This window comes from Pseudomonas sp. UBA4617 (assembly GCF_002386445.1).
Classification (GTDB): domain Bacteria; phylum Pseudomonadota; class Gammaproteobacteria; order Pseudomonadales; family Pseudomonadaceae; genus Aquipseudomonas.
In genome coordinates, this window is record NZ_DGIR01000016.1 from 1 (window position 1) to 57,671 (window position 57,671).

The window sequence follows — 57,671 nt, forward strand, 5'->3', positions numbered from 1 at the left end:
CACCAGGCTGGTCTGGCCGATGCCCAGCTGGCTGTCGGCAACCACGATGCTGGCCGTCGGGCGCTGGGTGTCGATGGCATAGTTGTTGGAGTCGGTGGTGCCGACCCCGGCATTGCCGGAGGCGCCGACCACACCGCTGTTATCCAGGCTGATCAGGTTGCTGGCGTCCTCGACGTTGGCGGTTGGGGTGAAGGTCGCCGTCCAGGTGACACCGCCATCGATACTGCTCACGGCACTCAAGGTGCCATTGCTCACGCTCAGGTCGCTGTTGTCGAAACCAGTCACTGCTTCGCTGAAAGTAATGACGACCAGCGTAGTCTCGCCCACGCTCAGCGCATTGTCGGCTACCACGACAGTGGCGCTGGGGGCCACGGTGTTGACGATGTAGTTGGCTGACTGAGTGCTGCCAAGCCCCGCGTTGCCGGCCAGGTCGGCGACACCGGTATTGTCCAGGGTGATGAGGTTGCTGGTGTCGCTGATCCCGCTGGCAGGCGTCAGGGTGGCGGTCCAGGTGACGCCGCCATCGACGCTGCTCAGCCCGCCAAGGGTGCCATTGGCCACCGTCAGGTCGGCGGTGCTCAAGCCGGTCACCGCTTCATTGAAAGTGATGGTGACCGTGGTGGTCTCGCCGACCGTGAGGGTGGTGTCGGCGACCGTAATCACAGCAGTCGGGCGCTGGGTGTCGATGGCGTAGTTGTTCGAGTCTGTCGTGCCGCTGCCGACATTGCCCGCCACGTCGATTACCCCGGTATTGTCGAGCGTGATGAGGTTGCTGGCATCACTGACGTTGCTGCTTGGGGTCAGGGTCGCGGTCCAGGTAACACCACCGTCGGCGCTGGCGAGACCGCTCAGGCTAGCGTTGGCCACGCTCAGGTCGGCAACGGTAAAACCACTTACCGCCTCGCTGAAGGTAATGGTCACCGTGGTGGTCTGGCCAATGCGCAGGGCGCTGTCAGCTACCACGATGGTCGCGGTCGGGCGCTGGGTGTCGATGGCGTAGTTGTTGGAACTGGTGGTGCCGCTGCCGCTATTGCCAGCCACGTCGGTCACCCCGGTGTTATCCAGGGTGATCAGGTTGCTGGTATCGCTGACGCTGCTGTCCGGCGTCAGGGTCGCGGTCCAGGTGATGCCGCCGTCCGCGCTGGCTAGCCCGCTCAACGCGCCGTTGGCCACGCTGAGGTCGGCAAGGGTAAAACCGCTTACCGCCTCGCTGAAGGTGATGGTCACCGTGGTAGTCTCGCCGATGCGCAGGGCGCTGTCAGCCACCACGATGGTCGCGGTCGGGCGCTGGGTGTCGACGGCGTAGTTGTTGGAGCTGGTGGTGCCGCTGCCACTATTGCCAGCCACGTCGGTCACCCCGGTGTTATCCAGGGTGATCAGGTTGCTGGTGTCGCTGACGTTGCTGCCCGGGGTAAGGGTGGCGGTCCAGGTGATACCACCATCGGCGCTGGAGAGGCCGCTCAGGCTACCGTTGGCCACGCTCAGGTCGGCAACGGTAAAACCGCTTACTGCCTCGCTGAAGGTAATGGTGACCAGCGACGTCTCGCCAGACCGCAAGGCGCTGTCGGCTACCACGATGGTGGCGGTCGGGCGCAAGGTATCGATGGCATAGTTGTTTGAATCGGTGGTGCCGCTGCCGGCATTGCCGGCAAGGTCACTGACTCCTGTGTTGTCCAGGGTGATCAGGTTACTGGCATCACTGACATTGCTGCTCGGCGTCAGGGTCGCGGTCCAGGTGATACCACCGTCGGAGCTGGCGAGCCCGCTCAGGCTGCCGTTGGCCACGCTCAGGTCGGCGAGGGTCAAGCCGCTCACCGCCTCGCTGAAGGCGATGGTCACAGTGGCTGTGTCGCCAATTTTCAAGGCCGTGTCGCTGATGCTGATGGTGGCGGTCGGGGCAATGGTTTCCTGGATCGCCACTTGCACCGAAGCTGCAGCGGACGTGCCACCGTCACCGTCATTGAGGGTGATGCTCAGGGTCCGGCTGGCCTGGGCGATGGCGTTGCCGGCATTGCTGTTTTCGTAGGTGAGGTTGCGCACCAGCGCCTGTACCGCCGCCGCATTGGCATTGGCGTTGAACGTGACCACCAGGTTGGCCCCACCGCTGCCGCCAGACAGGCTGCCGATGGCGACCCCGCCATAGCTCACCGTGCTGCCACTGACACCGATCTGCCCGGCGCCAGTGCCCTGGTTGCGCAGCCCGAGCAGATCCTCGCTGGCCACGCCATTGGCGCTGATCGCCACGCTCAGGTTGCCACCGGCGAAGTCGGCCGAATCGCTGTCGCTGACGGTGGCATTGCCGCCGCTGTCGATCAGCACCGCGCCGCTGCCCTGGGTGAAGGTGACGCCGTCACCATTCAGGTTGCCGATCACCGGCACGCTGTTCAGTGGCTGCACCACCACCGAGGCGGTGCGGCTGGTACTGCCCATGTCATCGTTGACGCTGACCGCCACGCTACGGGTACCGCTGGTGTAGGCCACGGCAGCGTTGCCATAGGCCACCGCGGCTAGCACTGCGCGGTATTGCGCCAGGGTGGCGACACCGCTCAGCGTCAGCACGGTGCTGCCCGACCCGCTGACAGTGATGCCGAAGCTGGCTGCGCTGGCAATCTGCCCGGCAGTCAGCGACAGGGTTTCGTTGCCGGCATCCAGCACCCCGCTCAGGGTCAGGGTAGCGCCGCTGACCTGGGTGTCGCCATCGGTCTGGGTGAGGCTGAGGTTGGGTACGATCGCCACTGGCGCGCCGGTAAAGTTCACCGTGCTGTCGTTACCGCCGTTGGTGGTGTCCAGGTCGATCACGGGCGGGGCGGCATACAGCACCTCATAGGCACCGATGTCCACCCCTGCGCCACGCGGCCGGACAAAGCCGCGCAGGTCGGTGAGCGTGGCACCGGCAGCTGTGCCCTGGTCGATGGCATTGCTGGCGGTCGAGGCCAGCCGGTAGTCGCCACCTGCAGCATTGGCAAAGTCGACCGAAACGCCGATCAGGTTGGTGGTGCTGGTATAGCCACCACCGGTGCCGTTGTTGGTGGCTGCATCCAGCGCGACGCCATTGACGGTATTGCCGGTGAGGATGCTGTTCTGCACCGTCACTGTGCCAGCGCTGCCCGACGCCCAGCCAAGGCCGGCCGAGCTGATCGTGCCGGTGCTGGTGCTGAAGGTGTTGTTGACAATGGTGCTGTTGACGATGCTCACCGAGCCGCCGGTATTGTTCAGCACGATCACTGCACCGGCGGCGACGACGCCAGTGGCACCGTATTCGCCGATGTTGTCGTAGATCGCCACGTTTTCCAGCACGTGGTTGTTGGCCCCACCCAGACGCACCAGCGACGACATGGCCGTAGCGTTGGCGATACTGCCATCGTTGTCGTGAATGGCCGTGTTGCGCACGATCACCGTGGAACCCACCGTGGTCGCCGAGTTGATCACGGCACCGGCGTTGTCCTGGAAATTCGAGTCCTCGACGGTGATCGAGCCCGAATTGGCCCGGATTGCACCGCCGGTCAAGTTACCGGAGAAATGGCGGAAGTCCAGATTGCGTACGGTCAACACACCGCCGCTGTTGCTCTGCAGGCCAGATGATTCGACTGAATCGCGCAAGCCATTGTTGTTGACATCGCCGCTGAGGATGATATCGCCCTGGCCGTCACCATCGACGTCGCCGTTGACGGTGATATTGCTGGTGACCAACAGCGCTGAAGCCGTGGACCAGTGTATGGTCTGCCCTTTCAGCGACTGGTGGAAGACAATGATATCGCTGCCGCTGCCCGCGCTGGAGCCATCCACCGAAGCATCCGTATTGGCCGCCTGGATAGCCTCGGCCAGCGACACCTTGCCGTTGAGCGCCGTGGAAGATGCATCGGTGTCGGTAACGGTAATGGTCGCCAGCGAGGTGGTGAATGCCGACAGGTCCCCGCGCTGCACGCCTGCGGCTGTCGCCAGCACCCCGGAGACGGTTTCCAGTTGCCAGTCCTCGCCGGCGCGATTGCCGGTGGCATTCGCCGAAGCGCCGACGTCGGCGCCGGTGAACCGCGCCACCTGGTCAACGAACAGCTGGCCATCGCTGCCCGCGCCGGTGTTACAGGCGAAGAAACGAATATCGCCACCGTCCGTCAGGCTGGCACCGATACGCGCCAGGTCGCTGGCATGACTCGCCAGCTGGTTGCTCCACACGGCATTGCCGGCCAGGTAGACGTAGCCGCTGTCACCGTGGCTGATGATATCGATGCTGGCCACGTCGCTACGGCCATCGAGGTAATCGGCAATCTGCCTGAAACCATCCTTGCCGTTCTCCAGCACCACCACCTCGACGCCAGCAGGAAGGCCGGCAATCAGCTTCTGGTAGTCACTGACGGCGGAGTCGACGAACACCACTTCGTGGCTGCCCGCCGCAGTGGTTGCCGGCGCCGTGGCAGGGGCGGCATCGTGTGCCGCCTCAGTGTCCTGGTTACTGTTCGCATCGCTGGCCACGGTTGGGCCCTTGGCCGTTGCAGCTGCCACGGCCTGTGCGCCCTGGTCGGCGACCACGGCTACCGAGGCGTCAAACATCATGCGCGGTTCCAGCGCCTGGATGAGGCTCGGACGGTTTACGGAAACGGTGGGTTGTGCGTGCGTACGGTTGCGTTTCCAGAAAGCCATGTCGACCTCATTCAGCCTTGCGGCTGGTTGTACCTGTCGTTGTGCCGGTGCAGCGGCGCTGCTTGTAATCGACCGTGAAGCATCGCAGGGCCTCAAACAGCCCCGCGATGCCGCCCTGTCCTGGATCAGTTACGGGACGGGAAGATGCCTTCCAGGGCGATGATGAAGTTCATGCCCAGGTATGGCGCTTGGACCGGAACAGGTATCGAACTGCCGCCCGCCACTACGTTCACTGGCGGAATGTTGGCATCGAACGGCTTCAGGGTGGTGCTGGCGGCGGCATCGGAGTAGATGCTCGCTGCCGCTCCCGAACCGGTGGTGTCGTAAGGTGTGGCCAGCACGCTGGAGGTAGTGGGCTCACCGAGGTTGGCATCGGTGACCACCGCCGGGATGGCGACACTGGCTTTGCTGGCAGGGATCGCCACTGTGATGGGCGGCAGGTTCTGCGGCAGCAAGCTGACCTGGTTGACCCCGGCCATTTCACCCTGGTCGACAGTCGGCAGCCCCGGCCCGGTACCTACGCCAACGGGCATGCGGCCACGCAGGTCAGGCAGGCCGAAGGTGGTCTGGCCGTTGCCGCCGTAGGTGGTGCCCAGGATGGCGAACAATGCGCTGTTCTGCGCGATGCTCAACAACTGCCCTTGGCACTGTGCCCAGCCACGCGGCGCGAAATTGCCTGCGAACATCCTGATCTCGCCGAGAAATGGCTCACTCATTTTCCGATCTCCAATGACTACGCTATAGAGCGGGCCACACAGCCCCGCGGAATACGACGCGCATCGTCAGGCAAGCCTGTCGACGTGAAAAACTGCAGGCGCCGACCGGCGCATCTCCAGGTACAGGCCGTTGTCGCCAACCACTTCGAAACCGTTGCGCTGGTACAGGCGCAGTGCCGGGTTGTGCAAGGTCACGTGCAGGCCGACGCTGAGGCCCTGTCGATCGGCCTGCGCCAACCACTGGCGGATCAGCCCGGAACCGATGCCCCGGCCACGCCAGGCAGGCATCAAGGCTGTATCGATGATTTGCAGGTGGCTGTCGGTCCACAGCAGGTAGGCGCGGCCGATCGCTTCACCCGCGGTTTCGATGATCGAGAAAGCAGCGTCGGCAAAGTGACGCTGAAAATGGGCGTGCTGGGCCTGGAACTGTTGGTCGAGAAACGTCTCGATGGCGGCCTGGTCCCATGGCAGCATGGCCATTTCGCCAGCCCGGGTAGTGCCGTAGAGGGTACGCAGGAATGCCTGGTCGACATCAGTGATGGGGCGCAGGTGCACTTCGGTACTGGCCATGGTGTCGCTTCCTTGCAATAGTCAACCCCTTGGTGAGAGGCGCGCATCCTGTGGATTGCCCTGCTTATCGGAAACAGCGTAGCCGAACACCACGGCAAATAGCCACCATTGCGGCAGGGTCGCCATGCACTTTTATCAAACAGTTGTTCGAGGACTTATCACGCCTGCCGCCGCGCCGGGCTCAAGCGCAGGCTTTCCAGGGCGTTGTACGGTTCCATGGCCCATCGGCGCACACCCTCGCGCACCGCTTCGCTGGCTTCCTGGCGTTTACGCTGGCTGTCGGCGCTGAAGTTCATCGCCGGTTGCTTGGCATCGAAGGCTGCCACCTCGCGCAAGGTCTGTTCAACGCCGGGTGCCAGCCCGAGCAGCGGGCCAAGCCGACCCCAGGTCGCATCGGGCAACTCGTTGTAGTTGAGCGCGATACCGCCATGCTGGCGGCACAACGCCAGCCCTGCGCTGAGGATTTCGCCGACCATCCTGCAGGTGTATTCCACCACGCCCATGACCCCGTCCTGTGGCAACAGCACATCGAAAGCCGACGGCCCGAGCAGGCCCGGGACCCGTTGCATGCCCGCCTGACGCAACTGCGAGACGACAATCTCCAGCGGGTCGCGGTACAGGAACAGCCGTGGCACTTGAGGGTACAGCGCCGTCAGCACGGGCGCCTCGAACACGTTCCAGGCATCAAGCTTGACCAGCAACTGACGCTCATCGCCCCGGCGGCGCTGGCCGTAGGCGGACAATAACGCTTGCAGCGCCGCGTCCTGCCAGGCTGCGGCATTGACATCCTGCAGCGGCGCGCGCAACAGGCTGTCCAGCGGGGGTGGCTCGGACAGCACTATATTGTGCGCCTGGCTGGCCAACAACTGTGCCACCAGGGTCGAGCCACAGCGCGAGGCGTGGAACAGCAAGGCCGCTGGAGCCAGGCCCGGGCTACGTGCATGCCAGTCAAGCAGCGCCTGGATATCGCTGTCGCGACGCAGCGCCTGGTTGAACGGCAGGCGCAGGGCCAGGTCCACTTCGTCACGGAAAAACGGCTTGCTCAGGTGACGCTCACCGAACCAGCACCAGTCCACCCGCCAGTCGCCGTCCCTGCGCCACAGGCGGATGGGCAGCCAACCGTGGAAATCAACCGTGGAATTCAGGCTCGCCATTGCTCGCTCCATGCTTGCCGGCCCCGGCGCATGGCGCTGAGCACTTCGGCTTCGGAAAACACCAGCCCCAGAGCTGCGCCCAGGCTGATGGCCTTGGCCACGAAGGCCTGGGGTTGCTGATGGGCCTGCAGGCGAGCAGCCAGGGCGAGGTCCTGCGCCACCTGCTGGCGAAACTCTTCGAACGCCTGCCCCGCCCTGCCCAGGCACAGGTTCGGGGTCTGTCCACGGCCACTTTCGATCAGGCTTAGCAGCCACGGGTCAGGCAGGCAATCGAGCACCAGGTGAATCCGCTCACCTGGTCCCGGGTTGTCGACCCGGTGTGGTCGCGACAGGTCGATGAACCAGCACTCGCCTGGGCGCATGGGCACCTGCAGGTCATCGACCAGAAATTCCACGCCGGCCGGGCTGAGCAACGGGATATGCAAGCGCAGGCAGCCGCCCGGCCGGCCGAGGTCCGGGTCACGGTGCTCATGGATGCGCGCGCCGGCCCCCAGGCGCAGCAGGCGGGCAGCGCGTAGCGAGCTGGCAAACGGCGCGAGCAGGGCCTGCCAGGCCGCTTCTTCCTGCCACCAGGCCAACCGCAGCGCAGCGCCCTGGCCGGGAGCAAGCGGCACAACGGCGTCGGCGGCAGTCACCAGGGCTACGCCGCTCCAGTCGCCTTGGTGGTAGCCGCTGTTGAAATGAGGCTGCCAGGCATCGCTGGCTACCCGTTGCAATGCCGCCAGCACTGCCGGCAGGTCGATGGCCAGGTCGAGGCGAGCGCAGCGTGGCAAAAGCAGTTCGGGCATGGGCACTCCTTCAGCTGAACAGTTCTAGAAACCACTCTCACGCACGCCCAGCGCCGCCAACCGGCGCCAGGCTGCCTCCAGCAACGACTCGCGGGCACCGTCGAGCACCACCACTCCGCGCAGCGGCTGAGCAACGTCGGCGATTGTTGTCATTGGGCTCAGCCATACGCCGTACTGCGCATGCAGCGGCTGCGCACGCTGCTGGCTGTCGCGGCGCACGGCAATCGGGCCATGGCGATCGGAAGCCAGGGCTTCCAGTTCCAGGTAGGTCGCCCCGGTGGCATCTACCTGTTCCAGGCGTACTGGCAATGCCGCACGCAATGGATCATCGGCAATGAAGCGGCCTTCAATGCCTGCCGTCACCCGCCACAACTCGGCCTCGGCCAGGTAGCCACGCAAGCGCACCCCAGGCTCGACGATACGCCCCAGTGGCTGGGCGGTATTCAGCCATTGCCCTGCCGCCAGCCCGCCGGGCAGGTCGCGCAACACCCCGTCGTAAGGGGCGCGAAGCAGTAGCCGTTGACGCTGCGCGGCCAGGCCGCGGAATTCCGCCACCGCCTCGGCCAGTTGCTGCTCGAGCACGCCAGCGTCGCCGGCTGTGGCACTGCGCCCGGACTGCCGCCGCAGCAGCAACTGGAGAATCTGGATTTCGCGGCGAACGATCGCCTGGCGCGAATCCAGGTCCGGCGATTCCACCTCCAGCAATAATTGGCCCTGGCTGACCTGCTGGCCATCCTGCACCAGCAACCGCTTCAAGCGCCCCGCCAGCGGGGCGTGCAAGGCACTCACGCGGGACGCTTCGAGCATTGCCGGCACTTCCACCGCACCGCGCCACGGCACTACCAGCAGCGCCAGCAGCAGCAACAGCCCAAGGCCATTGCGCAAGGCCTTGCGTGGCTGCGCCTGGGCGCGCCGCTGCCACCACTGCTGCAGCTCCTTGCACACTGGCAGGCCGATGAACCACGCCAGTTCGACCAGCATCAGGAAAATGCCCAGCAGCTTGAAAAACAGGTGGTACACCGCCAGGGCGATACCGAAGAACAGCACTGCACGCCACAACCAGGCACCATAGCCCCACACCAGCAGGCGCTTGTGCATGCCTTCGGGCCAAGGCTCGGGTTTTGCATCGCCGTAGCCGAACAGCGCCTCGCGCAGGCGCCAGCGGCACAGGGCGAAGGCGCGTTGCTGCAGGTTCTCGACGCCCCACAGGTCACTGACCAGGAAATACCCGTCGAAGCGCATGAACGGGTTGAGGTTGACCAGCAAGGTAGTCATCCAGGTGGCACTGGCGAGCATGAACGCTGCCGTGCGCAGCGGCCCATCCGGCAGCAGCGACCAGGCCAGCAGGGCCAGCACCGCCAGGACCAGTTCGGCGAAGATGCCCCCGGCATCGATCAGCAGCCGCGAGCGCCGATCGCTTACCCGCCACGCATCACTGACGTCGGTGTAGAACATCGGCAGCATCACCATGAACGCCAACCCCATGCTCTGCACCCGACAGCCGGCCCGCTTGGCCATGTAGGCATGGCCGAACTCGTGGCAGAGCTTGGCAAAGGCCAGCGCCAGGCCGAAGACGAGCATGCCGCCCAGGCTGAACAGGTGCGGGAAGGTGGCGATGAAACGCGACCAGTCGCGGGCCATCAGGAATATGCCGAGGACCAGCAAGGTAGGCAGAGCGAAGCGCAGCAGCCAGCCGCCATGGCGCTCGAGCAGTGGCCAACTGCGATTGAGGAAGGCGTCCGGACGCCACAACGGGATACGGAAGAACAAGTACTGGTGCAGCGCCTTCTTCCAGACGCTCTGCCGGGTGGCCGCAGCTTTGCTGGCGTAGCTTTGACGCTGGTCGGCATCCTGCGCGGTCAGCAGGTCATGTTGACCAAGGAACGCGCGCAGCGTGTCCAGCTCGTCAGCCTGCAGCCTCGCGCCTGGTTCGGCATTGGCCGCCGCCAGTACCTGTTGCGGATCGCCCAGGCCCCAGTGGTGCAACAAGCGCACCGCGGCTGCGCCGAGCTTGAAGTAACGACCGCGTAGCGGGTCTGCCAAGGTCCATTGCGCTGAACCGTCCAGCGCCGGGGCAGCCGGTGACAGTTGCAGGTCGGCGCGCAGGGCGGGCAGCATCACCAGCCCAGCCCTTGGCGCACAGCTGCCAGCGGGCGGCGCAGCAGGTAATAGGCCAGCGGCGCCCGCTCGCCATACAGCTTGGCGGTGCCGCGCAGGCCAATGCGTGGCGGCGCCTCGACGAACGCCGCATCCAGCCGATAGGCCAACTGCCCTGCTGCCGTAGCCTGGGCTTCGTAGGCGGCACGCTCGAGCTGCGCGGGGTGCCGGTGCAACGGATCGCTGTCCAGGAACAGCGCCACCTCAGCCCCCGGTTGCAGGGCGATGGCGTCGCCCACCGGCAACTCCATGCGCAGCTCGGCCTTGGCCGGGTCGGCCAGTTGCAGCAGGCGCTCGCCGGTCTGCACCGGTTTGCCAGTCCAGCGCTGGGCATCGGCGAACACGGCAATGCCATCCCGCTCGGCGCGGACTTCGCTGCGGGCCAGCAACTGCCGGGCGTAGTCGAGTTCGGCGCGCTTCTGCTCCACCCGTGCAGCCAGCAGGTCAAGGCGCGCGCTGGAATCAGCATCGGAGAACGCACGCTGAGTGCTGGCCTTGAGCTCGGCCTCGGCAACGCCCAAGGTACGCTCGGCAACATCGGCTTGCGCCTTGAGCGAGGTGTCATCGAAACGCACCAGCAGTTCACCGGCGGTCACCGTCTGGTTGGGTTTGACCCGGAACTCGGCAATGACGCCGTCCAGCGGCGCGGCCACCACCCGACCACCGCGCGGCACCACCTCGGCAGGCGCCAGCACCGACTGACGTACCGGTATGCACAGCACCACCACGGCCACCGCCACCAGCGCCAGCAGGCGCCGCCGTGGCCAGCGCAGGCGCCAGGGGCGCGCCGGGCGCAAGGCCTGCCAGGCATGCCCATAGGTTTCTGCCAGGTGCAGCAGCAGGGCCTGCTCGGCAGCGTTGAACGGGATATCGCGAGCCAGCCACAGGCCGCCGAAGGTTTGCCCTTCACGGTTGTGCAACGGCAACCAGAAGGCCTGCGCAGCAGACAAAGCCTGCCAGTCGTCGCGCACCTGTGCATCGAGCATCGCCGGGTTGACCGCGGCGGCGGCATCAGCAGCACCGGCGGCCTGCAACTGCCTGGCGGCGCGCTCGACGAAAGCCACGAACGGGGCATTGCTTTCCACCACACTGACACCGGTCAATGCCTGGACCTTGCCTTCGATCAACAACGCGGCATGGCGAAAACCGAACAGCGCCTGGCCATCGTTGACCATGGCATAGGCCAACTGCTCGCTGTTGGCAGCCTGGCGAGCCTGCCGTTCCAGCCCCAGAAACCGGGCGAAGGCATGCTCAGCCATGGCGTTGGCGGCGGCCGTCATGGTTGTTCCGGGAAAATGGCCGTACCGCTCATGCCCGCCAACAGCCCTTGGGCGTCTTGCGGCAGTTGGCCAATCAGCAGCAGCGTCTGGCTGCCCTCATCGATCCGCGCCCCCACGCGCTTGACCTGCGCCTGCAACGGTCGGCCGGTTTCATCCGGGGTGAACTGGAAGGCTTGGCCGGGTTTCAGACGTGCGAGCCAGTTCGATGGCACCAGCAGCTGGATCTCCAGCGAACGGTTGTCCACCACTTCCAGCAGCGGCGCCCCGCTGGGTACGCTTTCGTGTGGCTGGGCACGGCGTTGCACCACACGACCATCGAAGGGTGCGTTGACCACGCAACGCCTGACCTGCACCTGGTACACCTGCGCTTCGGCCTGGGCCTGGGCCTGCCTGGCTTCGGCCAAGGAAACTTCGTACCGGCCGACCGACTTGAGCGCGGCCAGTTGCCGATTGTGGTCGAGCTCTTCCCTGGAAGCGCGAACTGCCGCCTGGGCAGCGTTGAGCTGGGCCTGGTAAGCGGCGCAATCGAAGCGTGCCAGGGTGCTGCCTTTCTTGAAGTCTTCGCCTTCTGCATAGGGCATCTCGACGATGCGCCCGGCCAGTTCACTGGCCAGCACCGCGTGATCGCGGGCGCGCAGCACGCCACGGGCGTTTTGCCCAGCGCCCGCAGCGCTATGCGCTGGCGTGTCCAGCAATGGATCGCCTGGTGCTTCAGCGGCAACGACCAGCGGCAACTGCAACACAGCCAAAGCCAGGGCCAGGCGGATGGCACGACGCATGGCGCACACTCCTTGTGAACTCGGTGGCCGGAGTGTACGACAAAGATGATGGCACGGATATATCACAGTGACCGGCGCTGACCTGCACCCAAGGTCATGCGCGCGCGGCTGTCAGGACACGCCACGATCTGCACCTTCGCCAGCCCCCAACAGTTGCATCAACGCCCGGTTTTCCACCGGCCGGCTAAGCAGGTAACCCTGCACTTCATGGCACTGGTCGTCGTAAAGCAAGGCCAGCTGCTCCGCGGTTTCCACGCCCTCGGCGGTGACCGTCATGCCCATCGCATTGCCCAGGTTGATGATCGCCTGTACCACGCTGCGATCACTGCTGCTGGAGCCCAGCGACTGGACGAAGCGTTTGTCGATCTTGATGCTGTCGAACGGGTAGGTACGCAGGTAACCCAGGGAGGAATAGCCGGTACCGAAGTCATCGATGTTCAGGCGTACCCCCAGCTCCTTCAACGCGTTCATGGTCTGCAGGGCGCCTTCCACGTCATTGAGCATGACGTTCTCGGTTATCTCCAGCTCCAGGCGATGGGCAGGCAGGCCTGTGTGCCGAAGTGCTTCAGCCACGTCACGCACCACGTCGCTGCGGCTGAACTGCGCCGGCGACATGTTGACCGAGACCAGGATCTCCAGCGGCCAGCCACGCGCCAGCGTGCACGCCTCCTGGAGTACCCAGTTGCCCAGTTGCACGATCAGGTCGGACTCCTCGGCCAGGGCAATGAAGCGGTCCGGCCGCAGCAGGCCGAGCCGTGGATGTTGCCAGCGCACCAGCGCCTCGGCAGAAGCCACCGTTACCCCGTCCACCTTGAAGCGCGGCTGGAAATGCAAGCGCAGTTCGCCACGGGCGATGCCTTCGCGCAATTCGCGCTCCAGCTCGCGTTTTTCCAGCAATGCCGAATTCAACTGTGCCGAGAAGTAGCGCCAGGTATGCTTGCCGGCCTGTTTCGCGCTGTACAAGGCGACATCGGCATAGCGGATCAGTGCACTGGCGGAACCGGGATACTCTGCGGACAACACCACCCCGAGGCTGACCCCGATCTGGACCTTGTGTTGTTCGAAGGTGATCGGGCGCTTGAGGGTTTCGATGACCCGCGCGCAAAAGCGGTCCACTTCATCGTGAGTGCCTGGCCGGGCCAGGACGATGACGAATTCGTCACCGCCCAGGCGTGCCACCAGGTCAGTGTCGCGGGTCACCTGCCCTAGCCGGCGGGCCACTTCGATCAGCACGGCGTCCCCGGCCGGGTGGCCGAGGCTGTCGTTGATCGGCTTGAAATTGTCCAGGTCGAGCATCAGCAACGCCTGCTCCGCGCCCCTGGCATCATCAAGGAAGCGGAACAGCTTGTTGCGGTTGGGCAGGCCGGTGAGCGCATCGTGCAGCGACAGGTGCTGGACCTGCGCATGGGCCGCCACTTCGTCGGTGATATCCGTACAGGTACCGCGGAACCCCCGGCAGGTCTTGTGCTCGATGATGGCCTTGGCGGCGACCCGGCACTCTCGCCGTTGCTCATGATGATCACGGTACTGGCAACGCAGGTTGCCGGTCGATTCGCTGCCGGCGAGGCCGTGCAGCCAGGTCTCGACCTGGCCGGTATCACAATCGAACAGGTCACTGATGGGGCGCTGCAGCCACCGCTCCAGGGTATGCCCGGTCAGCTCGGTAAAACGCGGTGAAAGATAGGTCAGGCGCTGCTGCGCATCGGTTTCCCAGATCCAGTCCGATGCTGCCTCGGCCACTGCCTTGAAGCGCGCTTCACTGGACTCCAGGGCGGCTTTCGAGGCAGCCAGCGCGTGGTGGCTACGGTCCATGCTGGCAGTGGCGCGCATGGCATAGCGGGCGAACAGCACCATGACCAGCGCGATGATCAGCAACGCCAGGGCCAGGGGCAACAGTACCGTCTCGAGCAGGTCCGTCCCCGGCTGATCGATATGCCAGGTCAGGGCGTAGCCACTGTCCTCCAGCGCCAAGCGCCCCTGGTCTGCCTGCACCTGGCTTGCGGCAACCACGGCAAAACCGGCCAGCCCGGCGGAGCGCCCCAGTTGACCGAGCACCTTCGGGCTGAGCACCCGCACGAAGACCAGCACTGCTCCAGAGGCCGGCAGCGGGTGCCGGGCCGAGGACGGGCGGATGAGCGCTGCGGTGTACAGCGCCGGCTGGCCATCGAACACCAGGTAGCCGGAGGCCGCCTGTTCCTCTTGCGTCGTCGCCTGCCGGGCCCGTTGCAGAACCTGGGCGCGGCTGGCGCTGTGGCGTTCGAAGCCGTGTTCACTGAGGCGCCCTTCCAGCATCGCGTAGTGGGTGCCATCGTCACCCAGGACGAATACCCCTTCATAACCGTCGGTGCTGTAGAGCGTTTCGCCCAGGTTATCCTCGTCGTAGGCCCACTGCCGGTCCACGCGGTCGGCCAAGTGATCGTAGGCGGCTTGCCACACGGCATAGGAGACCAGGTAGTTGCGCTCGTTCTTCTGCAATTGTGCCAGCGCCGACTCGGCATGAAACCGGCTCTGTGCTCGTTCGCGTGCATCCAGTGACTCGGCGATGCGGTACAAGGAAACCAGGCCCAGTAGCAATATCAACAACAGCAGGCTGGAAAAGACCAGCGTCAACTGCCGAACCACCTGACTGCGCGACGAATTACTACCGAAGGTTGCATCCATTCAGTGGGCGCCTTTTACCGGATTCCGAAGAGTGGACTGTCAGCAATTGGCTGCTGATCGATCCGGTCGACGACCGGACGCCAGACTCCCGGGAAATCATGCAGACTCGAACGAAACCTCAAAGGACCCGTTTGATCAACGGCTCCAACCGACTGAAGCGTAGCCGACGCAAGAGCGTGCGTACTTCCTTCGGATGCTCAGCCTTGCTCCCCAGCGCTTGCACCGGGTCGATCTGCGGCGCATGCCGGCGCAATGCGGCCAGCTCGGCCTCCCGGGGCACCTGCCATTCGCCGTGCGGGTCATCGATGAGCAGGCCATTCTCCAGGTCCAGGTTGAAGCCGCGTGGGTTGAGGTTATTGCCGGTCAACAACGAATAGCGTTGGTCGACCCACACCCCCTTGGCATGGAAGGTATGCCCAGGGTCGTTCCAGATCCGTACCTGCAACTGGCCGCTGGCAATCGCGGCGTGGCGACGCCGGGCGAAGGCACGCAGGTTGTCCTCATACAGATAAGGCAAGGCACCACTGGCACTGAACGGTTCACCGGGGGCGATATAGAAGTCGTTGGCGGTACGGTCGCCGACGATCAGTTCTACCCGCACGCCTCGCTCCAGCGCATGATCGAGCTCACGCATCAACACCCGTGGCGGGTTGAAATATGGCGTGCTGATGATGACCTGGCGACGCGCCGCCGCCAGCAAGGCACACACTGCCCGGTTCAGTGGGTTGCCACGGCCCACGCCCAGCAGCGGAATCACGCGCAGGCCTTGCCCCGGCACACTGGCCGGTGCGTCATAAGCCATGCGCCGCAGCCGCGCACGCAAGCGCCGGATATCGCTGCGCAGGCTGCGGGTGGAAGGCTGGGCCGGCAGGTCCAGGCGCGGCGTCGCGGTGTGATGCAACAGGCGCCGGACCAGGTCGACCATGGCGTCGGCAAGCGCTGGCGAGTGGAACAGGTGGTAGCGGTCCAGGCGGTAGCGGTCGAAGCGGTGCAGGTAGACGTTGTTCAGGCTGGCGCCGGTGTAGATCACGCAGTCGTCGATGATGCTGCCCTTCAGGTGCAGCACACCGAACAGCTCGCGGGTTTGCACCGGCACGCCATGGATCACGATATCCAGCCCGTGCTGCTGGCGCTGGGCCTGATACCAGGCGGCATTACCCGGCTGGCGGCCAGCGCCCAGCAAGCCGCGCCGGGCACGGAACCAGTCGACCACGATGGTGATATCCAGGCCTGGCCGTGCGGCCTTGGCCTGGTACAAGGCATCCAGCACCTCCTGGCCTGCCTCGTCTTGCTGCAGGTATAGCGCGACGATGACAATGCGTCGGGTCGCTGCGCGGATCTGCTCGAGCAGGCAAGCGTGATAGGCCTTGGCATCGGCCAATACCTGGATCGACCCAGGCGCCAGGGCGTAGCCTGGCAAACCTGCCAACAGGGTTTCGGGGGTCACTGACGATTACCTTCTCTGTGCAATCACTGTCATGCATCAGCTTGCACAGGAACGGCGCAATGGTCCAGCGCCGCGCGAAAAGGGGCGCCAGGCGCCCCTGCACTGCAACACCGTTACTTCAGGTCGAACCGGTCCAGCTCCATGACCTTCTCCCAGGCTGCCACAAAGTCCTTGACGAACTTTTCACCGCCATCACTGCTGCCATACACCTCGCTCAACGCCCGCAACTGAGCATGCGAGCCAAATACCAGGTCGACCCGGCTGGCGCTCCATTTCACCTGCCCGGTCTTGCGGTCACGGCCTTCGAACGCCTCGTTGTCAGCCGAGGTCGCCTTCCATTCCACGCCCATGTCGAGCAGGTTGCGGAAGAAATCGTTGCTCAGGGTGCCGACCTTGTCGGTGAATACGCCCTGCTGGTTGCCGCCATGGTTGGCACCGAGCACGCGCAGGCCGCCAATCAGCACGGTCAGTTCAGGGGCCGTGAGGGTCAGCAGTTGGGCCTTGTCCAGCAGCAGCTTTTCGGCCTTGACGCTGTAGCGGGCCTTGGTGAAGTTGCGGAAGCCATCGGCCAGCGGCTCCAGCACAGCGAAGGACTCGACGTCGGTCTGCGCCTGCGAAGCGTCGGCACGCCCCGGGCGGAAGGCCACGCTGAGGTCGTGCCCGGCATCCCTGGCAGCCTTTTCCACCGCGGCCGCGCCGGCGAGGACGATCAGGTCGGCCAGGGAGATTTTCTTGCCGCCGGCATTGAACTCGGCCTGGATCTGCTCCAGCGCCGCCAGCACCTTGCCGGTGCCCTGGTTGGCCGGCCAGTCTTTCTGCGGTGCCAGGCGCAGGCGACCACCGTTGGCCCCGCCACGCTTGTCCGAGCCGCGGAAGGTCGACGCGGCCGCCCAGGCGGTGGCCACCAGCTCGCCGACGCTCAGGCCTGCGGCCAGTACCTTGGCCTTGAGTGCAGCAATGTCCTGCTCGCCCACCAACGGGTGGTCGACTTTGGGAATAGGGTCTTGCCACAGCAGCTCTTCGTCGGGCATTTCCGGGCCCAGGTAGCGCGCCAGCGGCCCCATGTCACGGTGAATCAGTTTGTACCAGGCGCGAGCGAAAGCGTCTGCAAGCTGCTCGGGGTTGTCCTTGAAGCGGCGGGCGATCGGCTCGTAGATCGGGTCGAAGCGCAGCGCCAGGTCGGAGGTGAGCATGGACGGCGCGTGGCGCTTGCCCGGGTCGTGAGCATCCGGCACGGTGCCTGCGCCTTTGCCGTCTTTCGGCCGCCACTGGTGCGCGCCTGCCGGGCTCTTGGTCAGTTCCCATTCGAAGTTGAACAGGTTGTTGAGGTACTCGTTGCCCCAGCGGGTGGGGGTGGAGGTCCAGGTGACCTCCAGACCGCTGGTGATGGTGTCTGCACCTTTACCCGTACCGAATCGGTTGGCCCAGCCCAGGCCTTGCAGTTCCAGACCGGCCGCTTCCGGCTCGGCACCGACATTGTCGGCAGGGCCGGCGCCGTGGGTCTTGCCGAAGGCATGCCCGCCGGCGATCAGGGCCACGGTTTCTTCATCGTTCATGGCCATGCGACCGAAGGTTTCGCGGATATCCCGGCCCGAAGCGACCGGGTCGGGGTTACCGTCCGGGCCTTCCGGGTTCACGTAGATCAGGCCCATCTGCACCGCGGCCAACGGGTTTTCCAGGTTGCGTTCACCACTCAGTTCGCGGCTTTGCTCCTCCGGGTGCTTCGCTGGTTCGGCGACCAGGTCACCCTGGCCCGGCGGTTGGGCCTTGACCTGTTCCTTGCCATAACGAAGGTCACCGCCCAGCCAGACCTTTTCCGAACCCCAGTACACATCTTCGTCCGGCTCCCAAACATCGGCACGGCCACCGGAAAAGCCGAAGGTCTTGAAGCCCATGGATTCAAGTGCGACGTTACCGGTGAGCACGATCAGGTCGGCCCAGGAAATCTTGTTGCCGTATTTCTGCTTGATCGGCCACAGCAGCCGTCGGGCTTTATCCAGGCTGACGTTGTCCGGCCAGCTGTTGAGCGGGGCGAAGCGCTGCTGGCCAGAGCCAGCACCGCCGCGGCCATCGCCGATGCGGTAGGTACCGGCGCTGTGCCAGGCCATGCGGATGAACAGCGGCCCGTAATGGCCGAAGTCGGCGGGCCACCAGTCCTGGGAATCGGTCATCAGGGCGGTCAGGTCTTGCTTCAGGGCCTGGAAGTCGAGGCTTTTGAACGCCTTGGCATAATCGAAACCCGGGTCCATCGGGTCGGACTTGGAGGAATGCTGGTGGAGAATTCTCAGGTTGAGCTGGTCAGGCCACCAGTCACGGTTGGTGGTGCCGCCACCTGCGGTTTGATGGAACGGGCATTTCGATGCGTTCGACATCTGCGTGTACCTTCGGGTCGTTTATCCAGAGTTCCGGTCTGTGCCAGGTATTCTTTCAGCCGAGCGCGTGCGCTCGTGCTGCCCCTTATCAGGTCTGTACGAGGGCTTGCGAAACTGCCACGGCAAACGACTGCGGTCTTGCACGCAAGTGCTGACACACCGCCCGCTGGCGCAATTGGCGAAGCCAGATAAAAGACTAGCCGAGCTTGGGCAGAGAGCTAATAGAGTGACTGTTAGAGCCTGATAGCCTGGCTCTGTCACCTTGCAGGTTCGCCGGCCTTACAGCGCAAGGGATCGCCCTGGCAACTCGAACCCCCGAAGCGTGGCGTGTTCTGTATGGTTAGCGGCCAGGCATCAGCAGATTTCCGGAGACAAGCATGTTGCGTATTTTTGAACGATGGCTCGACCCGTTTCCCCCCGACGAAGTGCCGCCACCACCGGTGGGCCTGTTGCGGTTCATGTGGGCCTGCACCCGCGGCGCGCGCGGCTACATCCTGGCGCTGGCATTGCTCAGCGCCGCGGTGTCGATCTACGAAGCCTGGCTGTTCGCCTTCCTCGGCCAGGTGGTCGACCTGCTTGCAGCCTGGCAGGCTGGTGACCCGGCCAGCCCGCAGGAAAGTCACGTACTGTGGGGGATCGGCATCGTCCTGCTGACCAGCATCGGGCTGGTGGCATTGCGCACGATGGTCCAGCACCAGGTACTGGCGATCAATTTGCCGTTGCGCCTGCGCTGGGATTTCCACCGGCTGATGCTGCGCCAGAGCCTGTCCTTCTTTTCCGACGAGTTCTCCGGCAGGGTCACCACCAAGGTGATGCAGACGGCACTGGCGGTGCGTGAAGTGTTGTTCACCATCATCGAGATCCTGCCCGGCATCGGCGTGTACTTCATTGCGATCATTGCCCTGGCCGGCGGCTTTGCCGTAAAACTGATGCTGCCGTTCATGGCCTGGGTGCTCCTGTTCGGCCTGGCCATGCTCTATTTCGTACCGCGCCTGGGCAAGGTCGGGCAGGAACAGGCCCATGCGCGGTCGTCGATGACCGGGCGCGTGTCCGACGCCTACACCAACATCACCACGGTCAAGCTGTTCTCGCATTCCAAACGGGAAGCGCACTTCGCGCGTGCCGCCATGGAGGATTTCAAGCACACCGGCTTTCGCCAGATGCGCCTGGTCAGCCAGTTCGAAATCGTCAACCAGGCGCTGGTGGTGGGCCTGATCCTGGGGGCCGGCGGCTATGCCCTGTGGCTCTGGCACCAGGGCCAGGTCGGCACCGGCGCGGTGGCGGCAATAACCGCCATGGCCCTGCGTATCAACGGCATGTCGCACTGGATCATGTGGCAGATGACCTCGCTGTTCGAAAACATCGGCACCGTGCAGGACGGCATGGACACCCTGACCCGTGGCCCCAAGGTGCAGGATGCGCCGGACGCGGGCGAGCTGGTCACCCGCGGCGGCGCGGTGACCTTCGACAAGGTCAGTTTCAACTACAACGGCGAGCGCCAGGTGCTCAACGACCTGAGCCTGCACATCCACCCTGGTGAGAAGGTCGGCCTGGTGGGCCGCTCCGGCGCCGGCAAGTCCACGCTGATCAACCTGCTGCTGCGTTTCTATGACGTGGACAGTGGCGAAATCCGCATCGACGGGCAGAACATCGCCCGGGTTACCCAGGACAGCCTGCGCAGCGCCATCGGCATGGTCACCCAGGACACCTCGCTGTTGCACCGCTCGATTCGCGACAACATCGCCTATGGCCGCCCCGATGCGACCGAGGCGCAGATCCGCGCCGCTGCGGTGAATGCGCAGGCCGACGGGTTCATCAGCCAGCTCAGCGACCGCCAGGGCCACAGCGGCTATGACACGCTGGTGGGCGAGCGCGGCATCAAGCTGTCCGGCGGCCAGCGCCAGCGCATCGCGATTGCCCGGGTGATGTTGAAGAATGCGCCGATCCTGTTGCTGGACGAAGCCACCAGCGCGCTGGATTCGGAAGTGGAAGTGGCGATCCAGGAAAGCCTGGATGAAATGATGCAGGGCAAGACCGTCATTGCCATCGCCCACCGCTTGTCGACCATCGCCGCCATGGACCGGCTGATCGTCATGGATGAAGGGCGCATCATCGAGCAAGGTACCCATGCGCAGTTGCTGGCGAAGAACGGGACGTATGCACGCTTGTGGCAGCACCAGAGTGGCGGGTTCCTGGGCGAGGACCAAGGCGTGGCCGAAGCGGTGGAATAGGCCCAGGGCGGCGGCATGGTAGATGGCACCGTACCGCCCGCTTCCCAGCCTGACCAAACACAGGCGAAGGCCGGCGCAGCACCGGGTCGAACGGGTTGATCCGCTCACCTGTCGCCGCCGCCTCGCGCTTGAGCAGTGCCACCACGGTCGGTATGCGGTTGGCCGCCACTGATGGTCGCCACGCTCAGGGCGCCACTGAGGTCGCGGCAGTACTTGCTGGAACGGCCGTCAGTTCAATCCAGCACCGGCCGCAACAACGCCTGCGCCTCATACAGTCTGGGCAAGTAGCGCAAGCGCATTTCATCCACACTCAACCGCGAAGCATCGGTGGTAATGGTCAGCGTCGCTTTCAATTTGCCGGCGCGGTCCAGTAGCGGCACGCCCAACACGCGCATGCCGATTTCAAATTCCTGGTCGACGATGCAGAACCCCTGCTCCCGGACTCGCAGTAGCTCCGTTTGCAGTAGCCCGCGGTCCGTCTGGGTGTAAGGCGTCAATGCCCGTAGCGGGTTGCGCGCCAGGTAATCATCCCGCGCCTGCTCGTCCAGCCAGGCCAGCCATATCCGCCCACCGGCCGTGCAATACATCGGCACCCGCGAGCCCGGCCGGATCGACAACGAGGCCACATGGCTGTAGCGGCTGCGCACCAGGTGAATGATTTCGTCGCCATCACGGGTACCCACCGACACATGCTCCTGGGTCTGCCGTGCCACCTGCTCGACGATCGGCCGCAGCATGCGCGGCAATTGCGCCGAGTCCACATAGGCCTGGCCCAGGCGCAAGGCCTTGGGTGTCAGCCAGTACTCGCGGTTATCGGTTGCGGCAAACCCCTCGTGCACCAAGGTCAGCAAGAAGCGTCGGGCGGCACTGGGGGTAAGGCCGGACAACCTGGCCGCCTGCGGCACGCTCAGGCGCGGCTGCTCGGCGCTGAACAACTGCATCAAGGCCAGGCCTTTCTGCAAACCCGCGATCAGGTCGCGGGGATGGATCACTGAAGTGTTCATTCAATCGACTCGCAGACAGGAAATACCGCAACCGATGCGATAAACGGACCGGCAGTGCGATTATCGCATCAAAACGGTGACGAGCGCATTGTTGTCGGTTCCTCTCTGCCTCACCCTTGCCTCCATGACAACGCCAAATAAGGAGGTCAGCATGATTCGTGGTTCCACTGAACTGGTCGCCATCGTCGGTTCGCCCATCACCCAGGTGAAGTCCCCCGAGAACTTCAACAACTGGTTCGCCAACAACAATTGCAACCTCGCCATGCTGCCCATCGACCTGCAGGCAAGCGCGCTCGATGCGTTCATCGGCACCCTGCGTGGCTGGCACAACCTGCGCGGTTGCGTGGTCACCGTGCCGCACAAGCAGGCCCTGGCCAGCCGCCTGGACGACCTGAGCCAACGCGCAGCCGCCTTGGGTTCGGTCAACGTGATTCGCCGCGAGCGTGACGGCCGCTTGCTCGGCGACAACGTCGACGGTGCCGGCTTCCTCGGCGCCGCACGCAAACATGGCTTCGAGCCGGCGGGCAAGCGTGCGTTGGTAGTCGGATGTGGCGGGGTCGGCAGCGCCATCGCCTACGCCTTGGGCGCAGCGGGCATCGCCAGCGTGGCGCTCAGCGACCCCTGCTCGGCCCGTATGGGCGCAGTGTGCGAACTGCTCGGCCAAGCCTTCCCCAAGGTCGCACTCGCCACCCGGGTCGACGGCCTGGAAAGCTTCGATCTGCTGGTCAACGCCTCCCCCGTCGGCATGGGCGACAACGCAGCGCTGCCGCTGCCGGCCGCCCTGCTCGCCACCTTGCAGCCAGCCACACTGGTCGCCGACGTAGTCACCTCGCCGGAAATCACGCCGCTGCTGAAACGCGCACGCGAAGTCGGCTGCACGGTCCAGACGGGCTCGGAAATGGCCTTCGCCCAACTCGGCCACCTGGGCGCCTTCATGGGTGTAACACCGCTGGAGATCTGAGCCATGCCAACACTTGAACACGCGCAGCATCAGTTTGACCTGGTCGTGCTGGGCAGCGGCGCCGCTGGCTTTGCCGCGGCCACCACAGCTGCCTGCCTTGGCCTGAAGGTACTGGTGGTGGAAAAAGCCGCGCAGTTTGGTGGCACCTCGGCCATTTCCGGCGGGGCGGTGTGGCTGTATGGCACCGATCAGGCCCGCGCTGCCGGGGCCGATGACTCCCCCGAAGCTATCCGCAGCTACCTACGGCATGTGATCGGCGACGGCTACGACCCCGTCCTCGTCGACGCCTTCATCGAACACGGCCACCAGGCGCTGCGCTGGCTGGAGCAGCACAGCGAATTGCGCTATGCGCTGCGCCCGCATTCGCCCGACTATTACCCGGACGCCCCTGGCGCCACCCAGTTCGGCCGGGCGCTGGAGATGCTCGAGTATGACGGCACGCGCCTTGGGCAGCGCTTCAAGGACCTGCGAATGCCCCCGCCAGGCATGCTGCTGTTCGGCGGCATGATGGTCAACCGCGTGGACATCCAGCACTTCCTCAGCATGCGCCGTTCGCCCCGGTCACTGTGGCACTGCCTGAAGCTGATGGCCCGCTACGCGGGTGACCGCCTGCGGCACCATCGCGGTACGCGGCTTACCACCGGTAACGCCTTGATCGCCCGCCTGGCGACCAGCGCCTTCGAGCATGGCGCCCAGCTGTGGTTGCGCAGCGACGCGTTGGAGCTGATCGTCGAACGCGGCGCCGTCATCGGCGTGGTGGTACAACGTGAAGGGCGCGTCGAACGGGTGCTGGCCCGTGGCGGCGTGGTGTGCGCGATGGGCGGGTTCGCTGCCGGCGCGTTGGCCGCCAGCTACCGGCCCACCCAGCAAGGGCCGCACCTGAGCATGTCACCACCTGGCAATGACGGCGCAGCCCTGCGTCTTGCTCAGGCCGTCGCCGCGGCCCAGGGCCAGGGCCTGGCGGCCAACTTCTTCTGGGCGCCGGTGTCCGAGCTGCGCCATGCCAACGGCGAGCACGAACGCTTTCCCCACCTGGTCACCGACCGTGCCAAGCCGGGGGTGATCGCGGTGACCACGGACGGGCGGCGCTTCGTCAACGAATCCGACTCCTACCACCATTTCGTCCACACCATGCTCGCCAACGGTATCGCCAGTTGCTGGCTGGTCTGTGATGCCGCGGCGATGGACCGCTACGGCCTGGGCCTGGCGCGGCCCAAGCCGGTCAACAACCAGGCACTGATCGACGCCGGCTACCTGCAACGCGCACCTACCGCGCAAGCGCTGGCCCAGGCCATTGGCGCCGACCCGCTGGTGTTCATGCAAACCCTGCAGCAATTCAACGCCGATGCACGCGAAGGCATTGACCGCGCCTTCGGCAAAGGCGGCAACAGCTACAACCGCTACATGGGCGACCCACAGCACACACCCAACCCGTGCCTGGCGCCACTCGTCAGCCCGCCGTTCTACGCCATCCGCCTGCACACCGGCGACCTCGGTTCGGCCTGCGGGCTGGTGACCAACGCCCAGGCCAACGTGCTGAACCGCGACGGCCAGCCGATCACCGGGCTGTACGCTGTGGGCAACGACATGAATTCCCTGATGAAAGGCACCTATCCGGGACCCGGCATCACCCTGGGCCCTGCCCTCACCTTCGGCTGGCTCGCAGCCAGCCACATCGCCGCGCGCCTGCAGGCGCCGACCACCGCCACGGAGACCCCGGCATGTACTACGAACTGAGAACCTACACCCTCGACCCACTGAAAATGGCCGACTGGCTCGCCCTGTACCAAAGCCATGCACTGGAAGTTCAGCGCGAGCACCTCGGCCATCTTCTCGGCTTTTTCACCAATGAGTTCGGCGAAGCCAACCAGGTGGTGCACATCTGGGGTTACGCCAGCCTCGACGAGCGTATGACACGCCGCGCCGCCATGGCGGCAGACCCGCGCTGGGCAGAGTTTTCACGGCGTAACCGCGAACTCGGCGCGGTGCTGCGCTTGCAGTCGCAGCTGCTGCGGCCTACCGGCTTTTCACCGCTGCAGTAGCAGCTTCCTCCACTGCCAGGGCGACCCCACCATGCAACCCCTTGAATGTGACGTATTGGTCATCGGCTCCGGCGCCTCTGGCCTGGCCTGCGCCGTTACCGCCGCCTACCACGGCCTGCAAGTGATTGTTGCGGAAAAAGCCAGCCAACTGGGCGGCACCAGCGCCTGGTCGGGCGGCTGGCTTTGGATACCGCGCAACCCGTTGGCGCTAGCCGAAGGCATCGTCGAGGCCGACGATGCCCCGGAGCGCTACCTGCGCGCGCAAACCCATGTCGGTGAGCTTGACTCCCGCCAGCGCGCCTTCCTGCGCCATGGCCCGCAGATGGTCGCGTTCTTTCAGCAGCACACCGCCGTGCAGTTTCAATCCGGCAGCCACATGCCCGACATGCGCGAGGGCGATGGCAGTGCACGCGGTGGCCGCTCGCTGTGCGCACTGCCTTATGACGGGGGTTTGCTCGGACCCTGGCTGCATAAGCTGCGACCACCTCTGGATATTGTCAGCCTGGCCGGCATGGGCATTGCCGGCGGTGCCGACATGGCTGCGTTCTTCAACGCCACGCGCTCGCCCACGGCGGCGTTGTATGTGGGCAAGCGCCTGTTGCGCCACGGGCGCGACCTGTTGCTGCACCGTCGCGGCCTGCAGTTGGTCAACGGCAACGCACTGGTCGCCCGCCTGCTACGCAGCGCCCTGGACCTTGGCGTGACGCTGCTGACCGACAAGCCGGCCAGCCACCTGCTGGGTGAAGGGCGAGTCAGCGGAGTACGGTTTACCGACGGCCAGGTGATCCACACCCGTCGTGGCGTGGTGCTGGCCTGCGGTGGCTTCCCGCATGACCGTGAACGCATCGCGCAACTGATGCCGCACGCGCCAGACGGCCGTAGGCACTACTCCGCCGCGCCCGTCGAAAACACCGGTGATGGCCTGCGCCTTGGTGAACAGGTCGGTGCGCTGGTGGATACGGCACTGGCCCACGCCGCTGCGTGGGCACCGGTGTCCGAGGTGCCGCGTGGCGATGGCCGCTTCAGCCATTTCCCGCACCTGATCGAACGCGGCAAACCCGGCTTCATTGCCGTACGCCGTGATGGCCGGCGTTTTGTCAACGAAGCCGATTGCTACCACGACTTCATGAACGCTCTGTTCGCCGCCACGCCGCAGGGCGAGGCGCCTGAAGCCTGGCTGATTTGCGATCACCGTGCGCAACGCCGCTACGGCCTCGGCTGGGCCAAGCCCTTTCCCTTTCCGACCCGCCTTTATCAACGTCACGGCTACTTGCACACTGGCGCCAGCCTGGTAGAACTGGCCCAGCGTTGCGGGATCGACGCCGCACAGTTGCAACACACGGTGGACGCCTTCAATCGGCATGCCGCCGTCGGCCACGACCCCGAATTCCAGCGCGGCGTATCAGCCTACAACCGTGCTCAGGGCGAACCGGCGCAAACGCCAAATCCGTCGCTGCGGCCATTGCTGCACGGCCCCTTCCACGCGGTGAAGCTGGTGCCGGGCAGCCTGGGCACCTTTGCCGGGCTTGGAACAGACGCCTCGGCCCGCGTGCTGGACCACGCGGCCCAGCCGATACCCGGGCTGTATGCGGTGGGTAATGACATGGGCAGCGTGATGGGCGGGTATTACCCGAGTGGCGGCATCACGCTGGGGCCGGGCATGACCTTTGGCTACCTGGCTGGTAGAGCATTGAGCGGCTTGCAGGCACAAGACGAACGGGTCGGTTCCTGATCATAAAGCCTGCCCGTCCGCCCCTTCCGCCTGTGCGACGTTCACTGGCTGCTGTAATAGACCGCGTGGCAACCGGAAGCCTTTGAATGGTTGCTGGGTAATGGGATTGAAGGCTTTTTCCGCGTTCAGCCGATAGCGCATCACGCCATCACCGGTCCTGAAGCTGAGGTCCACGCTGGTGGCAGTGCGCCCATTGAGCGAGCCGCGGCTGAGCAAGCGGAACAGCGACCACGGGCCGTGGTAACCCAGGCTGCTGCTGTTGCCGTTTTGCCTGAGCAAGGTCAGGTTGCTGCGCACCTGCTGCCCCAGCGTATTGGGCCAGACGACACCGGTGATCTGACTCGGACCGTGGGTGTAGGCAATCAACTGACCGTCCAGGTCCAGCAGGCTCGTACGCTGGTTGGCGCTCAGCCCCAACGGCTCGATGCTGAACTGCACGTTCAGGTTCCCGCGTTGATCGAAGAACGTCTCGCGGATGCGATTCGCCAGCGCCAACTGTTCGAGCACATCGCTGCGGATCAGGGACTGCTGCTGTCCGGCTCGCAGGGCTTCGAGGTTGTCATCGATAAACAGCTTCAGGTACTGGTCATGGAATTGCTGCAACCGCCCCTTTGGTCCGAAGAACGCTTCGAAATCCTCCAGGGAAGCATCAGGTGCCCTCACCACGAAGGGGTATCGCCCTGCCAATCGCTGCTGGAAGAAACGGTAGACGTCAGCATCCCAGCGGCGCTCCAACTCAAGCAATGCTTGAATGTTCAGCACCTGCGCAGTCTGCTCCGCGACCTTTCCGAGCTGATGGTTGAGTGGCTCCGGCAAGCCTGTCGCCAGCCGCTGCAAGGTGCCGATCGGGTCGGGCCCGGTCATCGAAAAGCGTTGACGCACAGCCTGCAGGGCCGCCTTGCCCCGGTCGGGACTGTCCTGCACCGCCTTGGCATAGGCGTGAACCGCCGTCAGCGCGGCAAGGGTTTGTTCATAGCCGCTCGGCTTGTCACCTGGCGCCTGCAACATGCCGCTGAGCCCGGCGAATGCGCGCTGGATGGCCAAGGTCTGCTGCTGTTCAGCGGGGCGGCCGACTGGTTGCAGAACAGCTGTCTCGCCTGGCACCTCCAGGTCTGCCGAGGACCACAGCGTGGTGTTCTCCTTCACTGTATCCAGCAGCCGTTGCAGCGGTGCTGCAGGCCCGGTCATTTGCTCGAGAACTGCGACTGCATGCTCCAGATCATGGAAGTCCACCAGCGAAAACGCGGACAGTGCCCGCCGCCAGCTATCAATGTAATCGCTGCTGTACAGGCTGCGCAGGCGAGCAGCAAGCGCGTCCCGGTCGGCATCGGAATAATCGAGTTGGCCGCGCTCGCCCAGCGCCCACTGGTCGATCATCGCCATTTCGACGAACCGCTGGCCGAGCGGTGCAACGTACGCCTGGAAACCTCTGGCGGTGAGCATTGGCGCAATCACGACGCCAGCATCACCGTGCATGGAACCGGAAGTCGGCCGATATACCACATCGAAGGCTGGCCCGACCTGGTAACGCAGGTCCAGGCCCTGGTGCAGCTGTTCCTGAGCGCGCTGCTTGAGGCCCGCATAGACCCGCTCCGGCAGGGGCAGTTTGCGCAGGGTCTGCTGCACCTCGGCAACACGTTGCTGGTACTGGAGCAAGTCGGCGTCGGCGTAAGCCAAGGCGTATTGCAGGTGGCGCATGAGGTCGCGCTGCAGTTGCCCCTGGCCCGGGAAGGCTTGCTGCCACCGCTGAGCCATCCAGTCCTCGACCCACTCGGGGCGGCGGTTCTGGCGATCCTCAAGCATTCGGTAAACCCTGAGCGCGGCCATCTGCTGCTCACTGCCAGGGAGCGCGGCGGTCATCACGTCGACGACACCACTGGCCAATGCCGGCAGGAAGCTTTTACCAAGCAAGCTCAGATAGGCCTCGTCGACCCGGGGACCGATGGCGCGCCCCTGATAGAGGCCCGCGTCGGCAACACCTGGCCATGCTGTGCGATAGTCGCCAAACAGCGATACTGCATCGCGGATCTGATCCAGCGGCTCCAGCAGGTTGCGCCCGGTCGGATCAAGATGCTGGTCCAGTTGCCAGTGGCTGTACTCCTTGCTCTTGGCGAGCACGCTGGCGGCCTTGGCAGCATTGCTATCGAAGTAATGTTGCCAGCTGGCGACAACGATACAGAACGCCAGCATGCCTACTGCGCAACCCACCCGCAACAACCGGCGCTTGCTGCGTGCCACCCTGGCGTTGTCGCCGGCGAGACCGACTTCCCGGTAGATGACGCGCCCGAAGGCCTGCTGGATAAAGTATGCCAACGCCTTGCCCTGCGCCTTGCCTTCACGCAAAGGCAGTTTTGTCTTGTAGGGCTGTGCCGCCTCACGGACGAACGCATTGAGCATATCGCCTTGCTGCACCACCGACGACCAGTAGAGCCCTCGTACCAGAGCGGGCGTGGTGAAGCGGTCGCTGCCCAGCGTTTCACGCAGAAACGACAGCAATATCGGCCGCAGCCCAACCAGTTGCGCATGCAAGGAGAACAGGCGCGCACGCGCCGGCGCCCTGCCAAGGCCGTCAAGCTGATCGAAGACCTGCTCGAACAGCAGCCTGATCAAACGTTCGTAATGGCTGCGATATTCGTCCAGCCAGGCATCGGACGAACCGGCCGCATCCAGTTTGAACGTGAAACCCAGCAACTCCTCCCGCCTGGAGGCCGAGAGCTTGCCATAGAGCTGATCGAAGCCATCGAGCAAGTCGAACTTGGACAGCACCACGTACAACGGCAGGCGCGCGCCCAGCCGGCTACTGACCTCGTACAGGCGTGCGCGCAGCATATGGGCCAACGCCAGGCGTTGGCCGGAAGTACCATGCAACAACGCAGGCAGGTCAATGACCAGCACCAACCCATTCAGCGCCCTCTGACTGCGGTTGCTCAGCAGCCATCCCAGCAGGTGCTCCCACAGCCTGGCCGGAGCTTCAGGTGGCGGGGAAACTTCAGGCTGCTCAGGGCCAGGCACCGGTCCCGGCGCTGCAGCCTGGCTGATAAAGGCACCCGGAGGGTCGATGATCACTGCGTCGTTGCTGACCCACCAGCCTACCGGGTAAGCCAGCGCCTCGGCTTGCAGGCCATGGGCCTGGGCCCTGTCGATGCGGGTCAGGGAGAAACTCTGGTCGCTACGATCAATGAAGCTGCTCTTGCCAGCGTGTACGTCGCCCAAAACCAGATACCATGGCAGCCGATACAAGGCGCTTCGCCCGCCAGCATTGTCCAGATAGCTGGCCAGCCTCTGGTTCAACGCCCGCTCTTGTGCCTGAACCAGCGGCAGCGTGGGGTCCAGCGCGGCAGCCACGGCCTGCTTGCGGTCCGCTTGCAGGCGGCGGACACGTCTGCGCAACACGATGAGCCAGCCAAGTAACGGCACCACCACCAACAGCAGGCTCGCAACAATACGATGTGCGACGTTGGCCAGCGGTTGTTGTCCATGCCACGTCCAATGCGGGCCAAGCCACCAGATGGCGACCAGCATCAGCACGGCGCCCAACCCAAGTAGCAGCGGCATCGCCAGACCGATACGGCTGGACAGGCGCAGGCCCCAGCGTTCTAGTTGTTTCCATGGTGGGTTCATATGGGCTCCGGATCTTTAATCTGAGCTGCCAATGCAGTGGATGTCGTGTAGTGCAGGAGCCGCTGGAATACCTCGGGCTCCCAGGCATCGGCAGTGGTTTGCTGCATCGTTCGCGCAACGCCGATGCACAGATCCCGGGCCAGCCAGGACACGCCGCGTGCCGCCAGCAAATCAGCGGCGATGAGCGTGGTATGCGAGCGCTCACGCGGCGAGTTCAGATCCGCCTGCATCCCCTGCAACCTCAGGAGCACGGGCTCTACACCCATGCCGTCAAGTTGGGCAATGAGTTCCTCTCGCAGGCTGCCGAACTCCTGGGAAGCAGCGCCTTGGGCTGACGCACCCTGGCAGCCGTTCAGCCATGCCAAGGCTTGATCGTCAAGGAACGGCGTGCCATCGCTGAAGCACAATTGCTGCAATGAAGGCAGGCGCTGGACAAAACGCGCGGTCGTACTGCGAATGGCCTCGCTGACCTCGTTCAGCGCCAGCTGAGACGCTACGCTTGCCGCCAGGAAGCTGCCTCGAAACCAGTAAGGGGCTGCCGTGAGACTCTTCTCGATCCGATGCAGTAGCGCGACGTCCACTGAAGTACCCGCTACGAGATTTTCGTAGCCTGCAATCACCTCTGGCGGTACCGCCATCAGGCCCGTGCAGTGCCGCTGTCTGACGGCTGGCGCCGCCTGGATATGCGACCACAGGCCAAAACGACGTAGCTGATAACCGGTCGGATCGTACGGATCCTGTTGATTGATGAGCTCAGCCATGGTCAAAACGGCGCGCCGCGTTTCCCGCTCGCTGCCAATGGAAACTCTGGGCGCTGGCATGGCAATCACGTCTGCCAGTGGCACGGGCTGCGGGCTTGCAGCAGTCAGGGTCGGCGCAACAGCCTCGCCAACACCGTTGGCCAGTTCCCTTTGCCGGTGTAACAAGCGTTCCAGTTCGCCCAACCCAGCCGCATCGAGTTGGGCGCCGACCTGCTGTTGTTTCAGGCGCGCCAGGGCAGCCTGCGCCGCCGCTGCATGGGCGGGGCTGTAGGTAAACCGGTCAAGGCGCGGTAGCGCGTCGATCAAGCGACTGAGTACAAGGCCGACCAGCTTCCGCTTGCCGAGATAACCCGTGGGACCTGGCTTCGGATAAGCGCTTTCCCAATAGCATTCGACCATGCCGGCCAGCAACGCCAGGGTGTCCCCCCAGCGTTCCCAGCAAGCGCTGCGCAGCCAGGCAGTGCTCAGGTGCGCAACGATCCGCATGTGCTTGCACTGCCGGCACAGGTACTGACAGGACGCCTCTTCGATGTAGGCCCAATCGATTGACGCCGCCTGCAGTCCGCCCAGCTTGACCATCTCCTGGTCTATCGCCTGGTAGGTTTCATCCTCGATATCGAACAACCCAGCCGGGACCGCTGGGTCGACCGGGGCAAGCAGCCGACTGATCTCGTCCGCGGGTGTCTGCACTACCACCGGCAAGCACCCCGCGCCTGTTCGATCAACGGCCCGAGGCCCTGGGCGTCGAACACCAACCCGTCGACCTCGCTGCGATCGCTCGCCACGACTATCCGATGAGCCCCGATCAACTGCCTGATCTGCTCGATCGCGGGCAAGCCACGCCCGCCATCGAGTACCTGGCCGTTTTCCATTACGCGCCACGGCGTGTTACGCGTGGCGCCACCCTCGCTGGTCAGCCTCACGGTAACCCAGCTCGCGTCGACAGGCCGCGTGGTAATCAGCTGCAGCCGCGATATTTTCTGTATGCAGCTGATGGCGAGGTAGGGGCCCTCGCTGGTTGAGGCTATGGCAGGCGCCGAGATCATCAGCCCCGCTGTTGCTGAGCCGGCTTCGCTGCCACTACCAATGCGAAACGTCAGGTCATCTGCCGCTCGCGAAGCCTCATTTGCCATTACCCGCATCACCGTCGGCGCTTCCTGCTCCTGCGCTGACCACGATCGGGATGACACATGTGCCGGTGTACCGGCAGCCCGGTCAAAACAAGCCAGGCGCTCGATGTCGGAGACGATCCGGGGGCACTCGCGATCAAGCCCAGCCAGCACCGGCTGCATACAAAACAGCAACGAAACGCCTGCGTAACATGCACGGCGGGATATCATTACAAGTTCACCCATGCCATGAACACATAAGCCCTGCACGGCCATGCAGAATGTTTTTCTGACAAGTGAATACCCACTTACGCCCTCCCGCGCATAACCACTCCAAACGAAACCGGTAAGAGCCTAGTACATCGCACACTGTGCATACAAACAAATATTTATTTACATCTTAACCCTCGACCAAGGGGGGATTTTCCATGCATGGTTTTTATGACGTCAGGGCAAGTAAGCGAGCCAAAAGCGCTTTTTGCGGGAAACTTCCTACAAACAAAACACACAATTAAACACGCCTTCGGGAAACACCCTACAACATCACTAGAGAGCCATGTGCCGATGTCTAAAAACTCGGGATCCGTTGCACCCAAAGAACGTATCAACATCAAATACGTTTCAGCCACCCGTGACGAGCAGGCCGAAGTAGAGTTGCCACACAAGATGCTTGTCCTGGGCGACTTCGGCCTGGATGACAGCCGTGCGCTTGAAGACCGTTCGGTGATGCGCATTGACAAACACACGTTCAACAACGTGTTGCACGACGCCGATGTCAACCTGGCCATGTCCGTACCCTCCCTGCTCAGCACCGCAGCCGATACCGAGCTAGCAGTCAACCTGCAGTTCAGGTCCATCAAGGATTTCAGCCCGGACCAGATTGTCCGGCAGGTACCCGAGCTGAACAAACTGTTGCAGTTGCGTGAAGCACTGGTCGCCTTGAAGGGGCCGCTCGGCAACGTGCCAACTTTTCGCAAACACCTGCAACAGCTGTTGAATAACGAGCAAGCGCGCAAACAACTCGCCGAAGAACTCGAGCAGGCGCTCGCGGCGCCACAATAAGACTGAGACAACGGAGCGTCCGATGCCAAAAACAAGCGACACTACCCAAGCCATTGAAACAACGAGCGAAACGTTGAGCAACACAACCCTGCTCGACCAGATCATGGCTGAGACCAAGTTGGCACCCACACAAGAGGGCTATCAGGTTGCCCGCCAGGGTGTTTCTGCCTTTATTGCTGAAATCCTGAAAAGTAGTGAACCGGACCAAGTGGTGAATAAACACCGCGTTGATCAGATGATTGCCGAACTTGATCGGGTGCTCAGCAAGCAGATGGACGCCATTCTGCATCAGCCCGCGTTTCAGCAACTGGAGTCGTCCTGGCGCAGCCTCAAACTCTTGGTCGACCGCACGGACTTCCGCGAAAATATAAAGCTCGAAGTCTTGCATGTCAGCAAGCATGATCTGCTCGAGGATTTCGAGAATGCTGCCGACATCACCTGCAGCGGCCTGTATAAACACGTTTACACCGCAGGTTATGGCCAGTTTGGTGGCGAGCCCGTGGCTGCCATGGTCGGCAACTATAGCTTCGGGCCCTCTTCTCCCGACATCAAGCTGCTGAGCTACATGGCCTCGGTCGGCGCGATGTCACACGCGCCTTTCCTGGCGGCGCCGTCTCCAGAGTTCTTCAACCTCGGCAGTTTTGAAGATCTGCCCAACCTCAAGGAGATCAAGGACATTTTTGCCGGCCCGCGCCATGCCAAATGGCGTGCCTTCCGCGAAAGCGAAGACTCCCGCCACGTCGCGCTGACCGCCCCGCGCTTCATGCTGCGCTCTGCCTACCACCCCACGGAGCAGCCGATTGAAAGTTTCAACTACGAAGAAGACATTGCCGGGCGCCACGACAACTACCTGTGGGGCAACTCCGCCTTCCTGCTGGCCAGCTGCATCAACGACAGTTTCGCCCGCTACCGCTGGTGCCCGAACATCATCGGCCCGCAGTCCGGCGGCGCTGTCGAGGACCTGCCGGTGCACCTGTACGAGGCCATGGGCCAGTTGCAGGCCAAGATTCCCACCGAAGTGCTGATTTCCGATCGAAAGGAATTCGAACTCGCCGAAGAGGGCTTCATCGCCCTGACCATGCGCAAAGACAGTGACAATGCCGCGTTCTTCTCGGCCAACTCGGCGCAAAAACCCAAGAACTTCCCAAAGACGCCCGAAGGGCTGCAAGCCCAGACCAACTACAAGCTCGGTACGCAGCTGCCCTACCTGTTCATCGTCAATCGCCTGGCCCATTACATCAAGGTACTGCAGCGCGAGCAGATCGGCAGCTGGAAAGAGCGGCGCGATCTCGAGGCCGAACTCAACAAATGGATCAAACAGTACGTCGCCGACCAGGAGAACCCTTCAGCGGATGTACGCAGCCGCCGTCCACTGCGTGCTGCCCGGGTAGAAGTCTCGGACGTTGCCGGTGATCCAGGCTGGTACCAGGTCTCGCTCGCCGTGCGCCCTCACTTCAAGTACATGGGCGCGAACTTCGAGATTTCCCTGGTCGGGCGGCTCGATACCCAATGACCGGCTTTTTTGATCGTTTGACGGCTGGTCAATCCGCTATCAGCGGGCACTCCCGGCAGGAGAACGCCTTTCACAAGATCGCCGCCATCAAGCGCCACCTCGAAACACTGCTCAACGCCCGGCAAGGTTGCTCACAGAGCAGCCCTGAGCTGGGCCTGCGGGATTTCAATGGACACGATGCGAGCAGCGGCGACCTGCTGGAACAAGTGAGCCTTGATATCCGCCGCACCATCCGACGCTTTGAACCACGCATACAAGTCTGTGCGCTTAAAGCCGTGCCCGATTGTCACACCCCGCTGGAATTGCATTTCCGGCTGGACTGCCAGGTACAAGTCAATGACCAGGCAGAGCAGTTGCAACTGGAACTGCTGGTCAACGGGCAGAACCGCTTCACCCGAGTGAGATGAACCATGTCACTGAAGGACAGATTCAGCGAAGAACTGCGATACCTGCACGAATTGGGAAAGGACTTCGTCAAGGACAACCCGCAACTGGCCCGGTTGCTTGGCAATGGGGCAAGCGACCCGGATGTCGAGCGCCTGATGGAAGCGTTCGCATTTCTTACAGCCAGGCTGAGGCTGAAGCTGGAAGACGACCTGCCGGAATTGACCCACCCCATGCTGCAGTTGCTGTGGCCAAACTACCTTCGACCCCTGCCCAGCGTGACGATTATCCAGTTCACGCCACGCATGCAGGCGCTCAGCCAGGCACAACAGATTGCCAAAGGCTCGAGGCTGTTCTCAAAGCCGGTGGACGGTGTCGCCTGCGAGTTTCGCACCTGCACCCCGGTGAATATTCATCCGTTCGAAATCGACGCGGTTGGCGCAACCCAGACCCTCGACAGCGCAGTGGTCCGCCTCCACCTGAAAACGCTGGTCGAACGGCCATTGAATACTTTGAGCTGTAGCAGCCTCGACTTTCACCTCAGCGGCGACCAGCGTACCGCCCGCACCTTGTACCTGTGGCTGTCGCAGTACCTCGAGCATGTCTGCGTAACCGTCAATGGCCAGGTCCGCCGGTTGCCTGCCAGCAGCCTTGCCTTCCCCGGTTTCAGCGCTGATGAAGCCCTGCTGCCCTACCCGAAAAATGTCTTTGATGGTTACCGGATCCTGCAGGAATACTTCATGTTCCCGCAGCGCTTCCATTTTTTTACCATCACCGGGTTGGACAGACTTTGGCCCGCGGAGCAGAGCAAGCAGGTCGACATCGAATTCCACTTCTGCCGCCTGCTACCTGATGTGCTGCGTATCGGCAAATCAGATTTCAAGCTGTTCTGCACTCCGGCGATCAACCTGTTCGAACACAGCGCCGAGCCCATCGACCTGTCCAGCACCAAAGCCCAGTTCGAGCTCAAACCCAAAGGCACGGAGCAGTTCGCTCACGAGATCTTCAGCGTCGATGCGGTCATCAGCACCCGCACCACCGCAGACGGGAGCGTTGGCGAACACCTCAGAACCTTCAGGCCATTCGAGTCGTTCGCCCACGAAATCGAACATGTCCAAGGCCGCACGGCGTTGTACTACCGCTACACCCTCGAAGAATCCTTGCACGGCCATGGCGTCACTCACCGCATCGCCTTTGTACGCGCGGATGCCAACGCCTATATCGGCGAGCTGGAAACCGCGTCCATCGACCTGACCTGCACCAATCGCGACCTGCCGCTGGCTTTGGGCATCGATGACATCAACGTGCTCACCGAGGCTACGCCTCCCCTCGCCACCTACACCAATATCTGCGCGCCGTCCCGCTCCTATCGCCCGGTGCTGGACGGCCAGTTGCAGTGGGCGTTGATTTCCAACATGTCACTCAACTACCTGTCACTGCTATCGGTCGACCCACTGAAAGCAGTGATACGCGCGTACGACTTCGCCGCGCTGCACGACATCCAGCACGCTCGCACCACACGCAAGCACCTCGACGGCATACGCGAGATCCATACAGAGCCCCTGGACTGGCTGATAAAGGGGCAGCCCATTCGCGGGCTGCGTACCCGCCTGAAGCTGGACCAGGCGGCCTTCCTCTGCGAAGGCGACCTCTACCTGTTCAGTTGCGCACTGGCCCACTTCTTCGCGCTGTACGCCAGCATCAACTCCTTCCACCAACTGGAAGTGATCAACATCACCAACAACGAGCACTACACATGGCCACTGCAGACCGGCAAACAACCACTGATCTAGCCGACAGACTGCTCGCCGACGCGCACCAGTACAACTTCTTCCAGTTGCTGGAGCGCTTGTATGGACTGCACGGCGATGACCTTGAACCACGCTGGCCAAGCGAGGCCGCCCGGTTGCGGGTGCGGCTTGCCAGCGATCCGCGGCTGACCTTCCCCGTTTCGGACGTATACAAAGCCGAACGTATGCCTGGCCAGGACCAGCGCTATCGCGTGTGCACCACTTTCATGGGCTTGCACGGCACCGATTCGCCGTTGCCGACCTATTACCTGGAACAGGTGGCGTACGAACATGCACAGGGTATCGGTATACGCCCGGCATTCTTCGATTTCTTCAACCACTACCTGCTCAGCCTGCTGCATCGCGTCTGGCGTAAATACCGCTACTACATCCGCTTCCAGCCGGGAGCCACCGATGGGTTCTCACAGTACATTTTTGCGCTGCTCGGCCTGAACGACAGGCAGTTGCGGGGAAACACCGCGCTGCCGTGGAGCCGGCTGCTCAGCTTCGCTGGTGTCATTGCCAGCCGCAGCCGTGCGCCAGGAACCGTCGCCGGCATCATTGCCCACTGTTTCGACCTGGAGCAGGTCCACATTCGCGAGTTCGAAACGCGCTCGGTATCCACCACGCTGAAGCAACTGGCCTGCCTTGGTCGGCGCAATGGCGAACTGGGGCGCACATTCATGCTTGGCAGCCGCACGCGTACCCGCAGCAGCAAGTTCACCATCGTGATCGGCGAACTTGACCAGACGCAACTGCATGATCTGCTTCCAGGCGGCGTCAACTTCGACCGCTTGCGCGCGCTGATCGATCTATTGCTGCGCGATGGCTTGGCCTATGACCTGGAACTGCGCCTGAAGCGCAATGCGCTATCGCCATTTTGCCTGCATCGCAGCCAAGGGGCCTACCTGGGCTGGACCAGCTTTGTCGATGACCGTCACGGTCGGGTCAGCCCTGTTGTCCGCTTCCGGGGGCGTGCATGAGCAGCTTGACCTTGAGCGTCATCAATCTCGATCAATTGCAGCACAGCGTAACGGCGCGGCACCGGTTCGAGCGCAACGGCGGCACCATCGGCAGCGAAGCGGCTACCTGGCTGATCACTGACCGCGAACAGACGGTGGCGCCCATCCACTGCGAAATCCGCTGGATCGAGGGCAGCTTCTGTGTAATTGACCACTGTAACCGCACCTACCTGAACGACAGCAGCGTCAGCCTTGGCGAGCGCCCTGCGCGACGGCTCGTCGAGGGCGATCAGCTTGGTATCGGCAGCTATCGGCTGCTGGTTCAGTGCGAACACGCCGACGCACGCCTGGAAGCGCTGTTCACCCCTGACCACAGGGTACTGGACCAGTTGCTCGCCGAGACTTCGGCCCAGGCCTGGCAGCCCAGCCCTGCAGCGCCCCAGGCGGTCACCGAAATCTGCTCGGTCTTCAACTGCGATACCGGGAAAGACCCTCTGGCGGCACTGGATGCAGTTGCAGTGACCAGGCCATCGTCGGACAACCCGCTGCAGCGCCTGATTGCAGGAGAAGGCGCATGACCCGACATCTGTTCACCGCCGCCCTTTGCACCGCGCTGATCGCGCTTGCTGGCTGTACCGCCCTGAGCAGGATGAGCCAGGTGCTCCTGGACCCTTCGTTGCCCATCGGGCCGCCGAAGGATCACCCGACCGCGATTGCATTCAGCATCAATGCCAGCCCGACACTCAATAGCAACCCGAACAGCCTTGTCCCCACCGTCGAGGCTGAGACAGCCCTGGATCCCAGCCCCTACGCCGTGAGCCTGAGCGCAAGTGACCCTTACGTTCTGGCTGAAAAAGTCGGGACCCTCTTCGAATACCTTCAGGAACAATTCCCTGCAACCCCGGCCGCGTTGATGGCCGAGGAGGACGACACCGCTCCGGTTCGCTCACCGCTGGAGGAAAGTACACCCGGCAACTACGACGACTCGACTGTAGTGCTGACCGTGCCGCATACCACGACCGTGGCCAGCGAGGCCGTGGCGACCCCCATCGCCATCAAGATCCTGCAACTGCGTGACGATTCGCTGCTACGCAACAGTATCTATGAATTGCTGGAGCAGGACCCTGCCAAAGCCCTGCGCAGCACCTACATCCGGGATGACGACTACCTGCTGCGGCCCGGCCAGTTCAAGTTCATCCCATTTGCCCCGATTGAGCCTGACACCCGCTTCGTCGCCGTCGTCGGTGACTACCGAAACCAGGAAAACGCCACCTGGCAGCAAGTGCTCCGGATTCCGCCTCGCGGGCACCAGATCATTCTGTCGGTGTTGGTAAACGACACGCAGATCCTGCTCAAGGAAGAGGATTGATGAGGCCGGCAACCCTTCCCGTTTTGCTTACCCGCGCTGACATGGAGTGCCCATGAGTACACGTAATCCTGTTCTTTGGCCTGAAGGACTGTTCGTCAAGCCGCAGCATTTTCAACAGGCAGCACGCGCCAGCGAAGCAGCCTTGCAGCAACGCCTGGGTAGCCTCAATGCTGCGTTTTATGGCTTCAGCGAACTACAGCTGAACGACGAGTACCTGACCCTTGGCAAAATCGCCATTACCCGGGCCCGGGGCATCATGCCAGATGGCACGGTGTTCGATATTCCCGCCGATCTGCCGCCGCCGCCACCGCTGGAAATCGAAGATGATGGCGCGAGAGACAGCGAGGTGTATCTATGCCTGCCCTTGCGCACCAATGGCGGCCGTGAAGTGAGTTGGCCCGACCACGCTGCCAACCTGCGCTACATCGCCCAGGTCCATGAAATCAAGGATACCCACAGTGCTGACGGTGACCTGGTAGCCGTCGACCTGGCCGTCCCCAACCTGCAGCTCAAACGCCAGACCGAGGACAGCAGCGCCTATACCCGCCTGGCCCTGGCACGTATCCTGGAGCGTCGTCCCGACGGTAGCCTGCAGCTGGACGAAGCGTTCTACCCCACCTGTGTGTCGGTACGGGCGATACCGGCGCTGCAACGCTTCCTGGAAGAAATCACCAATACCTTGCGGGAACGTGGGCGCAACCTTGCCGCACGCCTCGGCGGAGGGCGCCAGTCGGGCATCGCCGACATCCGCGACTTCAACCTGCTGCAAGCCATGAACCGCTGGTGGCCCTGCTTCCAGCACCTGGCCAGGCAGGCCCAGACACACCCCGAGCAGCTCTATCTGTGCATGAGCCAGGCCTGCGGTGAATTGGTGACTTTCACCGACCCCGGTCGGTTGCCGCACGAATACCCTGCCTATCACCACACCGCGCTGCGCACCTCGTTCCAGCCACTGCAGGACGCGCTACGCCGGGCGCTGAGTACGGTGCTGCAACCACGTGCCGTGTCGTTGCCACTGGAAACACTGGACTACGGCGTGATGAAGGCCACGCTGGATGACCGCCGGTTGATCGATGAGGCCGACTTCGTCATCGCGGTGGGCGCCCATCTGCAACCGCAGGTGTTACGCCAGATGTTCGTGCAGAAAGCCAAGATCACTTCGCTGGAATCGCTGGAGGAGCTGGTGCCGTTGCAGCTCCCAGGCATCCCGTTGACCCCCTTGCCAGTGGCGCCTCGCGACCTGCCCTTCCATGCAGGCTTCAGCTACTTCGAACTGGACCGACGTGATCCAGCCTGGGCCTGCATGAAGACGGCAAACGGCTTCGGCATCCATATCGCGGGGGACTTCCCCGGGCTTGAACTGCAGTTCTGGGCGATCAGGAGTGAATGAGATGAAAGGCAACAACTCTACCTCCACCGACGCCACTGGTGTTGAAAGCACACCGCTGCAGGCGGTACTCGGCAAGCCGTCGCCCCCTGAGCCACCTGCTTCGGCCAAGCCGGAAGCCTCGGCGCAGACGCCACCGCCGGAACAGGCTGACGAAGGTTACCCGGCAGATCCGGAATTTCAACTGCGTGGCGGCTACGACAACCTCATGCTGGATGCTGCGGCACCGCTGTTCGGCCTGGTCATACGCCTGCGCACACTGGACGAGTTGCCCAATATCCAGAAAGTGCACCAGCAAGTGCGCAACCAGATCGAGAATATCCAGGAGGAGATCCGCCAGCATGGCTATGAGCCCGCCCAGGCGCTCGCCTATTCCTATGCCCTGTGCCTGTACATCGATGAAGCGGTCATGGAAAGGCCGTGGGGCAAGAACAGTTGCTGGAGCCAGGAGCCCCTGCTGAGCATCTTCCACGACGAAACCTGGGGTGGGGAAAAATTCTTCACGGTGTTGTCCCGTCTGATGCAGGAACCCGCACGTTATCAGGACGTACTGGAATTCATGTATTTCGCGTTATGCCTGGGGCTGAAAGGCAAGTACGCCATCGCGCCAAAAGGTGAAGAAACGCTGAACGCGCTGATCCATCAACTGCATGGGATGCTCCGTGAACTACGGGGCCCTGCACCCGAAACGGTATGCGACCCCTACACCCATGTCGCGCCGCGAAACTTCCGCATGAGCCGGCAATGGCCGTGGTGGAGTCCCCTGGTGATTTCCCTGCTTGCCATGGCTGTGGCCTACGGGATCTACAGCTATCGCCTGCACTTGATTACCACCGAAGTACTGGAATCCCTCAACGGCATTTTGCAGCAGTAATCCAGCTGCAACGCATCATCGAGTTCCACTAATCAGCGAGGCACCCGCCTCGATGACAAGCCCATCGCTTCCGATGGCTGTGCCCTTGCAGAAACAGGGCATGTAACCCGTGAAAATCTGGAGTACATAATGGCCTCACCCGCATATTTGAAAGTCACCGGCAAAGTGCAAGGCGATATCAGCGAAGGCGCAAGCACTGCGGCGTCGATCGGCAATATCTATCAGGCCGAGTTTGAAAGTGAAATCATGTTGCAGAAGGTCGAACATGAAATCAACACACCGATCGACCCACAGAACGGCCAACCCTCTGGCAAGCGTGTGCATGGCCCCTACAAGGTGACCTTCACCACGAACAAATCCAAGCCGCTGTTACTGGAAGCCATCTGCAAGGCGGAGTTACTGCCGGAAGTAACAATCAAGCAATTTCGCGCCACCAGCGAAGACCCCAACGAGCACTATTACACAACGACACTTACCGACGCGACAATCATCAAGATGCGGACCGAGCAGCCCCATGCACAGGAAATGACCTCCACGCCGCGACATCAAGAGGTGGAACGTTGGTTTTCCTATCGAAAGATAACGGAATGCCACGAAATCTGCGGCACCGAAGGGTCTGACGACTGGCAACAATCCTGACACCCGAACACGCGTCCAGGGCATTGATCCGGACGGCTTCGCCGCCCGGACACCTGGGTACTACCAGACGGTGAACTGGGACTGCTCATGCCTAGCCAATCCGACCTGTATTACAGTTTCCAACCGCTTTTTTACCGACCCGCGTTGGATGTTGTGTCCTTTACACTCAAGGAAAGTATCAGCCAGAACTTCAAGCTGGAACTGGAACTCATCAGCTACGAACACGACCTCGACTTCGGGCAACCAATGAAAATTTTGCAACTTTTAATCTAGAGCGCTGACCATGGCAACCAACTGAATATTCGACACAACATCCAAATCAGGTCACAAACCTGCCATCGGCGGACAGCTAATGAGTTTATCCAATAACACCCTATGCCTGCGAAACCCCTGGGTTACGGACTCGGTTTTCATGGGGAAACTATACTGCGCATCAATTTTAATCCTAATGATTGTCACTTACCCGTACTTTTTCTCTGACGATGCCTGGAACCCTTATACATTCGACCCCATCCTGATGTTCGGATTCGCAGCCACCCCTTTCGTATTCCTTCCGTTTCTCGCCTACCGGATATATTTCATAAAGAATCTATCTAGCCTCTGCCTTAACCGCTCAACGAAGAAAATCTACTACCAACGATTGACGAAATTATTAGTTTTTGAATGGTCTAACACCGGAGGCGGCATTTTCAAACGCACCGAGTTTGGCGGTTCCTCCTTCAGCACCTGCTATGCCCTCGCCTTCGCCCCTCGCCGGGAAGACGGTAGCCTCCACCAGAAGGACTGTCTCTGGGTCGACAGCAACGAACCCACCGAAGCCAGCGTCAAGCATGTCGCCGAAGTATGGGAATATCTCCGTCACTTCATGGACCACGGCCCTGACAAACTTCCCCCACCTGGCGAACCCAATTGGTGGCACCGGCCGCTTCACGCCATCTGCCTGACCCCGGCCGAAGCCTGGCGCCACTATGCCCCCTGGCGAACCGGCGAACCGGGCGAAATGCAGGGCAAGAAGAACTGGCAACTACCATTCTGGGCCGTGCTGTTTCCCTACAACCTGACAGTCGCCATCTGCTGGTACGGTGTCTGTCGGCTGTTCAACGTCCGCGCGGCCCCGCCACCTCCGGAAGCCTTTCAAAAAAACACCGCCCAAGCCGGTAAAAAGAAAGGCGGATAACCCGTGGTTAGCCATCGTCATATTTGCCCGGCCCATGGCGAAGGCGCGCCAACGGACAACGCGCCAATCGAACAGTTGGGCCGCTTTGCGGCCCAATGCCAACGCCCCGCCTGAATAGTGCAGTCACCATAACTCATCACATTTAACCGACTTTACAGTGGGAATATTCTTACACAGGCAAAACAGAATTAAACATCGCACCCAATACGCTACGCCATCTGCCAATCCTAAATATTTCACAAATTATTTATTTGCTTGCATTACAGTTCGGCAGCCACTAACACTAACCCCATCAATCGATGGAGCCAAGACATGTCCCGACTTGCCGAATTCCGCGCACTCGAGCACCTGCTCGCCGCCAAGAAGTCCGAGTTGTCCTTCGTAGGGATCGACCCGCACCTCAAACGAGAATTCGAGTTCGAAAGCAAACTCCACGACCTGCTCGCCGAATACCAGTTCGGCCTATCGGAGATATTGGCGATCAGCAAGATTGAGGACGAAGATCGTAACCATTCATGCTCGCCCCCACCACCATTACGCCGCTTCAGGGCGCGCCAAAGCAGGTACTACAGAAACCCGTACACCGCTGAGGTAATAGAAGCGAAAAGCACATCGAACAAAACGCTGCAACTATGGATTCAACAATACGGCCGCGACGAGGTACACCGCTGGACAACTGTATGGTACTGACGCCCTGGACCAACATACTCGGCCAGCAAAACAACTGTCCATGCAGGCCCACGCTGCCGAGTAGCGAACGCTACCCCGGCTGATCCGCCCCGCCATCTGGCCCACAGGCCACCGCAACCGTTCGATAACCGAACACTAGCCTCTCGCTTGAATTGACGCTGCCGCCTTCACTGCCCACCATGCACCGGCCTTGCATGTCCCCTGCCTGGGACTGGCGACCCCGTAGCATCGCAGCTGAATACAATTTCAAGAACGAGCAGTTTATGAACCACTCCAGGACCACCTCCGCCGCCCCTCGGACGCCCCAGGGTTCGATCGGCGACAAGCTTCGCGGCGCCTTCGCCGTCGGCAAGACCCGTTGGGGCATGCTTGCCCTGGTATTCTTCGCTACCACCCTGAACTACATCGACCGTGCCGCGCTGGGCATCATGCAGCCTATCCTGGCCAAGGAGATGAGCTGGACGGCGATGGACTACGCCAACATCAACTTCTGGTTCCAGGTCGGCTACGCCATCGGTTTCCTGCTGCAAGGCAGGTTGATCGACAAGGTCGGGGTAAAACGCGCGTTCTTCTTCGCCGTGCTGCTGTGGAGCCTGGCCACCGGCGCCCACGGCCTGGCCACGTCAGCCGCCGGTTTCATGGTCTGCCGCTTCATCCTCGGCCTGACCGAAGCGGCCAACTACCCGGCCTGTGTGAAGACCGTGCGGCTGTGGTTCCCGGCCGGGGAACGCGCCATCGCCACCGGCCTGTTCAATGCCGGTACCAACGTCGGCGCCATGGTCACCCCCGCCCTGCTGCCGCTGATCCTGGCGGTGTGGGGCTGGCAGGCCGCGTTCATCGCCATGGGTAGCCTGGGCCTGGTTTGGGTAGTGTTGTGGGTGCTGAAGTACTACAACCCGGAAGACCATCCCCGCGTGCGCCAGAGCGAGGTGGAATACATCCAGCAAGGCGATACTGCCGAGCCGAGCCGCGTGCCGTTCAGCCGCATCCTGCGCCTGCGTGGCACCTGGGCCTTCGCCGTGGCCTACGCGATTACCGCGCCGGTGTTCTGGTTCTACCTGTACTGGTTGCCCCCATTTCTCAACCAGCAATACAGCCTGGGTATCAACGTGACCCAGATGGGGATCCCGCTGATCATCATCTGGCTGACGGCGGATTTCGGCAGCATCGGCGGCGGCATCCTGTCGTCCTGGCTGATCGGGCGTGGCATGCGCGCCACCACGGCGCGGCTGGTGTCGATGCTGATCTTCGCCTGCACCATGCTCAGCGTCACTTTCGCCGCCAATGCCAGTGGGCTGTGGGTTGCGGTGGCCGCCATCTCGCTGGCAGTCGGCGCGCACCAGGCATGGACCGCCAATATCTGGAGCCTGGTGATGGATTACACGCCCAGGCACCTGGTAAGTACGGTGTTCGGCTTCGGCAGCATGTGTGCGGCGATTGGCGGCATGTTCATGACCCAGATCGTCGGCAGCGTACTGACCGCAACACACAACAACTATGCGGTGTTGTTCACCCTGATCCCGGCCATGTACTTCCTGGCGCTGGTGTGGATGTACTTCATGGCACCGCGCAAGGTCGAGCACGCCTAGGCGCGCTGCCACTTACCTCTACGGGGCCCCTTGCGGGCCCTTTTTTGCTCAGGCCGCAAGGGGCGATGGCTGCTGCCTGCACGGCCCCGTCGCCGGCAAGCCGGCTCCTGCCGTGCAGGAGCTGGCTTGCCGGCGAACAGCGGCAGTAGCCGCACTGCTTCGGTCAGACCTTGGCCAGCACCGCCATGGCTTTCTCCAGTGCCATGCGCGCACGCTGTTCACCACTGATGCCCTGCGCCAGCAGTTGCCGCGTGGGGATTTCCAGGCTCAGCGGTACGTTTGGCGGCAAGGTGCGCAGCAGGCCGACCAGGTCGGCATCGCCCTCGCCGGGAAAACGCCGTTCATTGCGTGCCTGGCGCAGGATTTCGTCCATGTCAGCCGGCACCGGGCCGGCGACGTCGCACAATTGTGCGTAGCGCATGCGCTGCGGCGCCAGCTGCGCGAGGTCGTGCAACGCGCAGCTGGAGCGGTTGAAGTGGAACGCATCCACCAGCACGCAGCCGTTGCCGCGGTCGGCATTGGCTACCACCCGCACGGCCTGGCGCAGGTCTCGTACATCGGTCCAGGGCATGAATTCCAGGTGCGGATGAATACCGTAGCCCGCCGCCAGATCGCACAGCGCGGCAAAACGCTCGGTCAAGCGCGACTCGTCCGCATCGTTGCCAGCCACCAGAAGCTCTGTGCCACCCAGTTCGGCGCCCACGGCCAGAATCGGCTCGAAACTGGCCACACAGGTGTCCGCCTTCAGGCGCAGGATTTCCAGGTCCAGTACCTTGATACCCGTGTCGCGCAACCGCGCCTGGGTCTTGCGGCGCAGGTCGCCATCGGCCACCAGCGGAAAATGCTGCTCCTGCTCGGTGGCAGGCACCAGGCGCAGGCCAACGTGGCTGTAGCCGGCGCGGGCTGCGGCTTCAACCATGTCAGGTGGGGATAGTTCGAGCACGGTCAGCGCCGCCAGGGAAAACACTCGATCAGTCATCAGTTGTCACCAGTCAATGAAGGGCGCATTCAGGCAACCTGTTCGGGCGCACAGGCCCGGCCGCTGTCCGCTGCCTTGCGGATCGCTTCGATCAAGGCCAGGGTGCGGCCACCGTCGGCCGCGTCGATCAGCGGCGCCTGCTCGCCCCGGGCAACCCGCACGAAGTGCTGCAGCTGCAAGGTCAATGCTTCGCCGGGGGGAATGTTTTCTTCGCTCTGCAGCAACGGCGTATGCCACCCTGCACCCGCCTCGGCGTAATGCCAGCGCTTGAGCTGGGGAATGCTCAGCGCGCCCAGGGTGCCGGCGAGCAAGTAGCACGGCTGGCCATCCTGGCGTGGGTAGACCGGGCTTTCGCCAGAGTCCAGCTCCCAGCTCCAGGGCGCGGCCACCGCGTCGGAGCCTGTCAGGCTGCCCAACGCACCATTGGCGAACTGCAGCAACACCGCTGCGCTGTCTTCGTTGGCATATCCGCGTACATCGTTGCGAGTGAAGGCCTGTACCTGCGCCACCTCGCCGCACAGGTGGCGCAGCAGGTCGAGGTCATGGATCAGATTGGTCAGCAGGAAACCGGCACCCGGCTCGCGGCGCCATGGGGTTTCGAAGTAGCTGTCGGGCTTTTGCAATTGCCACAGCGCGGTCACGTTGATCAAGCGGCCCAGCTTGCCATCGGTAATCACCTGGCGGGCCTGGCTGATCAACGGGTTATGCCGACGGTGATGGCCGACCAGTACCGGTACATTGCGCCGACGCGAGGCCTCGACCAGCGCGCGCACTTCATCCAGGTGCACGCCCACCGGCTTTTCCACCAGCACGGGTACGCCAGCCTCGATGCAGTCCAGCGCAGTGGCGACGTGCAGGTTGTTGGGGTTGGCGACGATCACGGCCTCGGGGCGCGCGCTTTCCAGCATGTGCCGATGGTCGAAGAAGCACGGCACGCCGCATTCGGCGGCAAAGGCCTCGGCCTGCGGGCCCGGGTCGGCCACGGCACACAAACGGGCTTGCGGCACATTGAGCAGATGCCGGTAATGCTGGCGGCCCATTATGCCAGCGCCGATCAAGGCGATACGAAGGGGTGCGTTCAACAGCCTGTCCTCTTGTGATTGTTGTATTGGAAATTCCGGAACAACGTTCCACAATCTGCCTTGAACAATCTAGAACCAGGTTCTGCTTTTCAAAAGCACAGGTAGCACAGACTGTGCGGTTATCGACCAGAAACGCGCGCACTCAGGCAAATAGCTCGCTCGCCCGGCTGGCCAGCGACAGTTCTTCCGTTGCTGCCAGCAGCAACGGCGCCAGCTCTGCCAGGCGGCTCTCTGCCAGGCGTGCACTGGGCCCGGCGATGCTCAGCACGCCAATCACATGGTCACTTTGCGGGCGCCGGACGACCGCTGCCAGGGCCGAGGTGCCAATCGCCGAGGTTTCCTCGACCCAAGCGTAACCGCGCTCACGCGCCCGGCGCAGATAGGCCAACAGCTCATCGGTGGAGCGTGGCGCCTTCGGGCCGAACTGGGCCGGGTCGGCAATCCCCTGACGCAACACCATCTGCAGCGCCTGTTCATCATCCAGGCTGGCCAGCCAGGCATGCCCGGACGCCGTGTAGAACAGCGGCGCATCGCGGCCCATGTCAGGGTCGTAGCGCAGCCCTGAGCGGGCGCCCTGGGATTTGGCGATCCAGGTCTGGCGAGCACCGTCAATCACGCCCAGACGCACCAGTTCACCGCTGTCCTGGGCCAGGCGGTCTAGTATCGGCTGGATGATGTCGGCGCCGCTGCTGGCCAGGTAACGAAAGCCCAGTGCCACCAGCTTGGCGGAGAGCTTGTAGCGGCTGTTGTCACGGTTCTGCCGCACATAGCCCAGCCTTGCCAGCTCGGTGAGCATGCGGTGGGTAGCACTTTTGGGGATGTCCATGCGCTCGGCCAGGGTTTGCAAAGGCAGCCCCTGCGGTTCACCGGCCAGGTGTTCTACAAGACTGAAGGCGCGTTCGATCTGACTACCAGCCATGACTCAGGTCCCCGAAAATTTTGCGGATTCTAGAAGATGATTCCACAGGCCCGATACCGGGCGCAGCAAGGTCAGCAGAAATTGTCCGGTGATCGCCCATAACTTGCCTGTCCGGGCTATCTCACCCTTGCAGGCTGATGTCCTGCCGCGAAGAATGTGGAACCTTGTTCCAATAACAATAGAGGACGCTTGTAATGCCTTCCGCCCCGATAGCAACCGAATGCGATGTACTGGTCATAGGGTCTGGCGCCGCCGGTCTGGCTGCCGCGGTGACGGCCGCCTGGCATGGGCAGAAGGTGATCGTGGTGGAGAAGGAAGCGGTGTTCGGCGGTGCCACTGCCTGGCCCGGCGGCTGGGCCTGGGTGCCGCGCAACCCGCTGGCACGCCGGGCCGGCATCGAGGAAAGCATCGAGCAACCGCGCACTTACCTGCGTAACGAGCTGGGGGCGTATTACAACCAAGAGCGGGTAGACGCCTTCCTCGAGGCGTGCCCGCACATGGTGGCGTTCTTTGAACAGCACACGGCGTTGCAGTTTGCCGACGGCAACGGCATACCGGACATGCACGGCGACACGCCGGGTGCGGCCGAGGGTGGGCACCAGGTGATTGCCGCGCCCTATGACGCTCGCGAAGTGGGCGCACTGCTGCCACGCTTGCGCCAGACCCTGCGCGAAACCTCGTTCATGGGCATGCCGATCATGGCCGGTGCCGACCTTGCCGCGTTCCTCAACCTGACCCGTTCGTCCAAGGCCTTGCTGCACGTCTGCAAGCGTTTTGGTCGCCACCTGTACCACCTGGCCCGGTATGGCCGGGCGATGTACCTGGTCAACGGCGTGGCATTGGTGGCGCGCCTGGCCAAGTCGGCACAGGACCTGGGCGTGCAGCTACAAGCGTCGGCACCGGCCACGCGCCTGTTGGTCGAGAACGCTCGGGTGTGTGGGGCAGTGATAGCCACAGCGCAGGGCGAACAACCGGTGCGTGCCAAAGCCGTGGTGCTGGCGGCAGGCGGCTTCCCCAACGACCCTGCGCGGCGCCAGCAACTGTTTCCCCGCGATGCCAGCGGCCACGACAACCTGGCCTTGCCGCCCAAGGGCTGCTCGGGCGACGGCCTGCGTCTGGGCGAGTCGGTTGGCGGCGTGGTGGCCACCGACCTGAAGTCGCCGGTGGCCTGGGCGCCAGTGTCGCGAGTGCCGTACCGCGACGGTAGTGTCGGCCACTTCCCGCACATCATCGAGCGCGGCAAGCCAGGCATCATCGGCGTGTTGGCCAATGGCAGGCGTTTCGTCAACGAAGCGCATGGTTATTACGACTACGTGGCGGCCATGATTGCGGCCGTACCGGCGCATGAGGAAGTGTGCTCGTGGCTGGTCTGCGACCACCGCTTCCTGCGCCGCTACGGCCTGGGCTACGCCCGACCGGCCCCGCTGCCGGTATGGCCGCACCTGCGCAGCAGCTACCTCAGGCGCGGCGCCACGCTCGAAGCGTTGGCCGAGGCTTGCGGCATCGACCCGGTCGGGCTGCAGGCCACGGTCAGCGAATTCAACCACCACGCCCGTAACGGCCAGGACCCCGCCTTCGGCCGTGGCTCCACACCCTTCAACCGCAAGCAGGGCGACCCGCAGCATGAAGGGCCCAACCCCTGCGTGGCACCGATCGAACACGGGCCGTTCTATGCGGTAAAGGTCCAACCCGGCTGCTTTGGAACCTTTGCCGGGCTGCGCACCGACGCCAGTGCCCGCGTGCTGGATGAGGCCGGGCAGCCCATCGTCGGCCTGTACGCGGCGGGTACCGACATGGCCAGTGTATTTGGCGGCTGGTACCCGTCGGGTGGCATCAACCTGGGCCCGGCGCTGACCTTTGGCTATGTGGCCGGGCGGCATATTGCCGGGGCGCGGGAATATGAATGCAACTGACCGGCCTTGCCGACAAGGAGCAAATCTGGTTACTTCGCCCAGTCAGCCCCGGCCCCATCCCAGGAACGCCACGATGATTCACGGCAAGACGCTGCAAGCATGGTGCAACTCCCACCCCCTGATCGAGGAGCTGGTGGGGCTGCGCGAAACCCGCTGGTTCAACCCGCACATCGCTCCGGCCGCCCAGGCCCTGGCCGATGTTGGCCTGGGCGCCGCCGATGTCAGTGCGGCCAGTGCCCGGTTAACGCGCTTTGCCCCGTACCTGGCCAGCGTATTTGCTGATACAGCCGCCAGCGGCGGCATCATCGAATCGCCATTGCGCCCGCTGCCCGCGCTGCACGCCACCTTGCTGCAGGAGGCCGGCCTGCGCGCCAGCGGTTCGCTGTGGCTCAAGGCCGACAGCGAACTGCCGATCTCCGGCTCGATCAAGGCCCGCGGCGGTATTCACGAAGTGCTCAAGCATGCCGAAGACCTGGCCCTGGCCGCCGGCCTGATCAGCCTCGACAGCGACTACCGGGCGCTGGACAGCGACCAGGCGCGGGCGTTTTTCAGCCGCTACAAGATTGCCGTCGGTTCGACCGGTAACCTCGGCCTGTCGATCGGCATCATCAGCGCCAGGCTGGGTTTCCAGGCCACCGTGCACATGTCGGCCGATGCTCGCCAGTGGAAGAAGGACAAACTGCGCGGCCATGGCGTGAATGTGGTCGAGTATGCCAGCGACTACAGCGTCGCGGTGGCGCAAGGCCGCCAGCAGGCGGCGGCGGACCCGACCTGCTATTTCGTCGATGACGAGAACTCGCCGCACCTGTTCCTTGGCTACGCCGTTGCCGCCGAGCGGCTTGCCCGGCAGTTCGACGCGGCCGGTATCCAGGTGGATGCCGAGCATCCGTTGTTCGTCTACCTGCCCTGCGGTGTCGGCGGGGGCCCCGGTGGCGTGGCGTTCGGCCTGAAGCTGCTGTGGGGCGACCATGTGCACTGCCTGTTCGCCGAACCCACCCACTCGCCATGCATGTTCCTGGGGGTGTACAGCGGGCTGCATGACGCCACCAGCGTGCAGGATTTCGGCATCGACAACCTGACCGCCGCAGACGGCCTGGCGGTGGGCCGCCCTTCAGGCTTCGTCGGCAAGGCCATGCAGCGCTTGCTCGATGGGTATTACACCGTCAGCGACGAAACGTTGTACCGGCTGTTGGTACTGGCCCATGACCTGGAACATGTACGGCTGGAACCTTCGGCGCTGGCGGGTATGCCGGGCATGGTCAAGGTGCTTGAAGCGCCCGAATACCTGGCCCGCATGGGCTTGTCGAGCGAGCGTATGGCCAGGGCCACGCACCTGGTGTGGGGGACCGGCGGCAGCATGGTACCGGAGACGGAATTTGCTGCTTATCTGAGCAAAGGCCGCTACCCAGGCACCTAGCGCCCGGGCCCTGGGCCGGCAGCGCCAGGGCTTGCTGGAACGGCTATGTCAGTCGACGAGAATCTTGGGATTGGAACTGCCCCATACGGTGTACAGGTCGGCCAGCAGCGCGCCGTTGATTTCTTCGATCTCGGCCTGGGTGATCTCGCCCTGGGCCTGCTTGCCGAACAACACCACTTCGTTGCCATCCTTCACATCAGGGAAGTCGGTGACATCGACCATCAAGGTGTTCATCGACACCTTGCCCACCACCGGCACGCGGTGGCCGTTGATCAACACATGGCCTTTGTTGGTGAACACGCGGCGATAGCCATCGGAGTAGCCGACGGTAATGTTGGCCAGGCGCGAATCACGGCTCAGGGTGAAGGTGCGGTCGTAGCCGACAGTGTTACCGGCCGGGTAGCTGTGCACCGCCGCCACATGCGACTTGAACTGCATGACCCGCTGGTACTCGGTGTGCGTCGGCACGGTATCGCCGAACAGCGCGCCACCGGTGCGCACCATGTCCAGGCGCGCTTCCGGCACTTCCAGCGTGGCGAAGGAGTTGGCCGCGTGCAGGGTGAGCTTGCTGCGATCCAGCTTGGCATGCTTGATCAGCCAGTCGCTCTGCTCGTTGAAGGCGGCCAGGCCTTTGCGCACATCGTCCTTGTCCTCCACGGCGAAGTGAGTCATCAGCGCGACCAGCTTGAGGTGCTTCTGGTCGGTGATCTGCAGTGCTTCGCCACGCCCGGACCAGGTGGCCATTTCTACCCCGTTGCGGCTCATGCCGCCGGAATTGAGCGCCAGGTGGATGCGCAAGGTCTTGCCGTGACGCTCGGCCAGGGCATCGAGCTGGCGGGCGAATTCGGCGCTGCCGACCAGTTCTTCCATGTCGTACTGCAGGGCATCTTCCACTTCACCGAGGCTGGCCAGGCGCACCCGCACCAGCTGCCCGGTGAAGCCACTGGCACGGACCACACGGGCTTCCTCGTTGCTGGCCACCGCCACGCAGGGCACGCCCTGGGCAATGATCGAGGGCATCACCAGGCCGATGCCGTGACCATAGGCGTCGGCCTTGAGCACGGCGCACAACTTGGACTTGCCACCCAGCTCGGCCTGCAAGGTCCGAATGTTGTGCTGCAGCGCGCTGGCGCTGATTTCGACCCAGGCGTTGCTGTTCTGCACAGCCAGGGCGGTGGTGCCGTTGTCCATCGACAGCGGCGGTGCGGCGTACAGCGGGGCTTGGCCAGTGATCAGCAGAGCGAGGGAGGCAGCCAGGAGGGTACGGCGAAATGGCATGGTGATTTCTCTATTCTTTTTTTTGGTGATGTATGCGGCCGGAAAGACCAAAGGTATTGGTGCTCGGCACGCCGTCAGCGAGGGTGCCATAGCCAGTGGGGATATGACCAGCTGTGTCGCGCCCAGCCAGCACCGGCTAGGCTCTATACGAAAAAAAATGTCGCAAACACAGCATGGAACAAGCCAGTGAGACCATGGGGGCGTAGCTTTTCGCGAGCTTGTTGAAGCGTGTCACGATGCGGCGCTTCTCTTTCAGCCAGCCAAACCGCCATGGTCTCACTGACTTGTTCCATGCGGTGTTTGCCACATCGCTTTTGGTACAGAACCTAGTACCCGGTCATTTCCAGATAGCCGCGCCCACCCGCACTCCCGGTCAACCGCACCGGCCCTTCCCAGTACGGGAAGCGGGTGTCCATCCACGCCTGCGGCTCCAGCGCCTCGGCCTGCACATCCAGGCCCTGCCCCGGTACCCGCACCCGCCAGCGCGTCGGCACCCGCTTGCCATTTTTCTGCCGCGTCCAGGCCTGCGCCTGCAACTCGACCTGCGCCCCCGCCAGCACCACCACTTCACCCTGCGCGCCAACCCAGGTCCCGGCGCGATACGCCTCGCCCTGGGCCTGGCGCACCTGGAACAGCATCAGCTTGGCGCCATTGTCCAGGTGCAGCGAAAACCAGTCCCAGCCGGTCTGCCCGGCGGCCAGGGGCTGACTGCTCCACTCCCGGTCCAGCCAGGCCTGGCCGGTGACCGCAATACACTGGCCGCCACGCTGCACATACCCGCGCACACGGTAAAACGGCTGGCTGTAGTAATACGAAGCCTGCCCCTTGCCGGATTTCTCGCTGTAGCCCTGCTCGCCATGCAACACCAGGGGCCCATCGCTGTGCAGTTGCAATTCGTAGCGAAAGCCCTCAGTGGTGGCCCGCATCTGCAGGTGTTCCATGCCGTTGCTGCCCTGCAGCGACCAGTCATTGATCCACGCCCGGAACGGCTGCGCCTGCACACCGGCCTGGCCTATCCCCCCGCGTGCCAGGGTTTCACCCGACTGGTGGCCGCCCGGGCCGGTCAACGCCGCATGCCCCAGCCACAGGTTCGGGCCGTTCCAGCCGGGCGTTTCCGGGCCTGGGCGCAAGGCCGAGCGGAACAGCGTCCACTGCACGCCCCAGTCACGCTGACGGGCATCCTGCAGGTTGGCGGTGACGTACCACCATTCGATGCGAAAGCCATCGTGCGCGCCGTGGTCGCGTGGAAATGCCAGCCGATGCCCGCGGGTCACCTGGCTGAATGCGCCAGCCTGCTGGCCGAGCCCGGCATAGCTTTGTTCCGCCGGCTTGTCGCAGCCGCACAGCAAGCCAAACAGCAACAGCCACACGCTACGCTTCATCGGTGAACGGCCTCAACAGTTCGCGTGGCTGGCGACGCGCCAGTTGCCACAAGGGCCAGGCGCTGGCCAGCAGGCTGCTCAGCAAGGCCAGCAGGGCCAGCTGCAACAGCTGTGCAGGGAACACGTAAAGCGGCAGGCGCCAGCCGAATGCCTGCACGTTCAGCACCGCGACCAGGCACCAGGCCAACAGGATACCCAACGGGATGGCCAGCAGCACGGTGAGGCTGCTCAGCAGCAGGGTCTGCCCGAGGCTCAGCCAGGCCAGTTGCGCCCGCCGCACCCCCAGCGCCCATAAAGGCGCCAACTGGCCCAGGCGGGTCTGGCCCAGCGTCAACAGGTTGATGAACAGCGCCACGCCGGCCACGCCAAGGGTCAGGCTGTTGAGCGCGGCGGTGGCGGCAAAGGTACGGTTGAACACCTCGGTCGACCAGCGTTTCAGTCGGGCCTGCTCGACCACCCGGCTGTCGTCGAGGGTAAAGCGCTGCTGCAGTGCGGCCATGAGCGATGGCACCTGGTCTGCGGCCAGATCGACGCTCAAGCCCGTCAGGCTTGCCTGCGGCCAGTGCTCGCGTAAAGCGTCGGCGCCGACCAGTACGTGGCCCTTGGGGTTGCCATAATCGGCATAGACTCCTACGACTGTCAGCACACGCGGGCTGTCTGCCGGCAGCCTCAGGCTGTCCCCCAGGTGCAGGCGCAGACGCCTGGCCAGTTGTTCGCTGAGCATCACGGCTTGCCCACTGGCCAGTCGCTCCCAGGCGCCCGGCTGTTGCTCCAGCAAGGGCCAGCGTGTTCGATAGACGGGATGGTCGACGATGCCCTGAAGCTGCACCGGCCAACCTTGCAGCTGCGTTTCCACGCGCCAGATAGGCAGTAGCGTGCCGGGCACGGGTTGCTGCTTGAGCCACTCGGCAATCTGCAGGCCTTGGGCGGTATCCCGTGGGGTGATGTACAGCTCGGCCGACAGGCGCTGGTCAAGCCAGCCGACAAAGGTCTTGCGAAAGCCTTCGGTCATGCTGCCTACCCCGACACTGGCGGCCAGCGCCAGCAACAGGGCCATCAGCGCGAGCCCCAAGGCGGGCAGTTGCTGACGGCTATCGGCGACGAACCATTGCGCCAATGGTCGCCGGCAACGGCGCGCCAGCCAGGCCAGCGCGCTGTCAAGCAAGGCTGGCAGCAGCAGCGCCGCCGCCAGCAGTAGCCCCGCCAGCAGGCCGAACGCGCTGGGCAGGCTGTTACCCAGCAGGCCACAGCCCAGGGCCAACACCAGCAGCAGGCCCGCCAGCACAGCCTGACGCTGCAGCCACGGCCCCTGCGCCAGGCGCCAGGCCTGGGGTTGTGCCAGCGCCAGCAACGGTAACCGTGCAGCGCGCAATACGCTGCCGACCCCGGCCAGCAATGCCCCCACCACGCCAACCAGCACCCCCGCCAACCACCACCACGCCGGCAGGCTCAGCGTACCGGCCACCTGGGCGCCATACAGGCCGCGCAGGCTGGCGGCCACATCAGGCAGCAGCCACGCCGCCAGCGCGTACCCACTGGCCACCCCGGCGACACCGCCCAGCACGGCGAACAGGCCCAGTTCCAGCACCAGCGCCCATAACAGGACCTTCAGGTTGATGCCGCAAGCACGCAGGTTGCGTATCAGCCCGCGCCGCTGTTCCAGCGCCAGGCCGATCGCGGCATGGGCGATGAACAGGCCGACGACGAACGCCAGCAGGCCCAGTGCTGTCAGGTTGAGGTGGAAACTGTCGGTCAGCCGCTGCAGGCCGCCGTCATCCTGCCGGGGTTGCCATTCAAGCTCGGCAGCGACTTGCCCCGGCAGCGGCCCCGGCGCGGTGGCCAGCAGGCGCGACAACTGGCCAGGCGCGTGCAGCAGCGCTTGCGCGTGGCCGATATCGACCACCATCACCCCTGGGGCCAGTGCAGGCTGCAGCACCACCGGTGGCAGCAGTTGCCCTTCGCTGTCGCGTATCGCTTCCCCGGGGGCTATGTTCAGTTGACGCAGCAGGTCTGGTCCGACCCAGGCTTGCCCAGGCAGGCCGATGAACGCCTGCAAGTCGAATGCCTGTGGCTGTACGCCGGCAATGCTGCTGGCCGGCGGCAGGCTCAATGGCTCTATGCCGATCAACCGCACGCTGCGCGCCGGCTCGCCCGGCAGACGCAGGCGGCCTTCCAGTACCGGGCTCAGCGCCCAGCCCAGCCTGCGCAGTTGCACGTACAGTGCCTGGTCGAAGCGTTCGCCATGGCGCGGCACCAGCTGCGCCTGCAGCGGCGCCGCCAATACCGCGCTGGCACGGGCATAGTCGCTGCGCGCCTGGCTGTTAACCGCCTGCACACCGGTCCACAAAGCCGTGGCCAGCCACAGGCCGGTGAGGATGCTGAAGCACTGCGCACGGTGGCGCCGCCAATGGCTGAGCAGTGCCCACAGGGCCAGCGACAGCAGTCTCATCGACCCGGTTCGGCGCGCACGCGGCCGGCCTGCAAGTAGCAACGCTGCTGCAAGCGCGCCGCCAGGCGCGGGCTGTGGGTCACCATCAGCACACCGCTGCCGGCCTCGGCGACCAGTTGCAGCAGCAAACTCAGCACTTCGTCGCTGCTGGCTTCATCGAGGCTGCCGGTGGGCTCGTCGGCCAGCAGCCAGGACGGGCGCCCGGCCAGCGCACGGCCGATGGCAACCCGTTGCTGCTGGCCGCCGGACAGCTGTTCGGGGTAGCGCGCAAGCAAACCCGTCAGGCCCAGGCGTTGTGCCAGATACGCGACCCAATGCGGGTCATGCCGCGCAGCCAGGCGCGCCTGGAAGGCAAGGTTGGCCGCCACGTCCAGGCTGCTGATCAGGTTGTACTGCTGGAACACCAGGCCAACCGCCTCGCGCCGCCATAGCGCCAGCGACGCTTCGCAACGGCTGTCGAGGGCGGCGCCGTCGATCAGGATACGGCCGCTGTCGGCGCGATCGAGGCCGGCCACCAGGTGCAGCAAGGTGCTTTTGCCACTGCCTGATTCACCCATCAGCGCCAGGCTGCTGCCGCGTGCCAGGTGCAGGTCGACGCCCTGCAATACCGGCTGCAGGCCTTGTGGGGTGGGGAACGATTTGTACAGTTGTTCGATGACCAGCATCGATGGGCCTTGGTCGGTTCAGGTGTCCTTTAGGAATAGCAGGTTCGGCGCGATGCGCGTGTATCGTTCCATCGGCATTTTGCAGCCCGCCGACCCGGTGATGAACAAATCTTCATCTTGCCGGCGGG

Annotated in this window: 42 protein-coding genes and 2 pseudogenes; 20 read left to right on the forward strand and 24 right to left on the reverse strand. The window is 63.6% G+C overall.

Annotated features, from left to right (window positions below; all coding sequences use genetic code 11):
• From B4L76_RS05755 to katG, 11 genes are all read right to left on the reverse strand, one after another.
• Positions 1–4,638 (reverse strand): Ig-like domain-containing protein (locus tag B4L76_RS05755; RefSeq protein ID WP_296231123.1); only part of this gene is annotated, 4,638 nt, incomplete at its 3' end.
• A 125-nt stretch (positions 4,639–4,763) separates the two neighbouring features.
• Positions 4,764–5,354, reverse strand: a complete 591-nt coding sequence (locus B4L76_RS05760) for a phage tail protein (protein WP_296231124.1) — start codon at positions 5,352–5,354, stop codon at positions 4,764–4,766.
• A gap of 66 nt (positions 5,355–5,420) precedes the next feature.
• Positions 5,421–5,924: a GNAT family N-acetyltransferase gene (locus B4L76_RS05765; protein ID WP_296231126.1), complete on the reverse strand. Its 504-nt coding sequence runs from the start codon at positions 5,922–5,924 to the stop codon at positions 5,421–5,423.
• Positions 5,925–6,082: 158 nt separating this feature from the next.
• Positions 6,083–7,078 carry a sulfotransferase family protein gene (locus B4L76_RS05770; protein ID WP_296231127.1) on the reverse strand — a complete coding sequence of 332 codons (996 nt, stop codon included), beginning with the start codon at positions 7,076–7,078 and terminating at the stop codon, positions 6,083–6,085.
• Entirely contained in the window at positions 7,066–7,866 is an 801-nt protein-coding gene (locus tag B4L76_RS05775) for an aspartyl/asparaginyl beta-hydroxylase domain-containing protein (protein WP_296231130.1), read from the reverse strand. The genes B4L76_RS05770 and B4L76_RS05775 overlap by 13 nt, the downstream gene beginning before the upstream one ends.
• 24 nt (positions 7,867–7,890) lie before the next feature.
• Positions 7,891–9,987 carry a biotin/lipoyl-binding protein gene (locus B4L76_RS05780; RefSeq protein ID WP_296231131.1) on the reverse strand — a complete coding sequence of 699 codons (2,097 nt, stop codon included), beginning with the start codon at positions 9,985–9,987 and terminating at the stop codon, positions 7,891–7,893.
• Entirely contained in the window at positions 9,984–11,303 is a 1,320-nt protein-coding gene (locus B4L76_RS05785) for an efflux RND transporter periplasmic adaptor subunit (protein WP_296231132.1), read from the reverse strand. The genes B4L76_RS05780 and B4L76_RS05785 overlap by 4 nt, the downstream gene beginning before the upstream one ends.
• Positions 11,300–12,082 (reverse strand): efflux RND transporter periplasmic adaptor subunit, encoded by a 783-nt coding sequence (locus B4L76_RS05790; protein WP_296231133.1) that lies wholly within the window; start codon positions 12,080–12,082, stop codon positions 11,300–11,302. Before B4L76_RS05790 ends, B4L76_RS05785 begins: the two co-directional genes overlap by 4 nt.
• 111 nt (positions 12,083–12,193) lie before the next feature.
• A complete protein-coding gene (locus B4L76_RS05795; RefSeq protein WP_296231134.1) occupies positions 12,194–14,743 on the reverse strand; it encodes a bifunctional diguanylate cyclase/phosphodiesterase in 2,550 nt (849 codons plus the stop codon).
• A 118-nt stretch (positions 14,744–14,861) separates the two neighbouring features.
• Positions 14,862–16,190: a CDP-diacylglycerol--serine O-phosphatidyltransferase gene (gene pssA / locus B4L76_RS05800; RefSeq protein ID WP_296231136.1), complete on the reverse strand. Its 1,329-nt coding sequence runs from the start codon at positions 16,188–16,190 to the stop codon at positions 14,862–14,864.
• Positions 16,191–16,303: 113 nt separating this feature from the next.
• Positions 16,304–18,562: a catalase/peroxidase HPI gene (katG, locus tag B4L76_RS05805; protein WP_296231138.1), complete on the reverse strand. Its 2,259-nt coding sequence runs from the start codon at positions 18,560–18,562 to the stop codon at positions 16,304–16,306.
• A 377-nt stretch (positions 18,563–18,939) separates the two neighbouring features.
• On the opposite strand from katG, the gene B4L76_RS05810 reads away from it, so the two are divergent.
• Positions 18,940–20,793, forward strand: a complete 1,854-nt coding sequence (locus B4L76_RS05810) for an ABC transporter ATP-binding protein (protein ID WP_296231140.1) — start codon at positions 18,940–18,942, stop codon at positions 20,791–20,793.
• A gap of 49 nt (positions 20,794–20,842) precedes the next feature.
• Here the strand turns inward: B4L76_RS05810 and B4L76_RS24230 are convergent.
• Positions 20,843–20,984: pseudogene (locus B4L76_RS24230) on the reverse strand (IclR family transcriptional regulator); the annotation flags it as partial.
• Positions 20,985–21,026: 42 nt separating this feature from the next.
• On the reverse strand, positions 21,027–21,797 hold the full coding sequence (locus B4L76_RS05815; RefSeq protein ID WP_296231141.1) for an IclR family transcriptional regulator domain-containing protein: 771 nt from the start codon (positions 21,795–21,797) through the stop codon (positions 21,027–21,029).
• A gap of 151 nt (positions 21,798–21,948) precedes the next feature.
• Here B4L76_RS05815 and B4L76_RS05820 point away from each other — a divergent pair, with 151 nt between their 5' ends.
• The 4 genes from B4L76_RS05820 to B4L76_RS05835 are packed head-to-tail and all read left to right on the forward strand — an operon-like array spanning position 21,949 to position 26,532.
• Positions 21,949–22,758 carry a shikimate dehydrogenase family protein gene (locus tag B4L76_RS05820; protein WP_296231142.1) on the forward strand — a complete coding sequence of 270 codons (810 nt, stop codon included), beginning with the start codon at positions 21,949–21,951 and terminating at the stop codon, positions 22,756–22,758.
• A gap of 3 nt (positions 22,759–22,761) precedes the next feature.
• Positions 22,762–24,495 carry an FAD-dependent oxidoreductase gene (locus B4L76_RS05825; protein ID WP_296231143.1) on the forward strand — a complete coding sequence of 578 codons (1,734 nt, stop codon included), beginning with the start codon at positions 22,762–22,764 and terminating at the stop codon, positions 24,493–24,495.
• Positions 24,480–24,800, forward strand: a complete 321-nt coding sequence (locus tag B4L76_RS05830; RefSeq protein WP_296231144.1) for an NIPSNAP family protein — start codon at positions 24,480–24,482, stop codon at positions 24,798–24,800. Before B4L76_RS05825 ends, B4L76_RS05830 begins: the two co-directional genes overlap by 16 nt.
• 31 nt (positions 24,801–24,831) lie before the next feature.
• Complete coding sequence (locus B4L76_RS05835; RefSeq protein ID WP_296231145.1) at positions 24,832–26,532, forward strand: FAD-dependent oxidoreductase; 1,701 nt, start codon at positions 24,832–24,834, stop codon at positions 26,530–26,532.
• On the opposite strand, the gene tssM is transcribed toward B4L76_RS05835, so the two are convergent.
• The 3 genes from tssM to vasI are packed head-to-tail and all read right to left on the reverse strand — an operon-like array spanning position 26,533 to position 32,269.
• On the reverse strand, positions 26,533–30,153 hold the full coding sequence (tssM, locus tag B4L76_RS05840) for a type VI secretion system membrane subunit TssM (RefSeq protein WP_296231147.1): 3,621 nt from the start codon (positions 30,151–30,153) through the stop codon (positions 26,533–26,535).
• On the reverse strand, positions 30,150–31,616 hold the full coding sequence (gene tssA / locus B4L76_RS05845; RefSeq protein WP_296231149.1) for a type VI secretion system protein TssA: 1,467 nt from the start codon (positions 31,614–31,616) through the stop codon (positions 30,150–30,152). The genes tssM and tssA overlap by 4 nt, the downstream gene beginning before the upstream one ends.
• On the reverse strand, positions 31,604–32,269 hold the full coding sequence (gene vasI / locus B4L76_RS05850) for a type VI secretion system-associated protein VasI (RefSeq protein ID WP_296231150.1): 666 nt from the start codon (positions 32,267–32,269) through the stop codon (positions 31,604–31,606). The genes tssA and vasI overlap by 13 nt, the downstream gene beginning before the upstream one ends.
• 318 nt (positions 32,270–32,587) lie before the next feature.
• Between vasI and tssB the strand changes: the two genes are divergently transcribed.
• The 13 genes from tssB to B4L76_RS05915 all read left to right on the forward strand — a co-directional run bounded on the left by tssB (position 32,588) and on the right by B4L76_RS05915 (position 45,459).
• The gene (gene tssB / locus B4L76_RS05855; RefSeq protein ID WP_296231232.1) at positions 32,588–33,085 is read left to right on the forward strand and encodes a type VI secretion system contractile sheath small subunit; all 498 of its coding nucleotides are present in this window, start codon (positions 32,588–32,590) and stop codon (positions 33,083–33,085) included.
• A 22-nt stretch (positions 33,086–33,107) separates the two neighbouring features.
• Positions 33,108–34,598, forward strand: a complete 1,491-nt coding sequence (gene tssC, locus B4L76_RS05860) for a type VI secretion system contractile sheath large subunit (protein ID WP_296231151.1) — start codon at positions 33,108–33,110, stop codon at positions 34,596–34,598.
• The gene (tssE, locus tag B4L76_RS05865; protein ID WP_296231152.1) at positions 34,595–35,005 is read left to right on the forward strand and encodes a type VI secretion system baseplate subunit TssE; all 411 of its coding nucleotides are present in this window, start codon (positions 34,595–34,597) and stop codon (positions 35,003–35,005) included. Before tssC ends, tssE begins: the two co-directional genes overlap by 4 nt.
• Before the next feature lie 3 nt (positions 35,006–35,008).
• Positions 35,009–36,775 carry a type VI secretion system baseplate subunit TssF gene (tssF, locus tag B4L76_RS05870; protein ID WP_296231153.1) on the forward strand — a complete coding sequence of 589 codons (1,767 nt, stop codon included), beginning with the start codon at positions 35,009–35,011 and terminating at the stop codon, positions 36,773–36,775.
• Positions 36,739–37,755, forward strand: a complete 1,017-nt coding sequence (tssG, locus tag B4L76_RS05875) for a type VI secretion system baseplate subunit TssG (RefSeq protein WP_296231154.1) — start codon at positions 36,739–36,741, stop codon at positions 37,753–37,755. Before tssF ends, tssG begins: the two co-directional genes overlap by 37 nt.
• Positions 37,752–38,312 carry an FHA domain-containing protein gene (locus B4L76_RS05880; protein WP_296231155.1) on the forward strand — a complete coding sequence of 187 codons (561 nt, stop codon included), beginning with the start codon at positions 37,752–37,754 and terminating at the stop codon, positions 38,310–38,312. The genes tssG and B4L76_RS05880 overlap by 4 nt, the downstream gene beginning before the upstream one ends.
• Positions 38,309–39,103 (forward strand): type VI secretion system lipoprotein TssJ, encoded by a 795-nt coding sequence (tssJ, locus tag B4L76_RS05885; RefSeq protein ID WP_296231156.1) that lies wholly within the window; start codon positions 38,309–38,311, stop codon positions 39,101–39,103. Before B4L76_RS05880 ends, tssJ begins: the two co-directional genes overlap by 4 nt.
• Before the next feature lie 52 nt (positions 39,104–39,155).
• A complete protein-coding gene (gene tssK, locus B4L76_RS05890; RefSeq protein WP_296231157.1) occupies positions 39,156–40,493 on the forward strand; it encodes a type VI secretion system baseplate subunit TssK in 1,338 nt (445 codons plus the stop codon).
• Between the two features lies 1 nt (position 40,494).
• The gene (gene icmH, locus B4L76_RS05895; RefSeq protein WP_296231158.1) at positions 40,495–41,364 is read left to right on the forward strand and encodes a type IVB secretion system protein IcmH/DotU; all 870 of its coding nucleotides are present in this window, start codon (positions 40,495–40,497) and stop codon (positions 41,362–41,364) included.
• A gap of 129 nt (positions 41,365–41,493) precedes the next feature.
• A complete protein-coding gene (locus tag B4L76_RS05900; RefSeq protein ID WP_296231159.1) occupies positions 41,494–42,003 on the forward strand; it encodes an Hcp family type VI secretion system effector in 510 nt (169 codons plus the stop codon).
• A 298-nt stretch (positions 42,004–42,301) separates the two neighbouring features.
• Positions 42,302–43,180: a DUF6708 domain-containing protein gene (locus B4L76_RS05905; RefSeq protein WP_414707168.1), complete on the forward strand. Its 879-nt coding sequence runs from the start codon at positions 42,302–42,304 to the stop codon at positions 43,178–43,180.
• A gap of 312 nt (positions 43,181–43,492) precedes the next feature.
• Positions 43,493–43,870: a histone-like nucleoid-structuring protein, MvaT/MvaU family gene (locus B4L76_RS05910; RefSeq protein WP_296231160.1), complete on the forward strand. Its 378-nt coding sequence runs from the start codon at positions 43,493–43,495 to the stop codon at positions 43,868–43,870.
• 263 nt (positions 43,871–44,133) lie between these two features.
• On the forward strand, positions 44,134–45,459 hold the full coding sequence (locus tag B4L76_RS05915; RefSeq protein ID WP_296231161.1) for an MFS transporter: 1,326 nt from the start codon (positions 44,134–44,136) through the stop codon (positions 45,457–45,459).
• A gap of 163 nt (positions 45,460–45,622) precedes the next feature.
• Here the strand turns inward: B4L76_RS05915 and B4L76_RS05920 are convergent, their stop codons facing one another.
• The 3 genes from B4L76_RS05920 to B4L76_RS05930 all read right to left on the reverse strand — a co-directional run bounded on the left by B4L76_RS05920 (position 45,623) and on the right by B4L76_RS05930 (position 48,439).
• Positions 45,623–46,438 carry a sugar phosphate isomerase/epimerase family protein gene (locus tag B4L76_RS05920; RefSeq protein ID WP_296231162.1) on the reverse strand — a complete coding sequence of 272 codons (816 nt, stop codon included), beginning with the start codon at positions 46,436–46,438 and terminating at the stop codon, positions 45,623–45,625.
• 29 nt (positions 46,439–46,467) lie between these two features.
• Positions 46,468–47,520 (reverse strand): Gfo/Idh/MocA family protein, encoded by a 1,053-nt coding sequence (locus B4L76_RS05925; RefSeq protein ID WP_296231163.1) that lies wholly within the window; start codon positions 47,518–47,520, stop codon positions 46,468–46,470.
• A 142-nt stretch (positions 47,521–47,662) separates the two neighbouring features.
• Positions 47,663–48,439 carry an IclR family transcriptional regulator gene (locus tag B4L76_RS05930; protein ID WP_296231164.1) on the reverse strand — a complete coding sequence of 259 codons (777 nt, stop codon included), beginning with the start codon at positions 48,437–48,439 and terminating at the stop codon, positions 47,663–47,665.
• Between the two features lie 194 nt (positions 48,440–48,633).
• Here B4L76_RS05930 and B4L76_RS05935 point away from each other — a divergent pair, with 194 nt between their 5' ends.
• Together B4L76_RS05935 and B4L76_RS05940 are read left to right on the forward strand one after the other, a co-directional pair.
• Entirely contained in the window at positions 48,634–50,352 is a 1,719-nt protein-coding gene (locus tag B4L76_RS05935; RefSeq protein WP_296231165.1) for an FAD-dependent oxidoreductase, read from the forward strand.
• A 73-nt stretch (positions 50,353–50,425) separates the two neighbouring features.
• A complete protein-coding gene (locus tag B4L76_RS05940) occupies positions 50,426–51,769 on the forward strand; it encodes a D-serine ammonia-lyase (RefSeq protein ID WP_296231166.1) in 1,344 nt (447 codons plus the stop codon).
• 48 nt (positions 51,770–51,817) lie between these two features.
• Here B4L76_RS05940 and alr read toward each other — a convergent pair whose 3' ends face one another.
• The 5 genes and pseudogenes from alr to B4L76_RS05965 all read right to left on the reverse strand — a co-directional run bounded on the left by alr (position 51,818) and on the right by B4L76_RS05965 (position 57,543).
• On the reverse strand, positions 51,818–53,047 hold the full coding sequence (gene alr, locus B4L76_RS05945; RefSeq protein WP_296231167.1) for an alanine racemase: 1,230 nt from the start codon (positions 53,045–53,047) through the stop codon (positions 51,818–51,820).
• A 136-nt stretch (positions 53,048–53,183) separates the two neighbouring features.
• Positions 53,184–53,312, reverse strand: a pseudogene (locus B4L76_RS05950) (IS5/IS1182 family transposase); the annotation flags it as partial.
• A gap of 61 nt (positions 53,313–53,373) precedes the next feature.
• A complete protein-coding gene (locus B4L76_RS05955) occupies positions 53,374–54,429 on the reverse strand; it encodes a lipocalin-like domain-containing protein (protein ID WP_296231168.1) in 1,056 nt (351 codons plus the stop codon).
• Positions 54,419–56,878, reverse strand: coding sequence for an ABC transporter permease (locus B4L76_RS05960; RefSeq protein WP_296231169.1), 2,460 nt, complete (start codon positions 56,876–56,878; stop codon positions 54,419–54,421). Before B4L76_RS05960 ends, B4L76_RS05955 begins: the two co-directional genes overlap by 11 nt.
• A complete protein-coding gene (locus B4L76_RS05965; RefSeq protein ID WP_296231170.1) occupies positions 56,875–57,543 on the reverse strand; it encodes an ABC transporter ATP-binding protein in 669 nt (222 codons plus the stop codon). Before B4L76_RS05965 ends, B4L76_RS05960 begins: the two co-directional genes overlap by 4 nt.
• Between the last annotated feature and the right edge of the window lie 128 nt (positions 57,544–57,671).

Coding starts and splice junctions, on each gene's coding strand:
- B4L76_RS05900 (WP_296231159.1), top strand. CDS start 41,494: ATGGCCTCACCCGCATATTTGAAAGTCACCGGCAAAGTGCAAGGCGAT.
- tssK (WP_296231157.1), top strand. CDS start 39,156: ATGAGTACACGTAATCCTGTTCTTTGGCCTGAAGGACTGTTCGTCAAG.
- alr (WP_296231167.1), bottom strand. CDS start 53,047: ATGCCATTTCGCCGTACCCTCCTGGCTGCCTCCCTCGCTCTGCTGATC.
- B4L76_RS05790 (WP_296231133.1), bottom strand. CDS start 12,082: ATGCGTCGTGCCATCCGCCTGGCCCTGGCTTTGGCTGTGTTGCAGTTG.
- B4L76_RS05810 (WP_296231140.1), top strand. CDS start 18,940: ATGTTGCGTATTTTTGAACGATGGCTCGACCCGTTTCCCCCCGACGAA.
- B4L76_RS05830 (WP_296231144.1), top strand. CDS start 24,480: ATGTACTACGAACTGAGAACCTACACCCTCGACCCACTGAAAATGGCC.
- B4L76_RS05765 (WP_296231126.1), bottom strand. CDS start 5,924: ATGGCCAGTACCGAAGTGCACCTGCGCCCCATCACTGATGTCGACCAG.
- B4L76_RS05955 (WP_296231168.1), bottom strand. CDS start 54,429: ATGAAGCGTAGCGTGTGGCTGTTGCTGTTTGGCTTGCTGTGCGGCTGC.
- B4L76_RS05770 (WP_296231127.1), bottom strand. CDS start 7,078: ATGGCGAGCCTGAATTCCACGGTTGATTTCCACGGTTGGCTGCCCATC.
- B4L76_RS05820 (WP_296231142.1), top strand. CDS start 21,949: ATGATTCGTGGTTCCACTGAACTGGTCGCCATCGTCGGTTCGCCCATC.
- B4L76_RS05915 (WP_296231161.1), top strand. CDS start 44,134: ATGAACCACTCCAGGACCACCTCCGCCGCCCCTCGGACGCCCCAGGGT.
- B4L76_RS05935 (WP_296231165.1), top strand. CDS start 48,634: ATGCCTTCCGCCCCGATAGCAACCGAATGCGATGTACTGGTCATAGGG.
- tssJ (WP_296231156.1), top strand. CDS start 38,309: ATGACCCGACATCTGTTCACCGCCGCCCTTTGCACCGCGCTGATCGCG.
- B4L76_RS05775 (WP_296231130.1), bottom strand. CDS start 7,866: ATGCCCGAACTGCTTTTGCCACGCTGCGCTCGCCTCGACCTGGCCATC.
- tssC (WP_296231151.1), top strand. CDS start 33,108: ATGCCAAAAACAAGCGACACTACCCAAGCCATTGAAACAACGAGCGAA.
- B4L76_RS05815 (WP_296231141.1), bottom strand. CDS start 21,797: ATGAACACTTCAGTGATCCATCCCCGCGACCTGATCGCGGGTTTGCAG.
- tssM (WP_296231147.1), bottom strand. CDS start 30,153: ATGAACCCACCATGGAAACAACTAGAACGCTGGGGCCTGCGCCTGTCC.
- B4L76_RS05930 (WP_296231164.1), bottom strand. CDS start 48,439: ATGGCTGGTAGTCAGATCGAACGCGCCTTCAGTCTTGTAGAACACCTG.
- tssF (WP_296231153.1), top strand. CDS start 35,009: ATGTCACTGAAGGACAGATTCAGCGAAGAACTGCGATACCTGCACGAA.
- tssG (WP_296231154.1), top strand. CDS start 36,739: ATGGCCACTGCAGACCGGCAAACAACCACTGATCTAGCCGACAGACTG.
- B4L76_RS05835 (WP_296231145.1), top strand. CDS start 24,832: ATGCAACCCCTTGAATGTGACGTATTGGTCATCGGCTCCGGCGCCTCT.
- B4L76_RS05880 (WP_296231155.1), top strand. CDS start 37,752: ATGAGCAGCTTGACCTTGAGCGTCATCAATCTCGATCAATTGCAGCAC.
- B4L76_RS05785 (WP_296231132.1), bottom strand. CDS start 11,303: ATGACGGCCGCCGCCAACGCCATGGCTGAGCATGCCTTCGCCCGGTTT.
- B4L76_RS05920 (WP_296231162.1), bottom strand. CDS start 46,438: ATGACTGATCGAGTGTTTTCCCTGGCGGCGCTGACCGTGCTCGAACTA.
- B4L76_RS05965 (WP_296231170.1), bottom strand. CDS start 57,543: ATGCTGGTCATCGAACAACTGTACAAATCGTTCCCCACCCCACAAGGC.
- B4L76_RS05795 (WP_296231134.1), bottom strand. CDS start 14,743: ATGGATGCAACCTTCGGTAGTAATTCGTCGCGCAGTCAGGTGGTTCGG.
- B4L76_RS05760 (WP_296231124.1), bottom strand. CDS start 5,354: ATGAGTGAGCCATTTCTCGGCGAGATCAGGATGTTCGCAGGCAATTTC.
- tssB (WP_296231232.1), top strand. CDS start 32,588: ATGTCTAAAAACTCGGGATCCGTTGCACCCAAAGAACGTATCAACATC.
- katG (WP_296231138.1), bottom strand. CDS start 18,562: ATGTCGAACGCATCGAAATGCCCGTTCCATCAAACCGCAGGTGGCGGC.
- B4L76_RS05960 (WP_296231169.1), bottom strand. CDS start 56,878: ATGAGACTGCTGTCGCTGGCCCTGTGGGCACTGCTCAGCCATTGGCGG.
- tssE (WP_296231152.1), top strand. CDS start 34,595: ATGACCGGCTTTTTTGATCGTTTGACGGCTGGTCAATCCGCTATCAGC.
- B4L76_RS05910 (WP_296231160.1), top strand. CDS start 43,493: ATGTCCCGACTTGCCGAATTCCGCGCACTCGAGCACCTGCTCGCCGCC.
- B4L76_RS05940 (WP_296231166.1), top strand. CDS start 50,426: ATGATTCACGGCAAGACGCTGCAAGCATGGTGCAACTCCCACCCCCTG.
- icmH (WP_296231158.1), top strand. CDS start 40,495: ATGAAAGGCAACAACTCTACCTCCACCGACGCCACTGGTGTTGAAAGC.
- B4L76_RS05825 (WP_296231143.1), top strand. CDS start 22,762: ATGCCAACACTTGAACACGCGCAGCATCAGTTTGACCTGGTCGTGCTG.
- vasI (WP_296231150.1), bottom strand. CDS start 32,269: ATGGGTGAACTTGTAATGATATCCCGCCGTGCATGTTACGCAGGCGTT.